The sequence below is a fragment of the Janthinobacterium kochi genome (genome assembly GCF_051380715.1).
In the GTDB taxonomy this organism is placed as follows: domain Bacteria; phylum Pseudomonadota; class Gammaproteobacteria; order Burkholderiales; family Burkholderiaceae_D; genus Janthinobacterium.
Genome location: NZ_JBNYXO010000007.1, coordinates 225,249 through 272,521, shown reverse-complemented (window position 1 = coordinate 272,521; position 47,273 = coordinate 225,249). Strand labels below are relative to the sequence as shown.

The window sequence follows — 47,273 nt, the reverse complement described above, 5'->3', positions numbered from 1 at the left end:
GATGACCATAGCAAGTTGGTCCCACCCCTTCCCATCCCGAACAGGACCGTGAAACAACTTTGCGCCGATGATAGTGCTGCAACCAGTGTGAAAGTAGGTTATCGTCAGGCTTGTTATATAAAAAAACCCCGCTAGGTGCGGGGTTTTTTTTCGTCTGCAGCATTCATCGGCTTAGATGCCCCAGGTGATGCTTTCACCTTCCGCCTTGGCCGCGCGCAGCATTTCCATCAATGGGTAGGCTCGCTGTGAGAAATGCACTTTCTGTGCGCGCGCATGGGTGCCCGTTTCGCCATCTTCCAGCGTTTCCGGCGTATGCGCATCGTGTTCGATGTCATTTTCCGGATGCAGTTTGCTTTCCGCAACTTCTTTTTCCAGCAAGGCCAGAGCATCGCCCGCTTCGACTGGCGTGATGACGCCGCGCGTGGGGTTCTTGTGCAGGATGTCGAGGATACGCTGGGCATGCTCCTGGTACATCAGCACTTCTGGGGAAGATTTGGATTTGAATGAGATCAACATAAGCACTTTCTGAAACTTGTTGTTAGTGTCGAAACAATATCACGACTTGAAATATCGCACAGGCCGTCCGATTGCCCGGATTGCACATTTGCAAGCCGGATACGGCCATTTGTTGGACAGTGCACGTATTTACAAGAGCTTGCTGACCGTGAAAACATCCGTTTAAGCGAGCGTTAAGTCTCAATCCAGTTTGACTGAGTCCATGAAGGTGTCGATGGTGTCACGCGACAGCTTGCTTTCTTCACCAAGAATGATGACCTGGAAGATACGTTTCTCCTGCGCCACAAAACGGCCGACCAGAAAGACGGGTTTACCTTGCTGCGTGCCCGTCGCTTCGACGCTCAGCGAACTGCGTTGATGGCTGCCGGCTGCCGTGCTGCTGGCAGCCGAGGCCAGTTTTTCGCTGCGCACGACGCCATTGATATTTTTCAGCAGCGCCATCTTCATGGCGGGCAGGGCTGCCTGTGCCTGTTCCGCACTGTCGAGCACGGCGCTGCCGATGGCGAAGGTATTGCCATCAACCTCGCTGGCTGTCATGGTCAGGCTGACTTTCTTGCCATCCAGATCGATCTCGCGTGTCAGCACGGCCGGCTTGCCTGGAAACAGGGCCGTGAACTGGGCGTCGGGGCTGCGATAGTCGCGCCAGTCGAATTTCGGACTGCAGGCGGACAGCGTGCAAGCTGTCGCGAGCGTGGCCAGGAAGAGGGTAAGTGATGTTTTTTTCATCAGCAGATGGTAGCAGCGACGCCAGTCACGCGCAATCGCGCACGTGTGGCGGTCACTGGCCGCCTTATATCTCGCGCAGCACGCGCCGGTACTGGATCGCTTCGGCGACATGCGGCGGCGTGATGGCGGAGCTGTCCGCCAGATCCGCGATGCTGCGTGCCACGCGCAGTACCCGGTGGTAGGTGCGCGCTGACCAGTGCAGGCGCGTCATGGCGCCATGCAACAACTGTTCGCCATGTGGCTCCAGGCGACAATGTTGTTCGATTTCCGTGTTGCTCAGGCGCTGGTTCGATTTCCCCTGACGTGCCAGCTGCAAGGCATAGGCTGCCGCTACCCGCGTGGCGATGGACTGCGTGCTTTCGCCAGGGCCGGCCTGCCGCCCCAGTGCCGCCGGCGGCATGGCAGCCACTTCAATTTGCAGGTCGATACGGTCGAGCAGCGGGCCGGACAGGCGACTGTGATAACGGAGCACGGCGTCGGGCGTGCAGCGGCAACGGCCGGAAGCGTGGCCCAGATAGCCGCACGGGCAGGGATTCATGGCGGCGATCAATTGAAAGCGGGCAGGAAATTCGGCCTGGCGGGCCGCACGCGAAATGCTGATGACGCCCGATTCCATGGGCTGGCGCAAGACATCGAGTACCCGGCGCTGGAATTCGGCGATTTCATCGAGAAACAGCACGCCGCAGTGGGCCAGCGAGATTTCTCCCGGCCGCGGCACGTTGCCGCCGCCCACCAGGGCCACGCCAGACGCCGTCTGATGCGGCGCACGGTAGGGACGACGTTTCCAGTGTTCCACCTTGAAGTGGCCGCCCAGCGAATGCACGGCGGCCGATTCCAGCGCCTCTGCATCGCTCATGGGCGGCAGCACGCCGGGGAAGCGGCTGGCCAGCATGGTCTTGCCAGAGCCCGGCGGCCCCACCATCAAGACGTTGTGACCACCCGCGGCCGCCACTTCCAGTGCGCGTCGCGCCTGCTGCTGCCCTTGCACGTCGGCAAAGTCGGGATACGTGAAAGCATGCGCTGCCAGCACGGGCTGATGGCGCTGCAGGGCGGTCTGGCTGGCGGGCGCGGCAAAATGCGCGCAGACCTCGAGCAGGCTGTGGGCGGGATAGATGCAGGCATCGCTGACCAGCGCCGCCTCGTCCGCGTTCGCTTGCGGCAAGATGAAGGCGCGTGGCGCACCCGACTGGCTGCGCTGCATGGCAAAGGTCATGGCCAAGGCGCCGCGGATGGGGCGCAACTGGCCCGATAGCGACAGTTCGCCCGCGAATTCATAGTGGTGTAATTGGTCGCCCGGCAACTGGCCGGAGGCGGCCAGGATGCCCAGCGCAATGGGCAAGTCGAAGCGGCCCGATTCCTTGGGGAGGTCCGCCGGCGCCAGATTGGCCGTGATGCGCCGCGCCGGCATCTCAAAGCCGCAGTTTTGCAGCGCGGCGCGGACGCGGTCGCGCGATTCCTTCACTTCCGTATCCGGCAGGCCGACTATGGTAAAGGACGGCAAGCCATTGGCAAGGTGGACTTCGACACTTACCTCGGGTGCCTCCATGCCGGCCAGGGCGCGGCTTTTCAGGACGGCCAGACTCATCAGACTCCCCTGTGGCGCGGGCGCGGGCAGGATCAGTCTAGCGCTTGAAGCGCTGTCAGGCTTGAGATATGCCAGCAAGGCCGTGTATAACGCGATCTTGTTGGCGGTACTTTATGCCTTTGGGTCGTTCAGGCGCGTTTCCAGTTCGATCAAGCGCAGTTCCAGTGCATCGAGCTTGGCGCGGGTCTTGGCCAGCACTTGCGCCTGGATATCGAATTCCTCGCGCGTGACGAGATCGAGGCGGGCGAAGCCCTGGGTCATCATTGATTTCACATTTTTCTCGATATCTTTGGCCGGCGAGTTTTCGATGGCTTGATGGATCTTGCCTTGCAAGTCGTTAAAGAAGGTATTCATGTCCATGGTAAGTCCTTTTATGGTGCGGCCTGTGCATCGCACCATTGCGGTGCACAGCGGCGTTAATCTGGTGCGAAACTGGGCGCTTCATTGTGCTTCAGCAGTCCGTATCCGCATTCCTGGGGGTGTGCAGGGCATGTGTGGACGGAAATGCACCTGTCAAGGTGGCAAGAGAGCTGGCACGTATTCTGCTAAAGAAGTGATGAACGCTTTGTGATCTCCAGCCAAGATTTTAAACCTCAACCGCTTTAAAAGTTCAATAAAAGGGAATCGCCATGAAGAATCTGTCCAAGAACATGACTTTAGTAGCAGCGTTGACGCTGGCCATGACCGCCTTGTGCGGTAGCGCCATGGCCCAGGATGCAGTGGCGGCGCCTGCTGCGGCTGAAGCCGTACCTGATAACGTGGTGAGCTACAACGTGGCGCTGACCAGCGACTACCGTTACCGCGGCATCTCGCAAAGCCGTCTGGACCCAGCCATCAGCGGCGGTGCCGACTATACCCATAACCCAACGGGCCTGTATGTGGGCACCTGGCTGTCGAGCATCAAATGGATCAAGGACGGCGGTGGCGATACCAATCTGGAATGGGATATCTACGGCGGCAAGCGGGGCGAGATCAGCAAGGATTTTACTTATGACGTGGGCGGTCTGTACTATTTCTATCCCTCGAATGGACTGAGCACCAATGCCAACACTTTCGAGCTGTACGGCCAGCTCGGCTACGGCCCGATGTATATCAAGTACTCGCATTCGACCACCAATCTGTTCGGTGTTGCCGACAGCAAGAACAGCGGCTACCTCGATGTGGGCGCCAACGTCGAGGTGCATGATGGCTACATGCTGAACCTGCATGCCGGACGTCAGAAGGTCGAGCACAACGATTCCCTCAGCTACAGCGACTACAAGATCGGCGTGACCAAGGACTTTGGCGTGGTGACAGTGGCTCTGGCTGCCGTAAAAGCCAACATCACGTCGCTGGCACCGAACGGCAAGAATCTGGCGAAATCCGGGCTCGTGCTGACCGTGTCCAAAACCTTTTAAGCGAGACTGCCATGAAAATGATTACTGCAATCATTAAACCGTTCAAACTGGACGAAGTCCGTGAAGCTTTGTCGGCTATCAATGTGCAAGGCATTACCGTCACCGAAGTGAAAGGTTTCGGTCGCCAGAAAGGTCACACGGAACTCTACCGTGGCGCCGAGTATGTCGTTGATTTCTTGCCAAAGACCAAGATTGAAGCGGCCGTCGATGACGCCATTGTCGACCAGGCCATCGAAGCGATCGAAGGTGCCGCGCGTACGGGTAAAATCGGTGATGGCAAGATTTTCGTCTACAACCTGGAACAGGTCATCCGCATCCGTACCGGTGAAACCGGCAACGAAGCGCTCTAAGGGGAATATTGATGCATAAAAATATAACAAAATTGCTCGCCGGGATAGCCTGCCTGTGTGCGTTTGGCGTCGCCGCGCCGAGCTTTGCCGATGCGCCCGTCAAGACGGAAGCGGCCACGACCACTGCCGTCGCTGTCCCCGCCGTGACGCCGGTTCCCGACACCGCGCCCGCTGCCGCCGCTCCGGCCCCGGCTGCTGCCGTGCCCGCCGCCACACCCGTCGCCAACAAGGGCGATACCAGCTTCATGATGATCAGTACTTTGCTGGTGATCTTGATGACGATCCCTGGCCTGGCTCTGTTCTACGGCGGCCTGGTGCGCTCGAAGAACATGCTGTCGGTGCTGATGCAAGTGTTCATGGTGTTCGCCCTGGTCATCGTTCTGTGGTGCATCTACGGCTACTCGGTCGCCTTCACGGAAAAAACCGCCTTCTTCGGTGGCTTCGACCGATTGTTCCTGAACGGCATCTGGGATCCGGCCAAGGGCACGTTTGCCGCCGCTGCCACCTTCAGCAAGGGCGTCGTCATTCCCGAGTTCGTGTTTGTCGCTTTCCAGGGCACCTTTGCCGCCATCACGTGCGCACTGATCGTCGGCGCCTTTGCCGAGCGCGCCAAGTTTTCCGCCGTGCTGGCCTTCGTCGTGCTGTGGTTCACGTTCGCCTACCTGCCAGCGGCCCACATGGTCTGGTTCTGGACGGGGCCTGACCTGATCACCAATGCCGCCACCTCGGCCAGCGAAGCGCTCAAAGCGGGCTGGATCTGGCAAAAAGGCGCGCTGGACTTCGCCGGCGGCACCGTAGTGCACATCAACGCTGCCGTCGCTGGCCTGGTGGGCGCGATCTTGATCGGCAAGCGCGTCGGCTACGGCCGCGAATCGATGGCGCCGCACTCGCTGACGATGACCATGATCGGCGCTTCCCTGTTGTGGGTGGGCTGGTTCGGTTTCAATGCCGGTTCTTCGCTGGAAGCGGGCGACGTGGCTGCCCTGGCCTTCGTCAACACGCTGCTGGCCACCGCTGCCGCCACCCTGTCGTGGGTGTTCGGTGAGTGGATCAGCAAAGGCAAGCCATCGATGCTCGGTGGCGCATCGGGCGCCGTGGCTGGCCTGGTGGCGATCACCCCGGCGGCCGGCTTTGTCGGTCCGATGGGTGGCCTGGTCATCGGCTTGCTGGCCGGTGTCGTCTGCCTGTGGGGCGTGAATGGCCTGAAACGCTTGATCGGCGCCGACGATTCGCTCGACGTGTTCGGCGTGCATGGCGTGGGCGGCATCCTCGGTGCCTTGCTGACCGGTGTGTTTGCTGCGCCACAACTGGGCGGTCAAGGCATCTTCGACTATGTCACCAACAAGATGTCGGCTGACCCATATTCCATCGGACACCAGGTGTGGGTGCAGGCGCAAGCGGTCGGCACCACCATCATCTGGTCGGCCGTGGTCTCCGTCATCGCCTATAAACTGGTCGACATCGTCATCGGCCTGCGCGTACCGGAAGAGGAAGAGCGCGAAGGCCTCGATATCACCAGCCACGGCGAGCAAGCTTATCATGGCTAAATAGCAATTATCTGGCATGCCAGCGCCCCGGCGCGGCATGTCCGGCTGGAAAAGGCGCCTCATTGAGGTGCCTTTTTTTCATTGTGGGAATGGAAAAGGTCTTTAAAACAAGGGTTTTGCCCCGATTTGGGGTACTTACACGGTAATATAGTCGGCAGTTCTGTGTGCTTTTTTGAATACTGCACATAATTTAAGGATGTAACTATGGTTCCCCATCTCGTCACGGCCCTGACCGGACCGCTGCTCGACCTCGAAAAAAAGATTCTGGCCGCGACGCCGGCCATTGAGCGCTGGTTTCGCATGGAGTGGCAAGAGCATACGCCGCCCTTCTATTGCTCGGTAGACTTGCGTAATGCGGGCTACAAGCTGGCGCCTGTCGATACCAATCTGTTCCCTGGCGGGTTCCACAACCTGGCCACGGAAATGCTGCCCTTGTCCGTGCAGGCGGCCATGGCCGCCATCGACAAGTATTGCCCGGATGCCCGCAACCTGCTGATGGTGCCGGAATTGCACAACACCACGCCGCAATACCTGCAAAACGTGGCGCGCCTGATGCAGATCTTCCGCCAGACGGGGCTGCACGTACGCCTGGGCTCGTGGTCGCCCGAGATCACCCAGCCGACACCGTTGGCGTTGCCAGATGGCAACATGCTCGTCATCGAGCCCCTCGTGCGCCTGAACAACGGTCGCCGCCTGGGCTTGAAGGATTTCGATCCGTGCACGATCTTGCTGAACAACGACTTGTCAGATGGTATCCCCGATATCTTGCAAAATATCCATGAACAAAGCCTGCTGCCGCCTTTGCACGCGGGCTGGGCTTTGCGCCGCAAGAGCAACCACTACGCGGCCTACGATGAAGTGGTGAAGAAATTCGGCAAGATGATCGATGTCGATCCGTGGATGCTCAATCCCTTCCACGCCAAGTGCAGCGATGTGAATTTTCAGGAAGGCGAGGGCGAAGACGCGCTGGCCGCCAGCGTCGACGTGCTGCTGGCCAAGATCCGCAAGAAATACAAGGAATACGGCATCAAGGAAAAGCCCTTCGTCATCGTCAAGCCCGATGCGGGCACGTATGGCACGGGCATCATGACAGTGCGCGACGCCAGCGAAGTGCGCGACCTGTCGGGCAAGCAGCGTGACAAGATGTCCATCGTCAAGGATGGCAAGGTCGTCACCGACGTGATCATCCAGGAAGGCGTGCCGACCTTCGAGAGCATCAAGGATGCCGTGGCCGAGCCTGTCGTCTACATGATCGACCGCTACGTGGTGGGCGGTTTCTATCGCGTGCACGCAGAGCGTGGCGTGGACCAGAACCTGAACGCGCCCGGCTCGCAGTACGTGCCGCTGGCGTTTGCCCAGCAGCATGCCGTACCGGACTTGAAGGCCAAGCCGGGCACGGCCGCACCGAACCGCTTCTACGTGTATGGCGTGGTGGCGCGCCTGGCCTTGCTGGCCGCGTCGCTGGAAATGGAGCGCACGGACCCGAATCCCGAGGTGTATTGATCCGTCCCCGCAGATCGCCGGGCGCGGTGACTACCGCGTCTGGCGATCTCGGCTAGAATCAAGCATTCCTTATCCAGGCTCCCCGATTGGACGCACCATGAAAATTGCATTCCTTGCCGACCCGCTGGCAGGCTTCAAGACTTACAAAGATTCCACCTTCGCCATGATGCGCGAGGCGGCCAAACGCGGCCACGCCGTGTACGCCTTCGAACAGAAGGACATGGCGCTGGAAGAGGGCATCGTCACGGCACGGGTACGGCATATCGAGCTGACGGGCGACGAGCACGACTGGTACAAGGTCGTCTCCACCGAAGAAGTGCGCCTGTCGACCTTGGACGCCATCATCGAGCGCAAGGATCCGCCGTTCGACATGGAATACGTGTATGGCACGTATCTGCTGGAGCTGGCGGAAAAGCAGGGCGCCTGCGTCTTCAACAAGCCGTCCGCCATCCGCGACAACAATGAAAAGCTGGCCATTGCGCAGTTTTCCGAATTCACCTCGCCGACCCTGGTGACGTCGGATGAAGCGCGCCTGCGCGCTTTCCACGCCAAGCACCAGGACGTCATCTTCAAGCCGCTCGACGGCATGGGCGGCACGGGCATCTTCCGCGTCAAGGCCGATGGCCTGAATCTGGGCGCCATCATCGAGACCTTGAGCGAAAACGGCGCGCAGACCATCATGGCGCAGCGTTTTATTGCCGACATCGTCAAGGGCGACAAGCGCATCCTCGTCATCGGCGGCAAGCCGGTGCCGTTTTCGCTGGCGCGCATCCCGCAGGCGGGTGAAGTGCGCGGCAACCTGGCCGCCGGCGGCACGGGCGTGGCGCAGCCATTGACGGCGCGCGACCTGGAAATCGCAGAAAAGCTGGGCCCGATCCTGGCCGCGCGTGGCCTGATGCTGGTAGGATTGGACGTGATCGGCGACTATCTGACGGAAGTCAATGTCACCAGCCCGACCTGCTTCCAGGAAATCATGCAGCAGACGGGTTTTGACGTGGCGGCCATGTTTGTCGACGCCGTCGAAGACGGCGTTGCGCAAGCGCAGCAGCGCCAGAAGGTGAAATGACTATGGTAGGGATTTTGCTCATGACACATGCACCGCTGGGACAGGCGTTCATCGCCGCTTGCGCGCATGTGTTTCGCGGGCCAACGGAACGTTTTGAAGCCATCGACGTCGTCGCCGACCAAGACCTGGCGGAAGTGCAAAAGCTGGCGTCGGACGCCATCTGCCGCCTCGACGACGGCTCCGGCGTGCTGGTGATTACCGACGTGAAGGGCGGCACGCCGTCGAACTGCTGCAACAAGCTGGCCGATGCGGGCAGGGTGGAAGTCATCGCCGGCATCAGCCTGCCGATGCTGCTGCGCGCCATCACGTATCGCCGCGACACGCTTGACGTGGTGGTGGAGATGGCGCTGGCCGGTGCGCAAAGCGGCGCCGTGCGCGTCGATAACCGCATCCGTGTGGGCGAATAAGGAAGTGCATGGCCGCCGCCCTGAAGGCGGCGGGTTTTATAGACCAAGATTGTCATCAGCGTAGTGCATTCAGGGATAGAGACCATACAAAAATGATTCAAAGAGAACTCGAAATCATCAACAAGCTGGGACTGCACGCACGCGCCTCCGCCAAATTTACCCAGCTCGCCGCCAAGTTCAAGAGCGACGTCTGGCTGACCCGCAACGCGCGCCGCATCAACGCCAAGTCCATCATGGGCGTGATGATGCTGGCCGCCGGCAAGGGCGCGAAAGTGACCCTGGAAGCCGAGGGCGATGATGAGCAGGCATGTGTCGATGCGCTCACCGCCCTGATTAATGACAGGTTTGGCGAAGGCGAGTAATGCCCGCCGAACGCAGCCGCAGCCGCATTCCGACAGGTCACCCCATGGCATCTTTCACGCTCCACGGCATCCCGGTCTCCCGCGGCATCGCCATTGGCCGCGCGCATCTGCTGGCGCCGGCCGCCCTTGACGTCAAACATTACCTGGTCGCCCAGGAGCAGATCGAAGCCGAAGTCCAGCGCTTGCAAAACGCCATCGCCGCCGTCCACAAGGAACTGCAAACCCTGTGGAATGAGTTACCGAAAGATGCGCCCACCGAGCTCGGTGCGTTCATCGACGTGCATGCGCTGATTCTGTCGGACCCGCTGATCGCCGAAGCGCCGCTCGACATCATTCGTTCGCGCCACTACAACGCCGAATGGGCGCTGTTGACGCAGATCGATGAGCTGTCGGCCCAGTTCGATGAAATCGAAGACCCGTATCTGCGCGAGCGCAAGGCCGATATCCAGCAAGTGGCCGAACGCGTGCTGAAGGTCTTGCTGGGCACCGAACAGCTGCTGCCCAAGGCGGCGGCCGAAGATGAATTGCTGGCGCAGATGATCGTCGTCGCCCACGACATCTCTCCGGCCGACATGCTGCAATTCCGCGACCGCTCCTTCATCGGTTTCATCACCGACGTGGGCGGGCAGAACTCGCACACGGCCATCGTCGCGCGCAGCCTGGATATCCCGGCAGCCGTCGGCATGTCGCAGGCGTCGATGTTGATCGAGCAGGACGACTGGCTGATCATCGACGGCGACGCCGGCGTGGTTATCGCCAACCCCAGCGCCCTGGTGCTGGAGCAGTACCGCGAGCGCCAGGTGGCCATGCAGCGCGCGCGCAAGAAGCTGGGCAAGCTGAAAAAGACGCCGGCCGTGACCAAATGCGGCACGCCCGTTACCCTGCTGGCAAATATCGAATTGCCCGAAGATTGCGCGTTTGCGCTGGAGTCCGGCGCCAGCGGCGTGGGGTTGTTCCGCTCCGAATTCCTGTTCATGGGCCGCGCCCACAAGATTCCCACCGAGGACGAGCAGTTCGAGGCTTACCGCAACACGGTGCAGTCGATGAAAGGGCGCGTGGTGACTATCCGCACGCTCGACATCGGCGCCGACAAGCCGCTCGACCAGTCCGAGCATACAGCGTTGAATCCCGCGCTGGGCCTGCGCGCCATCCGTTACTGCCTGGCCGAGCCGCAGCTGTTCCTGACGCAGCTGCGTGCCATTCTGCGCGCCTCGGCTTTCGGCAAGGTGCGCATCCTGATCCCCATGCTCGCGCATGCCTTCGAGATCGACCAGTCGCTGGCAATGATCGCGCAAGCGAAGGCCAGCCTGCGCGAGGAGGGCGTCAAGTTCGACGACGCCGTCGAAGTGGGCGCCATGATCGAGATTCCGGCCGCCGCGCTGGCTTTGCCCATGTTCGTCAAGCGCATGGATTTCCTGTCGATCGGCACGAATGACCTGATCCAGTACACCCTGGCCATCGACCGCGTCGATTACGAAGTGGCGCATTTGTACAATCCGCTGCACCCGGCCGTGCTGCAGTTGATCTCCATGACGATAGTGGCCGGCCACAAGGCGGGCATCGACGTGGCCGTCTGCGGCGAAATGGCGGGCGACGTGAAGCTCACGCGCTTGCTGCTGGGCATGGGACTGCGCGAGTTTTCCATGCATCCGGCCCAGCTGTTAGCGGTCAAGCAAGAGATCCTCAACAGCGACCTGGGCCTGATCGCACCACAAATGCGCAAAATTATGCGTTCCATGGAACCAAATGTGATCGCGGAAGCCGTCCGGCAACTGCAGCTCATGTAAACTGTCACCTTATCGGCATCAGGACACATCGCGCGCGGCAAGATGGTTCCTGATGCTACAGTTGCAGCACCTATCATCGCGGTGCTGCATCGACCATGGCCCGTGGGGCCACCCCTTTTTATAAACCGACACACATGTCATCCATTGGAATCGTTTCGCCGCAAACCATGTATTTTGCGCAACCCCTGCAGCTGCAAAGCGGTGCATCGCTGCGCGACTATATGTTGATGTATGAAACCTACGGCACCCTGAACGCCGACAAATCGAACGCAGTGCTGGTCTGCCATGCCCTGAACGCCTCGCACCACGTGGCCGGCGTATACGCGGATGAACCGAAAAGCACGGGCTGGTGGGACAATATGGTGGGACCGGGCAAGCCGCTCGACACCAATAAATTCTTCGTCATCGGCGTCAACAACCTGGGCTCCTGCTTCGGCTCGACGGGCCCCATGCACACCAATCCCGCCACCGGCAAGCCGTATGGCGCTTCTTTCCCCGTCGTCACGGTGGAAGACTGGGTCAGCGCGCAGGCGCGCCTGGCCGATGAACTGGGCATCGCCCAGTTCGCCGCCGTGATGGGAGGATCGCTGGGCGGCATGCAGGCGTTGGCGTGGAGCATCATGTTCCCCGAGCGCTTGCGCCACTGCGTGGTGATCGCCTCGACGGCCAAGCTGTCGGCGCAAAATATCGCCTTCAATGACGTGGCGCGCCAGGCCATCCTGTCCGACCCTGATTACCATGGCGGCGACTTCTATGCGCACGGCGTGGTGCCGAAGAACGGCTTGCGCGTGGCGCGCATGGTGGGCCACATCACGTATCTGTCGAATGACGACATGGCCGAGAAATTCGGCCGCAAGCTGCGCGATGCGGCGCAGACGGGCGACTACAAATTCGGCTTCGGCATCGACTTCGAGATCGAATCATATTTGCGCTACCAGGGCGACAAGTTCTCTGAATACTTCGACGCCAACACGTATCTGCTGATCACCAAGGCACTCGATTATTTCGATCCGGCGCGCGCGCATGGCGGCGACCTGGCCAAGGCCCTGTCGGGCACCAAGGCCAGGTTCTTCCTCGCCTCGTTTTCCACCGACTGGCGCTTCTCGCCTGAGCGCAGCCGCGAAATTGTCGAGGCGCTGGTGTGCAACCGCCGCCAGGTCACGTATGCGGAAATCGATGCGCCGCACGGCCACGACGCCTTCCTGCTGGAAGATGCGCGCTACATGAACATGGTGCGCGCCTATTATGGCCAGGTATGGAACGACATCGGGGCGGGCTTGCCCGCTCCTGCACAGCACACCGCCGTCCGCCAGGGCGCCAAGGAGATCGCATGACTTTTGACGAATTGAGCGCGCTGCGCCCCGACCTGGCCTTCATCGCCCACTGGGTGCCGAACAACGCGCACGTGCTGGACGTGGGCTGTGGCGAAGGCGTGATGCTGCAATACCTGCAAAGCGACAAGGAGTGCAGCGGCTATGGCATCGAGATTGCCGATGACAAGGTGCTGGCCAGTACCCTGCGCGGCGTCAACGTGATCCAGCAGGACATGGAAAAAGGCCTGGCCATCTTTGGTGACAACAGCTTCGACACGGTGCTGTGCCTGTCGTCGCTGCAGATGATGAAGCAGGTCGAGCCGCTGCTGCGCGACATCGTGCGCGTGGGCGCCGAGGCCATCGTCTCGTTCCCCAACTTCGCCTACTGGCCGCACCGCGTGGCGTTGCTGAAAGGGCGCATGCCCGTGTCGAAATCGCTGCCCTATCAGTGGTACGACACCCCCAACGTGCGCTGCGCAACCATCAACGACTTCCGTGAACTGGCCGAGGAATGCGGCCTGGAAGTGATCGAATGCGTGGCCCTGGCCGAAGGCAAGATGGTCTCCGTGCTGCCCAACCTGCGCGGCGACCTGGCCGTTTTCCGCCTGCGTAAAAAAGCGGTGCATTGATGAACGCAAGCCCGGCGCCAGGCTGGCGTTCCTATGCCAATGGCCGCATGCTGGCCGTGCTGGTGCTGGGCTTCAGTTCCGGCCTGCCCCTGTTTATCTTGCTGTATTTGCTGCAGGCATGGCTGGCCAAGTCGGGGCTGAATGTGAAGGCGCTGGGGCTGTTCGCCCTGGTGCAGTTTCCGTATATCTGGAAGTTCCTGTGGGCGCCCCTGATGGACCGCTACCGCATCCTGGGCCTGGGACGCCGGCGCGGCTGGATGGCGCTAACGCAAGTGGCGCTGTTTTTTGCCATCGGCGCCATGGGCATGCTCGATCCGCTCACGCAGATCGGCCTGATCGCGTTTGCTGCCGGTGGCGTGGCCTTTCTGTCGGCCAGCCAGGACATCGTCATCGACGCCTACCGGCGCGAAATCCTTAGCGACAACGAGCAGGGCCTGGGCGCCGCCGTCATCGTCAACGCGTATAAAGTGGCGGGCATGGTGCCGGGCGCGCTGTCGCTGATCCTGGCCGACCGCATGCCGTGGCAGCCCGTCTTCTGGATCACGGCCGCCTTCATGTTGCCGGGGTTTGTGTGCACCTTGCTGATCAGGGAGCCGACCGTGTATGGCTCGCCGCCGAAGACCATGCGCGAAGCGATCATCTTGCCATTTCAGGAATTCATCGCGCGCGATGGTTGGCGTAACGCAATGTGGATCCTTGCTTTCGTATTACTCTATAAAATCGGCGACAGCATGGCCACGGCGCTGGCGACGAAGTTTTATCTCGACCTGGGTTTTAGCATGACGCAGATCGGCCTGGCCGCCAATACCACGGGTTTCTGGGCCAGCCTGGCCGGCGGCGTGGTGGGCGGCATATGGATGCTCAAGCTGGGCATCAACCGGGGCCTGTGGGTGTTCGGCGCGCTGCAGGCGATCGCGATTCTTGGCTTTGCCTGGCTGGCGCAGGTGGGGCCGAACACCATGCTATTGAGCGCCGTGATCGGTTTTGAAGCTTTCGCCAGCCTGGGCCTGGGTGCGGCCGCCTTTGTCGCGTTCCTGTCGCGCACCACGGACCCGCGCTACACTGCCACGCAATATGCCCTGTTTTCCAGCCTGAGCGCCGTGCCGCGCACCCTGATCAATGCCTCGGTGGGTTTCCTGGTCGCCGAGCTGGGCTGGTTCTCGTTTTTCATCGTTTGCTTCTTCCTGGCCTTCCCGGCCATGATGATGCTGCCTAAAATCGCTCCATGGAGGTCTGCCAATGGCACCAATATCCCTTAAACGCTACACCGTCCTGGCCAGCCTGTGCGCAGCCACCGCGCTGGCGCCCCTGTCCGTCTTCGCCCAGCAGGCGACGGTACAGGATGGCATCAAGGTACGTCCTTTGTCGACCTCGCGCATCTTTGCCGGCGGCGCCGATTTCAATGCACAATCGAAGCAGCAATATACGCAGCTGGTCAACGAAGCGAAGGAAAAAAACGCGCTGGTGCCGGACAACGATCCGCAAGTGAAACGCCTGCGCGCCATCGCCCAGCGCATCATCCCGTTCGCCACGCGCTGGAACGAGGCGGCGGCCAACTGGAACTGGCAGGTCAACCTGCTCAACTCGGACGAGGTCAACGCCTTTTGCATGCCGGGCGGGCAGATCGCTTTTTACAGCGGCATTATCACCAAGCTGAACCTGACCGACGATGAAGTGGCCGTCGTCATGGGGCATGAAATTTCGCACGCCTTGCGCGAACACTCGCAGGCGCAGGCCGGCAAGGGCAACCTGGCGGCCGTCGGCGCCAAGCTGGCCGGCGCTGGCCTGTCGGCCTGGCTCGGCGTCGATCCGAATCTGACCAGCACCGCCACGAACATGGCGGCCAAGGGCGTGATGCTGAAGTTCTCGCGCGACGATGAACGCGAAGCGGACCTGATCGGCATGGACCTGGCTGCGCGTGCCGGTTTCGATCCGCGCGCAGGCGTGGTGCTGTGGCAAAAGATGGCGGCGGTCAGCAAGGGCGCGCCGCCGGAATTCCTCTCGACGCACCCGTCGGGCAGTGACCGCATCTCGCAGATGAACAGCCACATGGCGCAAGTGCTGCCGTTGTACGCGCGCAGCAAGGGCGTCAGCGTGGATGCCTTGCCGCCCTACCGCAGCAACGCCATCGCTGCGCGCTAGGATGTCTTCCCGTCGCAGTCCTGCGCCATTGCCCATGCGCGACGGCGTAGCGGCCAGCTATCTGTGGCTGCCGGAGGGGCAGTGGCCGGACATGCTGTCGTTTCTGCTCGAGCACTATCCGCAGATCAGCGCCGCGCAATGGCAAGACCGCATGGCGCGCGGCGACGTGGTCAATGGCGACGGCGCCGTGCTTGAACCGGACAGCGCATACCGACGCGGCATGCGCATTTTTTACTACCGGGAGCTGGAGTGCGAAACGCCGATCCCCTTCCAGGAAGAGATCCTGTTTCAGGATGAACACCTGGTGGTGGTCGACAAGCCGCATTTTCTGCCCATGACGCCGGCCGGGCGATTCGTGCAGGAGACCCTGCTGACGCGCCTGAAGAAAAACCTGGACTGCGCCGAGCTGACGCCGATCCACCGCCTCGACCGCGAGACGGCTGGCGTGGTGATTTTTTCGCGCCAGGTAGCCAGTCGTGGCGCGTATCAGTCGCTGTTCCAGCGCCGTGAAGTGCGCAAGACGTATGAGGCGCTGGCGCCACGCCTGGATGGCCGCGATTTTCCGTTCACCTATCGCAGCCGCATGGTCGAGGGCGCGCAGTTTTTTCTTATGCGCGAGGAAGCGGGCGAACCGAATTCGGAAACCATCATCGACGTGGTCGAAGAGCGCGGCGACATGAACCTGTACCGGCTGCAGCCGCACACGGGCCGCAAGCACCAGCTGCGCGTGCATCTGGCCGCGCTGGGCATCCCCATCGTCAACGATGCGTTTTACCCCGTTGCCCTGCCGTGCAAGGAAGACGACATGTCGCACCCGCTGCAGTTGCTGGCGCGCGCGATCGATTTCACGGACCCTTTGAGCGGCGAGCCGCGCTACTTCGAGAGCCGGCGCAGCCTGTAGCGGTGATTAGGCCTTGATGGTGTAATCGACGATCAAGGGCGCGTGGTCGGAGAAACGTTCGTCCTTGTAGACGCTGACCGTGTGCGCCTGCGCCGCGATGCCGGGGGTGGCGACGTGGTAGTCGATGCGCCAGCCCACGTTCTTTGCGTAGGCTTGTCCGCGGTTGCTCCACCATGTGTACTGGTCTTCGCGCTTGTCCAGGCCGCGGTGCACGTCGACAAAGCCCACTTCGTCGAAGACGCGCGTCAGCCACGCGCGCTCTTCCGGCAGGAAGCCGGAATTCTTCTTGTTGCCCTTCCAGTTCTTCAGGTCGATTTCATGGTGGGCGATGTTCCAGTCGCCGCAGATGACCACTTCACGCCCCAGCGCCTTCAATGCCAGCAAGTGAGGCAGGAACAATTCCATGAAGCGGAACTTGGCTTCCTGGCGTTCCGGACCGGATGATCCGGACGGGCAGTACACGGAAATGACGGACAGGTTGCCAAAATCACAGCGTACGTAGCGGCCTTCGGCATCGAATTCCGGGCTGCCGAAACCGATATGCACGGCGTCCGGTTCGACCTTGCTGTACACGCCCGTGCCCGAATAGCCTTTTTTCTCGGCGTAGTGGAAATGGCCATGGTAGCCGTGCGGATTGAGGAATTCCGGCGTCATGTCGGGCAATTGCGCCTTCAATTCCTGCACGCAGATGAAATCGGCCGTCTGCGTGCCCATCCAGTTGAAAAAGCCTTTTTTTGCGGCGGAACGGATGCCGTTCAGGTTGGCAGAGATAATTTTTGGCATAGATTGAGAGTGAATAGGGCGCTGGACGGGGCCGGCGGGCGCGGCATGGCGATTGTCTCGCCGCTGCGCGCGGATTAAAATACAGGCACTTTTAAAAAATGAGGCTAATGTGAATAATTTACGCCAGCAGTTTATCGCGTTTTCAGTATCCAAGGGAGTCTTGCGGTTTGGCGAGTTCACCACCAAGGCAGGACGATCATCGCCGTACTTCTTCAATGCGGGCCTGTTCCATGACGGCGCCACCCTGGCCGAGCTGGCGCAGTTCTACGCGCAGACCCTGCTCGACTCGGGCGTCGAATTCGACATGCTGTTCGGCCCCGCCTACAAGGGTATCACCCTGGCGTCGGCCACCGCCGTGGCGCTGGCCGGCAAGGGCCGCAACACCTCGTTCGCCTTCAACCGCAAGGAAGCCAAGGACCATGGCGAAGGCGGCACCATCGTCGGCGCCAAGCTGCATGGCAAAGTCGTCATCATTGACGATGTGATCTCGGCCGGCACCTCGGTGCGCGAATCGGTGGACATGATCCGCGCCGCCGGCGCCGAGCCATGCGCCGTGCTGATCGCCCTGGACCGCATGGAGCGCTCCGGCCCGGATGGCCAGCTGTCGCCAAGTTCGGCGGTGCAGGAAGTGTCGAAACAGTATGGCATTCCCGTCATCTCGATCGGCAATCTGGACGACTTGTTCGGCTACCTGAATGGCGCCGGCGCCGATCCGGAACTGTTGAAGCATAAGGAAGCCGTTTCCGCGTATCGCGCTAAGTATGGCATTTAAAGCGCCCATGGCGGCGTTGCGGCGCGTTGCCGCACTAGCGTGCTGTCTGCCGCGCCGCGCCTTGCCCTGAGCACTTTAAATCGTTTTGTCTTCCAGCAGCGCCCGCAGCCGCGGGTCGCTGCAGACGGTGGCAGCTTGCGGATGGCATTGCAACAGCCGCCGCAACAGCGCGCCGCCGATGCCGCGCCGGCGGAACGGCGGTTTCACGAACAGCATGTTCACCGTCACTTCATTCGCACGTCTGCTGATGTCGAGCATGGCCACTTGCTGGCCATCGATCCACGCGCATAGCGCGCTGTCCCCTTGCCAGTCTATCTGCATCACGCCAGCCATGGTTTGAGCGCCGCATGCAGGCCCAGGGCAAACAGGCCGACCAAAAAGCAGCGCTTGAATACTGGCTGCGCGATGCGCCCGCGCAGCCATTGGCCGGCCAGCATGCCGGCCAGCGCCGGCAGCAGGGCATACGCGGAAGCGCCCGCCGCACCGAGGCTGAAGTCGCCGTGAAGGGCCAGGCTGGCCGCCAGCGCCACGGTCGACGCCGTAAACGCCAGGCCCAGCGCCTGTACCAGGGCATCGCGCGCCAGCCCCAGTCCTTGCAGATATGGCACGGCGGGGATCACGAACACGCCCGTAGCGGCCGTCACCAGTCCTGTCGCGGCGCCCGCGACGGGCCCCAGCCAGGTTTCGTGCCGCGCCGGCACCCGCAGCTGCAGCGAGAATAGTCCCGCCAGCGCGTACAGCATCAGCGCCACGCCCAGCGCGACGACGGCCCAGGCACCGCTGTCGGTCGGCAGCAGGGCGCCGCCCGCCAGGGTGCCGGTCATGACACCGGCCAACATGGGCCACAAGCGCAGCAGCAGGGCGCGCAGGCCCGGCCCGGCCGCCAGTTGCCAGACATTCGTCACCATCGACGGCACGATCAGCAGGGCTGCCGCCTGCACGGGCGGCATGATGAGGCTGAGCGTACCCATGGCTACCGTCGGCAAGCCCAGTCCGACTACGCCCTTGACGAAGCCAGCGACGAGGAAGCTGGCGCCGACGGCCAGCAGGAATGACGTCTCCATCTTCTTATCCAGAGTGATTTTGCGTGGATTCTGCGCTCGCCCGGGGATTTCGCCAAGGTGGATTATTTTGAGTCAGCCTTAGTAAAATGCGAAGGCTGATAAGATGGCGAAAAGGAGAGCTGCCATGCGCTTTGATCTGGTCGACTTGCAGCTGTTTGTCAACGTGGTGGAGGCGGGCAGCCTGACGGCGGGCGCTGCGCGCAGCCATCTCGCATTGGCATCGAGCAGTGCGCGCGTGCGCGGCATGGAAGAGATGCTGGGCATGCCCTTGCTGCTGCGTGGCCGGCGCGGCGTGGAACCGACCCCTGTGGGTCAGACCTTGCTGCATCACGCGCGCCTGGTGCTGCTGCAAATGGAAAAAATGCGCGGCGAGCTCGGTGAATTTGCGCGCGGCTTGAAAGGGCAGTTGCGGCTGCTGTGCAATACGGCCGCGCTCAGCGAATTCTTGCCCGAGGCGCTCGGTGCTTTTCTCGACCGCCATCCGAATCTGACCATCGACCTGGAAGAGCGCCTCAGTTACGATATCGTCAAGGCCGTCTCGGAAGGGTTGGCCGACATGGGCATCGTGTCCGATTCGGTCGACATGCGCGGCTTGCAGACGTTTTTGTTTCGCCCCGACCGGCTTGTGGTCATCGCCGCGGCCGACGGCGTGCACCACCGCGAGCTCGGTCAGGATGGCGTCGTCGCGTTCTCCACGCTGCTGGATCACGATTTCATCGGCCTGGCCGACGACAGCGCGATGCAGCAGTACCTGGGCATGCACGCGGCGCGTCTGGGGCGCCCGCTGAAAGTGCGCGTGCGCCTGCGCAGCTTCGATGCCGTCTGCCGCATGGTGGCCAGCGGCGTGGGCATCAGCGTGGTGCCGCTGGCGGCGGCCAGCCGCTGCCAGCAGACGATGGCGCTGCGCTGCCTGGAATTATCCGATCCCTGGTCGGTACGCAATCTGACAATCTGCGTGCGCCAGTTCAGTGAATTACCCCTGTATGCGCGCCAGTTGATCGATCATCTGAAAGCGTGACAGGGCATGACAGGAGCAGCGATGCGTTTTTCAGAAGACAAGATGGCCAGCCTGCTGTGCAGCGACCAGGTCGAGCGGCCCATCCACATCTGGCAGCCACACCACACCCGCGCCGTGATTTTGGCGATCCATGGCGGCATGGCGCATGCGGGCGACTATGTCACGCCGGCGCTGACCTTCCGCCAGCACGGCATCGCCACCGTCAGCTTCGATATGGTGGGCCATGATGGCAAGCGCAAGGTCGATATTCCTTCATTCGAGGCCTTCCTTGACGATGCGGAGCTGTTCCTCGCCTGGGTCAAGCAGGCATATCCCGGCTTGCCCATCTTTGTCATGGGCCACTCCATGGGCGGCCTGATCGCCACGCACCTGGGGCTGCGGCGCTTTGCGGGCGACCCGGCCATCCGGGGCTTCATCATTTCATCGCCGTATTACGTGAATGCGATTCCCGTGCCGAAGGTGCTGCAGATGCTGTCCGGTTGGCTGGCGCAGCGTTTCCCGACGATGAAGGTACCGCTGGGGAATCTGACCATGTTGCTGACGCACGATCAAAGCATCACCGCGCGCCATTTCCAGGACGAGCGCGACGGCATACGCGCCAGTGCGGCGTCGGTGCGCTTTGCCCATGCCTTGACGTCGGCGCAAAAGGAACTGGCGGGTGGCTTGTCTGGCTGGGGTTTTCCCCTGTTCGCCGTGGTGGCAGGCGACGACAAGCTGGCCGACAGCCGCGCCACGGAAAGCATGCTGCGCAGTGTGCCCGATGGCCTGCTCGACTACCATTTTTACCCGGCCAATTACCACGAGAATTTTAATGAAGTGAACCGCGACGTGATCTTCGCCGCGATCCTCGCGTGGATGGAGAAACTGTTGGCACCCGTAGCGCCTTGAGGCGCCAGTATCGTTATAATCGGCTCAATGAATTGACCGCCGGTGCATGCCGGCCCGGTCCCCGCGGCACAGGGGAATACTCAAGGAACGAACGATGCGCTTGCTGATTGCCCTGTTACTCCCATGGCTGACTTTTTTCACGATCGGCCGCCCCATTGCCGGCATCATTTGCCTGATCCTGCAAATTACCTTGATTGGCTGGCTGCCAGCGACGATCTGGGCTGTGTATGCGCTGAGCCAGTACAAGACGGACCAGAAGATCGCCGAGGCCATGCGCCGGCGCTAAGCTAAGACTGGCCTAAGCTGCGCTTCCTATCTTGATTCAACCGACATGAGGAGAGTGAGATGGCACCAGACAGACGCAGTACCTTGAACCTGGCGGCGGCAATGCTGGCCGCCGGGCTGTTGCTGGGAAGCGCGGCGCAGGCGCAGGGCGATAGCGCCTTGCCGCCCGTGCAAAAGAGCGGGGCAGTGGAGTACCTGAGCGGCGGCATCGGCCTCGATGAATCGACTGCCATCAAGAGCGCCAGCCGGCAATGGCCCTTGAGCCTGGTGTTTTCCGTGCAGGCGGCGGGCAAGGCGGAGTTTGCGTCCGACGTGAAGCTGGAGATACGCGACGCCAAGGGCGCGCTGGCGCTGGAAACGACGGCCAGCGGACCGTTCCTGCTGGCGAAACTGCCACCTGGCAGCTACCGCCTGCGCGCCACGCTGGCTGGCAAGACTTTGGAACGCAAGGTGCAGGTCAAGGCGGATAGTTCCGCGCGCGTGGAACTGGTCTGGCCGGCGGGAACGAACCAGGGCCGGCCTTGATGCTCGGCGACGGCAAGGCACCCGAGAGGGGCTTGTCGGCGCGGGGCTTGTCGACGCATATCCTGCCCACGTCGGCGACGATGGTGGGCGTATGCATGACGGTGCTGTCGATCGGGCACCTGGCGCCGCGCGGCGAGGTGCGCTTGGCCATCGACAAGCTGCTCGCCGTCGATGCCATTGTCTTTCTCGTCAGCGCCGTGCTCTCGTTCATGTCGTTGCGCCCCGGCCAGTCGCGCTCGCGCTACGAAGGGTGGGGCGAGCTGCTGTTCATTTGCGGCCTGGCCCTGCTGGCGCTGGGCGCCGTGGTGCTGGCTTTCGTCATCAACTGACCCAGATCAGCTGACCGCGAGTACGCGCCCTTCGGCGGCGCTTTGCAGCGCCAGTTCGATCAGGCGTATCGTTGCCGCCGCATCTTCGGCCGCCACGGGCGCTGGTGCGCCGTGGCGGATGGCGTCGGCCATGCCCTGGTAAAAGTCCTGGTAGCGGCCGGCCTGCATTTCGAGGTGTTCACAATGGCCGTCCGGCTGTGTACCCAGGTGCAGCGCGCCGCGCACGGGGTCCACGCCCCAGCCGGGCTGGCCCGGCCTGCCGCCGGCCTTCAGGGCGTCTTCCTGCGGATCGAGGCCGAACTTCACGAAACTCCCCTTGTCGCCATGCACGGCGAAGCGCGCCGTTGGCGCTTTTACCAGGCAGCCGGCTTGCAGCACCACGCGCAAGCGGTCGTAGTACAGCACAAGGTGGAAATAATCTACAGCCTGCGCGCCATCGCGCTGCAGGACGATATCGGCGTACAGCTTTTTCGGCTGGCCGAACAGCTGCATGGCCTGGTCCAGCATGTGCGGACCCAGGTCGTACAGCAGGCCGCCACCGGGTGCGCCGGACTCGCGCCAGCGCTGGCGGATCTCCGGGCGGAAACGGTCGAAATGCGATTCGACGCTGGCGATGCGCCCCAGCGTGCCTTGCGCCAGCAGCGCTTTCAAGGTCAGGAAGTCGCCATCCCAGCGCCGGTTGTGATACACGCTGAGCACCAGCTTGCGTTCTTGCGCCAGTGCGATCAGGCTCTGCGCTTCAACGCTGGAAATGGTGAATGGCTTGTCCACCACCACGTGCTTGCCCGCTTGCAGGGCCGCCAGGGCCAGGCTGAAATGGGCCTCGTTGGGCGCAGCGATGACGACCAACTCGATGGACGGATCTGCAAACAGCTGCGCCGCATCCGCATACACGGTGGCGTTAGGCCAATCCTTGTGCACGAGCTCGGGCTTGCTGGAGGCGACGGCCGCCAGCTCCAGGGCATCGATGGTAGACAGCACGGGAGCGTGGAAGGTGGAGCCGGCAAAGCCGTAGCCGACCAGGCCGGTCTTGATCTTGTTCATGGCGGGTTCACAGGTGCGTGGAAGAATCCATGATCATACCTGCAAGCGGGCGGCGCATAAAAAAAGGACGCCGCAGCGTCCTTTTGCATGCCTCTCGCGAAGATTACCCCGCCAGCTTGGCCTTCAGCAGTTCCGTCAGCTGGGCCGGGTTGGCCTTGCCCTTGGACGCCTTCATGGCCTGGCCGATCAGCGCGTTGATGGCCGCTTCCTTGCCAGCGCGGTACTGCTCCACCGACTTGGCGTTGGCCGCCAGCACTTCATCGACGATGGCTTCCAGGGCGCCAGAATCCGAAATCTGCTTCAGGCCCTTGGCATCGATGATGGTATCGACCAGGTGCTCGTCGTTCGATTTGGCTTCCCACATTCCGGCGAAGACCTCTTTTGCCGCCTTGTTCGAGATCGTGCCGTCGGCGATGCGCTTGAGCATGGCGGCCAGCTGCGCGGCGGAGACGGGCGCGTCGTCCAGGTCCACGCCTTCGCGGTTCAGGGTCGACGCCACGTCGCCCATCAGCCAGTTGGCGGCGGCCTTGGCGTTTTCCTTGCCGGCCTTGTCGACCACGGCGACGAAATAGGTGGCCATGGCTTTCGACTGCGTCAGCACCAGCGCATCGTAGTCCGGCAGCGCGTATTCGCTGATGAAACGCGCGCGCATGGCGGCCGGCAGTTCCGGCATCGAGGCCTTGATCGTGGCGATCCACTCTGGCGAGATGACCAGCGGCGGCAGGTCAGGGTCCGGGAAATAGCGGTAATCCTGGGCGTCTTCCTTGCTGCGCATTTCGCGTGTTTCCTTGCGGTCCGGATCGTACAAGCGCGTCGCCTGCACGACCTTGCCGCCGTCTTCGATCAGTTCGATCTGGCGGCGCACTTCGACGTGCACGGCTTCTTCGATGAAGCGGAAGGAGTTCAGGTTCTTGATCTCGCAGCGGGTGCCGAATTCCTTCTGGCCCACGGGACGCACGGAGACGTTGACGTCGCAGCGGAACGAGCCTTCCTGCATGTTGCCGTCGCAAACCCCCAGCCACATGACCAGCGAGTGCAGCGCCTTGGCGTAGGCCACGGCTTCGGCGGCGCTGCGGATTTCCGGCTCCGAGACGATTTCCAGCAGCGGCGTGCCGGCGCGGTTCAAGTCGATGCCGCTCATGCCCGCATAGTCTTCATGCAGCGATTTACCGGCGTCTTCTTCCAGGTGGGCGCGCGTCAGGTTGACCGTCTTGGTGACGAATTCGCCATCCTTTTCATAGCCGAAGGTCAGCGCGCCTCCGATGACGACGGGGTCTTCGAACTGGCTGATCTGGTAGCCCTTGGGCGAATCGGGATAAAAATAGTTTTTGCGCGCGAAGACCGAGCGCGGCGCGACGGTGGCGCCCACGGCCAGGCCGAAGCGGATCGCGCGCTCGACGGCCTGCTTGTTCATCACTGGCAGCACGCCAGGCAGCGCCAGGTCGACGGGGCTCGCTTGCGTGTTGGCGTCGGCGCCGTACTTGATCGGCGAACCGCTGAAAATTTTGGATTCGGTCGTGAGCTGCACGTGGTTCTCAAGACCGATGACGACTTCCCATTGCATAGTGTTCTCGCTTTTTTTCTGGTGGCGCCGGCAAAGCGGCGCATATATATATATTTAAATGCCGGCAGGAGCGCGCGTATGCCAGTCCGTCACTTGCTGGAACTGGTGGGCCACGTTCAGCAGTTTGGCTTCGCCGAAGTAATTGCCGATGATTTGCAGGCCGACGGGGCGCTTGCTGTTTTTCTCGCCCTCTCCGAAACCGCATGGTATCGACATGCCGGGCAGGCCGGCCAGGCTGGTCGACAGGGTGTAGATGTCGGCCAGGTAGTTTGCCACCGGATCGTCCGTCTTGTCGCCCAGGTCCCAGGCGACAGTCGGCGCGACCGGTCCCATGATGACGTCGCAGACGGCGTTCGGACCATTTAATACGGCATCGAAATCCTGCGCGATCAGGCGGCGGATCTTTTGCGCCTTCAGGTAGTAGGCGTCGTAGTAGCCATGGCACAGCACATAGGTGCCGACCATGATGCGGCGCTGCACTTCCGGGCCGAAGCCCTGCGCGCGCGACTTCTTGTACATGTCCTGCAAATCCTTGTACTCGGCGGCGCGGTGGCCATAGCGCACGCCGTCGTAGCGCGACAGGTTCGACGACGCTTCGGCCGGCGCGATCATGTAGTAGGCGGGAATCGACAGGGCCGTGTTTGGCAGCGAGATGTCGACCAGGGTGGCGCCCAGTTTTTCATACTGCGCCAGCGCGCCGCGCACTGCCGCTTCCACGTCCTTGGCCAGGCCCTCGCCGAAATACTCGCGTGGCACGCCGATGCGCAAGCCTGTGAGGGGTTGATCAAGGTCGCGCGAAAAATCTTCCGCCACGCCGCCCTGTTCCGGCGACAGGCTGGTCGAATCGCGTTCGTCGAAGCCGGCCATGGCGCTCAAGAGCAGGGCGCAGTCTTCGGCCGAGCGGGCCATCGGGCCGCCCTGGTCCAGCGACGAGGCAAAGGCGATCATGCCGAAGCGCGAGACGCGGCCATACGTCGGTTTGATGCCGGTGATGCCGCAAAAAGCAGCAGGCTGGCGGATCGAGCCGCCCGTGTCGGTGCCGGTGGCCGCCGGCGTGAGGCCGGCCGCGACGGCGGCGGCCGAGCCGCCCGACGAGCCGCCCGGCACGGCCGTCTTGTCCCATGGGTTCTGCACGGCGCCGAAGGCCGAGTTCTCGTTGCCGGAACCCATGGCGAATTCATCGCAATTGAGCTTGCCCAGGGTGACCATGCCGGCCGCCTGGAATTTTTCCACCACGGTGGCGTCAAACGGGCTGGCGTAGTTGGCCAGCATTTTCGAGCCGGCCGTGGTGCGCCAGCCTTTGGTCACGAACAGGTCCTTGTGCGCGATCGGCACACCCGTCAATGGCGTGGCTGTGCCGGCGGCGATGCGCGCATCGGCCTCGGCAGCTTGCGCCAGGGTCAGGGCACGGTCGACGTGCAGGAAGGCGTTCGAAGTGTCCGCTGCGATGCGGTCGAGGAAGTGCGTCGCCAGTGCAACGGCGGAAATTTCCTTGTTCTGCAAAAGCGTGGACAACTGTTTGATGGATTTTGTATGCATGGCGTTTCTATTTGATTTTATTCGGCGGAAGACAAGCGTATTCGGCGAGGCGTCAAAGATGCTTATTCGATCACTTTTGGCACGAGATAGAGTCCATCCTGTACTTTCGGCGCCACGGCCTGGTAGGCGTCGCGGCGATTTTGCTCGGTGGCGACGTCCTCGCGCAGGCGCAGGGCGATATTGTCCATATGGGCGGCCAGCGGGTGGCTCAGGGGGGCCACGCCATCGGTATTGACGGCTTGCATTTGTTCCGCCAGTGCAAAAATCTTGTTCAATTGGGCCAACGACGTGACGGCCTGATCGTCGGCCATTTCAAGTTGTGCCAGGTGGGCGATGCGTTTTACGTCGGATAGTGTCAGGGACATGGCGAATGGCGCGGAGTGACGCGCATGAGTATTAAGTTGGCGTTTTGATAAAACGCGGGTATTTGCTGCTTTTTTGCTCACAAAAGCCGAGGAATGCCGCGTAAGTCGCGGCCGCAAGAGTCGCACTTTTCCATGGTTTTTGAGCAAATCGCATTCAAATTATAAGGTAGAATGGCGGGTTAATGCGTTGCCGGCGCTGATGGACCGCTGCCGCAGCATAGAAAAGATTGCGCAAGCGCCAAGTGACACCCGGGAAAATCGCCTTCATGGATTTTCAGGGGGCCTGAAAGCGCCCGCTTTGAAACTCCCCATAAACAGCTTTTGCGCAGCTCGATGCGCTACAGGACACTCATGTTTGGTTTTTTACGCAGGTATATCTCCACCGATCTGGCCATTGACTTGGGCACGGCCAACACCCTCATTTATGTGCGCGGCCTCGGTATCGTCCTGGACGAGCCGTCCGTCGTCGCCATCCGCCAGGAAGGCGGTCCGAATGGCAAGAAGACCATTCAGGCAGTCGGCAAGGAAGCCAAGCAGATGCTGGGCAAGGTGCCGGGCAATATCGAAGCGATCCGTCCGATGAAAGATGGCGTGATCGCCGACTTCACCGTGACCGAACAGATGCTCAAGCAGTTCATCCGCATGGTGCACGACTCGAAATTCTTCCGTCCTTCGCCACGCATCATCATTTGCGTGCCGTGCGGTTCGACCCAGGTCGAGCGCCGCGCGATCCGCGAATCGGCGCTGGGTGCCGGCGCTTCGCAGGTATATCTGATCGAAGAACCGATGGCAGCGGCCATCGGCGCGGGCTTGCCCGTGTCGGAAGCGACCGGCTCGATGGTGGTCGACATCGGCGGCGGCACCACGGAAGTGGGCATTATCTCGCTGGGCGGCATGGTCTACAAGGGTTCCGTGCGCGTGGGCGGCGACAAGTTCGATGAAGCTATCGTCAACTACATCCGCCGCAACTACGGCATGCTGATCGGCGAACAGACGGCCGAAGCGATCAAGAAGGCCATCGGTTCGGCCTTCCCGGGTTCGGAAGTCAAGGAGATGGAAGTCAAGGGCCGCAACCTGTCCGAAGGCATCCCGCGCTCGTTCACCATTTCCAGCAACGAGATCCTCGAAGCGCTGACCGATCCGCTGAACAACATCGTTTCGGCCGTGAAGAACGCGCTGGAACAGACACCGCCGGAACTGGGCGCCGACATCGCCGAAAAAGGCATGATGCTGACGGGCGGCGGCGCACTGTTGCGCGACCTGGACCGTCTGCTGATGGAGGAAACCGGCCTGCCGGTGCTGGTGGCCGAGGACCCGCTCACCTGCGTGGTGCGCGGTTCCGGGATGGCTCTGGAGCGTATGGACAAGCTCGGCTCGATCTTCTCCTACGAATAATCTGACAGAAGGGCCGGAAACCAACTCCGGCCTTTTTTTGGTTTTGGCGCCGGCGTTTGACCGGGGCTTGCACGTTGGCGCACTGCGCCTGGCCTGATTATTGGAAGTCATGGAATACAGTCCTCCGCCACTTTTCAAACAAGGCGCCTCCGCCCGCGTCAAGATGATGGTGTTCGCCGGCATCTCTATCGCCCTGTTGCTGGTCGATTCGCGCATGCACGCCTTGACGGCCGTGCGCCAGGCAGTCGGCACCGTGTTGTATCCGGTGCAGATGGCGGCCCTGGTGCCGCGTGATGTTGCGGTCGGCGTCGGCAACTACTTTTCTTCGCTGTCCTCCCTGGAAAAACAGGTGCGCGACCTGAAGCACGAACAAATCGCTTCGGCGCAGATCATGCAGCAGGCGCAGCTCAATATCGTTGAAAACAACCATTTGCGCAAATTGATGGAGGCGCGCGAAAGAGTCCCCGTCAAGACCATGATGGCTGAAGTCCTGTATGACACGCGTGATTCTGCCACGCGCAAGATCGTGCTGGACCGGGGCATCCAGAATGGCGTCGAACTGGGCCGTCCCGTGATCGACAACCTGGGCGTGGTGGGACAAGTCACGCGCGTGTTCCCGTTCACCTCGGAAGTGACCTTGCTGACCGATGAAGAACAGGCCATTCCCGTGCAGCTGCTGCGTAATGGCGTGCGCAGCGTGGCCATCGGCCGCGGCAAGTCCGGCACCATGGAGCTGCGCTTTACGGCCCCCACCGCCGACATCCAGATCGGCGACATTGTCATTACCTCCGGCCTCGATGGCCTGTATCCGGCCGGCCTGGCCGTGGCGCGCGTGACCCTGGTCGAGCGCAATGCGCACGGTCCATTTGGCCGCGTCGTGTGCCAGCCGCTGGCCGGCATCGAACGCAACACCCAACTGCTCATCTTGATGACGTCGCCGGAGATCGCACCGCGTCCGCCAGTCGAAGACGTCAAGACGGGCCGCAAGATCGCCGGCAAGATGGCGCCGATCAAGGACCCTGCCAAGGAGCCTGCTGCTGCTGCTGCTGCTGCCGCTGCGACACCACCGGCCACCGCGCCGGCCGCGAAACCGCCTGCCGGCCCCGCGCCGAAGCCGGCGGCACCTGCCGCCGCACCAACACCTGCCGCCGTGCCACCGAAGGAGGCGACACGATGAACCGCCCACATTACATCCTGCTGCCGGTCAGCCCCCTGTTCATCGGTTTTTCCCTGCTGTGCGCTTTTCTGCTGAACCTGCTGCCATGGGGGCAGTTCGTCGGCGTGCCCGATTTCGTCGCCCTGGTGCTGGTCTTCTGGGGTATCCACCAGCCGCGCAAGGTCGGCATCGGCGTGGCGTTCTTCATGGGCTTGATGATGGACGTGCACGACTCGACCCTGCTGGGCGAGAATGCGCTGGCCTACACCTTGCTGTCCTACTTCGCCATCATGATGCACCGCCGCGTGCTGTGGTTCCCCATCCTGACGCAGGCGCTGCATGTGCTGCCGCTGCTGCTGCTGACGCAGGCGCTGCAATTGCTGACGCGCCTGATCGTCTCGGGCCGTTTCCCCGGCTGGCTCAATTTCATCGAGAGCTTCGTGGCCGTCGCCCTGTGGCCCTTCGTCACGTGGATCTTGCTGGCACCGCAGCGCCGCGCCGTGGACCGCGACCATAACCGGCCGATTTGACGGGCGCCTGCCATGACTGAACTTAAGAATACCGAGCGCGAACTGCATTTTTTCCGCATGCGCCTGACCATCCTGGGCGCGCTCGTCTTCGTCTGCTTTTCGCTGTTGCTGGCGCGCTTCATCTGGCTGCAGGTGATCAAGCACGAGGACTACGCGACCAAGGCGGAAGACAACCGCATCGCCGTGGTGCCCATCGTGCCCACGCGCGGCCTGATCCTCGACCGTAACGGCGTGGTATTGGCGCGCAATTACTCGGCCTATACGCTGGAAATCACGCCATCGAAATTGAGTGCCAGCCTCGATTCGGTGATCGACGAGCTGTCGACCCTGGTACATATCGACATCAAGGACCGCCGCCGCTTCAAGAAGCTGCTGGAAGAATCCAAGAACTTCGTCAGCGTGCCGCTGCGCACGCGCCTGACGGATGAAGAAGTGGCCCGCTTCACGGCGCAGCGTTTCCGCTTCCCTGGCGTGGAGGTGCAGGCGCGCTTGTTCCGCCAGTATCCGATGGGCGAGGTGGCGTCGCACGTGGTGGGCTTCATCGGCCGCATCAACCGCAATGAAGCCAAGGCGCTGGAAGAGGGCGAGGACGCGGCCAACTACAACGGCACCGACCATATCGGCAAGGAAGGCCTGGAAAAAAGCTACGAGAAGCAGCTGCATGGCACCACCGGCTACGAAGAAGTGGAAGTGTCGGCCGGCGGACGCGCCATGCGCACCCTGTCGCGCACGGCAGCGACGCCTGGCAACAACCTGATCCTGTCGATCGACATCGAACTGCAAAAAGTGGTCGAGGAAGCGTTCGGCGAATGGCGCGGCGCGGCCGTGGCGATCGACCCGGCCACCGGCGACATCCTCGCTTACGTGTCCAAGCCCGGCTACGACCCGAACCTGTTCGTCGACGGCATCGACCAGCAAAGCTGGAACGAACTCAATACCTCGCTGGACCGGCCGATGGTCAACCGGCCCCTGTCCGGCACCTACGCGCCCGGCTCGACCTTCAAGCCCTTCATGGCGCTGGCCGCACTCGAATTGGGCAAGCGCACGCCGAGCCAGTCGATTTCCGATCCCGGCTTTTTCATCCTCGGCGGCCACACCTTCCGCGACGACAAGGTGGGCGGCCATGGCACGGTGGACATGCACAAGTCCATCGTCGTCTCGTGCAACACCTATTATTATCAGCTGGGCCGCGACATGGGCATCGATGCCATCCACGACTTCATGAAGCCGTTCGGTTTTGGCCAGCTGACGGGCATCGACCTGAATAATGAAAAGACGGGCGTGCTGCCGTCGACGGAATGGAAGCGCAAGCGCTTCAAGACGCCACAGCAGAAAAAATGGGTGGGAGGCGACACGATTTCGGTGAGTAACGGCTCTGGCTACAATTCCTATACGCCGCTGCAGATCGCCCACGCGACAGCCAACCTGGCCAATAACGGCGTGGTGATGAAACCGCATCTGGTGAAGATCATCGAAGACGCCGCCACGCGTGCGCGCACCCTGACGGTACCGAAGGAAAGCTACCGCATCGCGCTCAAGCAGGAAAACATCGACATCATCAAGCGCGCCATGGTGGGCGTGACCAGCGAGCAGGGCGGCACGGCAGCGCGCATCTTCGCTGGCGTGCAGTACACGGTGGGCGGCAAGACGGGGACGGCGCAGGTGGTGGGCATCAAGAAAAACGAGAAGTACAATGCCAAGTTGCTGGCCGAACGCCTGCGCGACAATGCCTTGTTTACGGCCTTCGCACCGGCCGACAAGCCGCGCATCGCGATCGCCATCGTGGTGGAAAACGCGGGCTTCGGCGCCGGCGTGGCCGCCCCGATCGCGCGCAAGGCGCTCGACTACTACCTGCTGGGCAAGCGCCCGAGCGACAAGGAAAAAGACACCACCAAGGTGCCCAAGGAAGATGTCGACGAAGTGCGCACGCTGGAAGAAATCACGGACGAGCAGGCCGCCCCGGTGGCACCTGCCAGGCAATAAGGAAGCACATGCCCATTAACGAAAGGCGCTCGCTGTGGCGGCGCGCCAAACCCTACTTGGCGGTGTTCGATCCGCCGCTGATGATCATCATTCTGATGCTGCTGTGTACCAGCCTGCTGACCCTGTATTCGGCCAGCATCGGCATTCCCGGCAAGATCGAGGACCATTTGCGCAACATCCTGCTGTGCTTTTTTGTCATGTGGGTGGCCGCCAACATCACGCCGCAGATGATGATGCGCATCGCCGTGCCCGCGTATACGATATCGGTGATACTGCTGGTGGCCGTGGCGCTGTTCGGCACCATCAAGCTGGGCGCGCGGCGCTGGCTGCATATCGGCGTGATCGACATCCAGCCGTCCGAATTCCTGAAGATCGCCACGCCGCTGATGCTGGCCTGGTTCTTCCAGCATAATGCGGGTGCCCTGCGCTGGAAATCGTTCCTGATGGCGGCCGTGCTGTTGCTGGTGCCTGTCTACCTGATCGCGCGCCAGCCCGACCTGGGCACGGCATTGCTGGTGGTGGCGGCCGGCTTTACCGTCATCTTTCTGGCCGGCCTGTCGTGGAAGGTGCTGGCCGGCTTGCTGATCACCTTTGTTTCCTGCCTGCCGATCGCCTGGTCGCACCTGCATGATTACCAGCGCGACCGAGTGATGATGCTGATCGACCCGACCAAGGACCCGCTGGGCAAGGGCTTCCATATCATCCAGTCCATCATCGCCATCGGCTCCGGCGGCATGACGGGCAAGGGCTGGACGCACGGCACGCAGGCCCACCTGGAATTCGTCCCGGAGCGCACTACCGACTTCATCTTCGCCGTGTATTCGGAGGAGTTCGGCCTGGTGGGTAATCTGATTCTGATGCTGATGTATTTGCTGCTGGTGGGACGGGGGATGATGATCGCCGCCAACGCCCCCAGTTTTTTCACTCGCCTGCTGGCAGGAGCGATCACTATGATTTTCTTTACTTACGCCTTCGTCAACATGGGCATGGTCAGCGGCATCGTGCCGGTGGTCGGCGTTCCCCTGCCTTTCCTCAGCTATGGCGGCACCGCGCTGCTGACCCTGGGCGTGGCCACCGGTATCCTGATGAGCATCCAGCGTCATCGCAAGCTGGTGCAGACCTGATGCGCGCGCCTGTCGATACCGTCGCCATGCGCGGGCCGAATGTTGCCACACTGCTGGCGGTTTTGCTGACCCTGGCCGCTTGCGGCACGGCGCCGCCAAAGCCCGCATCGAGTAACGTGCCGCTGCCGTCCGGCGGCAAGGTCAAGGTGCCCGTGCGCCAGGATCCCACCTTGCCGGCATTGCCTGCGGCCGGTTCCGGGCGCGGCGGCTACTACAAGGATGACGGCCCGGGCGACAATCCGCCGGCCAACCTGCGCGACGTGCCCGATGCGGAAGTGCGCAACGAGCCGTATTCGACGCGCTCGAACCGTCCTTACGTCGTGTTTGGCAAAACGTACACGCCGATCACCGACAACGAACCGTTCAAGCAGAAGGGCACGGGCACCTGGTATGGCAAGAAATTCCATGGCCAGCGCACCTCGTCGGGCGAAATCTACGATATGTACAAGATGACGGCGGCCCATCCTACCTTGCCGATTCCATCGTATGCGCGCGTGACGAGCATCGACAGTGGCGAACAGGTGATCGTGCGCATCAACGACCGCGGTCCGTTCCACGCCACGCGCGTGATCGACGTGTCCTACACGGCGGCGCTGAAACTGGGATTCCTGGGCAAGGGCAGCCACCAGGTGGTGGTCGAACGGCTGCTGCCGGCCGATATCGATGCCATCCTGGCTGCGCGCGCGGCGCCCAAGCCTGTGCCTTCCGTGGTGGCTATCTCCATCGATACGCCCGTGGAAACGGGCGCCGTGGTGCAGCCGGAAGTGTCGACGCAGATGCTGCCCGTCGATGCGACGGTGGCCATGCCTGCCCCGGCGGCGCTGGCCAGCGGCTTTTATTTGCAGTTGGGCGCCTACTCGCGCGCCGACAATGCAGAAACGGGACGTTCGCGCCTGGCACCATACGCGGCGGCCTTGGGGACCCTGGGCGTGGTGCAGGCCGGTAACCTGTTCCGCCTGTATGGCGGACCGTTCTCCAGCCGCGCCGACGCGGCACGCGCGGCGGCGAATTTACCGGAATCGACGGGCATCAAGCCGATCGTCATCCAACGATAAAGCACCTGAGAAAACCGTAGCGAGCGGAAGGGAGAGGCGGCCGAGAAGCGGAACTGTGCTCAAGCACAGTGAGCATCGCAGGTTGCCTATACCGACGCGCAGTAGGTTTGGTCAGGCGCTTATTTGCAGCTGCGCAGTTCCTGCTCTGGGAACTGCGTTTTGATCTTCTCGAGACGCGCGCGCGTAGCGGCGTCAAGGTCGCGGAACTGGTAAGCGAGCTGCTTGCTGGCGCTATAGCGTGGTGCGACGCGGGCGCTGTGCACGCCCTGTTTGTTGAGCGATGCCAGCTGGCTTTGCGCGCTGGTTTCCGACTTGAATACGCCCAGTGAGATGCCCCAGCGCAGCGGGCTGCTCTCGTTCATGATGAAGTAATTTGTCACGCCCAGCTGCTTCAATTCGCCGGCCTTGCGGTCGGCGCCTTCCTTGCTGCCCTGCGGCGGGATGTACACCATATAGCTGGAAACCTCCTGGCCGGCCACGTTGCGGCGCGACTGCCGGTCGCCCAAGTCCAGCGCCGCCACTTGCGCCTCGAAGCGGCGGCCGTCGGCCAGCAGGAAATTGCCCACTTCCGTGCAGGCATACGATGGCGGTGGTGTCGGCACCGCAGCTGCCTCGGTGGCTGGCGGCGCGGCGGGTGCCGTGGCCTGCTCCTGCGTCAGCAAGGTGAGCTTGCCGGCCTGCAGCTGGTTTTTCAGGCGCGCCGGTTCGCGCGTCTCGCTGCGAAAACTGCCCAGATATCCCTGGCCGATGGCCAGCACCAGCAGGTTGACGCCGGCCAGCAGCCAGAAGACGAATTTCAGCATATGTGATTTCCTTGTGTTCCTGCCGCGCCGGCGCGCGCAGCCGCCTGCAGGCCGATCATGACGATGTTGTCCACCAGTTGCAGCGGTACCGCCAGTGCCAGGGCCGGTGCGATACGCGGCGCGGCGCCGCCTGACAATAAACAGGCGCTGGCGCCGTGCATGCGCACGGCCCGTTCGATGGCGCCCGCCTGCGCCGCCAGGCAGCCGGAGAGGATGGCGTCGTCCGTGTTGTCGGCAAAGCCGGCCGGCAGTAGGGCGTCGCTGGCGATTTGCGGCAGCTGCGCCGTGTTGCGCGCCAGCGAACTGGCCATCAGTCCCAGTCCCGGCAAGATCATCCCGCCGAGGAAAACGCCATCGGCTGTGATGGCGTCGATGGTGGTGGCGGTGCCGCAATTGGCGACGATGACCGCCTGGCCAGGCGCCAGCACGTGCGCGCCGATGGCGGCGGCAAAGCGGTCGCAGCCCAGTTGCGACGGCGCGCGGTAGCCATTCGTCAGTCCGGCCAGCTGCGGCAGCGAGGCAAAGTCGCGGGCAGCGACCGGCAGCATGGCGCGCAGGCGCCTGCCGATGACGGCGCCTGCCACGTTCGACAGCAGCGCTTCGCTGATGGAAAGTTCGGCCCACTGCGCGGCCAGGGTATCGATCTGCGCATGCGTGACGGCGCCGCTGGCCAGCCAGCCGCCCGGGGGGCTACCGGCGGCCACGAGTGCCCACTTGATGCGCGTATTGCCGGCGTCGATCAGCAGTAGCATGCGCTTACTCCCCGGTCAGGCGCAAGGACACGTCGCCGGACATGATTTCCTGCAGGTCGCCATCGGTGCGCAGCAGCAGGCGGCCCAGGTGATCCACACCGGCCGCCACGCCTTGCTGCAGCAGTTGGCCGTTGTCGAGGATTTTCACATGCTGGCCCTGCCAGGCGTGCAGTGCGTTCCAGCGTTCGGCAAACGGCGCGAAGCCCGTGTCGTCGAATTCTGCCAGCACGCCGGCCAGGCGGCTGAGCAGCGCCGCCACCAGGGTATTGCGTTCCATCTGCGCCAGCCAGGGCACGGCCGAGACGCTGCGCCCGATCTGCCGTTCCAGCGCATCGGGCATCAGCAAATTGATGCCGCAGCCGATCACGGCCCACACGCCGCCATCGGTTGCCTGCTGCGTCTCGACGAGGATACCGGCCAGTTTATGGCCATCCTTGAGCAGGTCGTTCGGCCATTTCAGTTGCACCGGCACGCCCAGCGCCGTCATGCTTTCGGCCAGCGCCACGCCGACGGCCAGCGGCAGGCCGACCAGTTGATGCAGCGGTCCCTTGAAGTGCCAGGCCAGCGAGAACATCAGGCTGGCGTCCGCCTGCGACACCCAGGGCCGCCCGGCACGCCCGCGTCCGGCCGTCTGCTGACCGGCGACGCGCAGGGTCGGTCCGGCCAGGGTGGCGCAGCGCGCCAGCAGGTCGGCGTTGGTCGAGCCGGTTTCGTCGACCACTTCGATGGCCACGTGGGCGGCGCCCGTGGCGCAATGGGCGGCGATGGCCGCGCTGTTCAAGTCTGAGTGCTTCGTCATGGGGAGAGTAGGGTTTTACTGACTGTCGCCGGATGGCTTGCTGCGCGCCTTGTGCGGCGCGTTGGCGAAGGCCATGTCGTAGACGGCATTGGGCAGCGCGCGCAGCAGCTTGGCAACGACGCCCATCTGCCACGGGATCACGCAGTAGCTGTCGCCATCGGCGATGGCGCGCGCGGCGCGCACGGCGAATTTTTCGGCCGGCATCAGGAAGGGCATGCGGTAGGCGTTGTGGCGCGTCATCGGCGTGTCGATGTAGCCGGGCGTGATGGTGACGACCTTGATGCCGGCCGGCTTGAGTTCCAGGCGCAGCGATTCGCAGTAGCTGATGACGGCCGCCTTCGAGGCGCTGTAGGCTTCGGCGCCGGGCAGGCCGCGGATGCCGGCCACGCTGCCGATGCCCACCAGGCGTCCGCTGCCCTGGGTTTTCATGGCAGCGATGAAGGGGGCGAAGGTGGCGACGGTGGCCGTGACATTGATGGCCATCAGGCGCGCGAAGGCGTCCAGGTCTTCCGCGTGTTCGCTCAAGGTACCGAATGACACGCCGGCGCTGGCGATGACGACGTCGATGCGCCCGGCGTAGCCGATGAAGTCATCTGCCGCGCTTTTCAGGGCGGCGTGGTCGCACACATCGACGGCGTAGGCGCGGTGGCGTTCAGGGTGGGGCAGGGAGGCGATCAGTTGCTGCAGGGTCTCGCCGCGGCGCGCCAGCAGGCCCAGTTGGGCGCCCTGGCGCGCGTACTGCAGCGCCAGGGCAGCGCCCAGTCCGCTCGACGCGCCCGTGATGAAAACGCTGTGCATCAGGCGATGCCCGGGCGCGCCAGGGAAGTGGCCATGCTTATTTCTTTTCCGCTTTGGCTTTCGCGACCAGCACGTCCATCACGCTGAGCGCCTGGGCGTTCAGCTGCTCTTCGTTCTTGGCCGACTTGCTGCCTTGATCGGCCTGCGAAGGCGAGGTGATGTAGCGGCCATCGATGGCGATCATGGGCCAGAACGTCACGTTGTAGCCCTGCATCATGGCGTCCGCACGGCGCACGCGGGCCGAGATCCCCATCGAACGGTAGGTGTCGATGAATTTCTGGCGGTCCACGCCCTGCTTGGCGACGAAGTCGAACACGGCGTCGTCGGTGGCCAGACGGTTGCGCTCCACGTGCATGGCGTGGAAGACGCTGGTGTGCAGCTTGTCGAGCAGGCCCATCGCTTGCAGGGTGAAGAAAAGGCGCTGTTGCGGCGCCACGCTGTCATCGCGCGACACGTGCACGCGCTTGAAGACGATGTTGTCGCCCTGCTTCTTGACCCAGGCCGCCAGTTGCGGTTCAAGCACGTTGCAATGCGGGCAGTAATACGCAAAAAATTCCGTCACTTCGATTTTCTTGCCCGATTCCGTCGCCTGCGGCGTGGCCAGGGTTTCGTATTCGACGCCGTTCTTCGGTTCGGCCGGCGAGGCCGACGCGCCCATGGCGGCAGTGCACAGGGCGGCGGTGAACAGGATTTTTTTCAGAAAACGCATGCTGGTTCCTTATTTTTGGTTGCGGACGACGGCGACATCGATGCCATTTTCAGACAGCTTGGTGCGCGCGCGGTTCATCGCTTCAAGCTGGTTGAACGGTCCGATGCGCACGCGGTGCAGCACGCCGGCATCGGTGCTGCGATCACTGATGGCCGCTTCGAAGCCGAGCAACGCCAGTTTGCCGCGCGTGCTTTCGGCGTCCGACATGTCATGGAAGGCGCCAGCCTGCAGATAATAAATCCATTTGTCGCTGGCTGCATCGGCCTTGGTTTCTTTCACGTCGGCCTTGGCTTGCGGCGCGGGTGCTGCCGCCGGCGTTTTCGGTGCCGGCTTGTCCTTCAATGTACCGATCAATTCCTGCAGCGCGTCCGGCGGCGGTGCCTTCGGCTGCTGTGCGGTGTTGGGCGCCGGCGCAGCTGGCTGCGTCGGCGTGACGATCTCGCGTGGCTCCTTGGAGAAGTCGCGCGCCGCTTCCTTGGCCGCTTCCTTGTTGCCGTACATCGGCTTGTTCGGGTCGGCGATCTGCCCAGCCGTCGGTTCGGACGATTTGCCGGCCTTGCCCGATTTGTCGGTGAAGGGCGAGGCGCCCTTGGTGATCACCAGGGCGACCACCACGGCGATGCCCAGGCCGATGACCAGGCCGATGATGATGCCGACCAGCGTGTTGCCCTGCTGGCGGCGGATCGGCGTGGCGCGCGAAGCGTAAGAGGAAGCGTGATTCATTGACGGTTTGACCTTCGCGATTACATTTTGTTTGGCGCGGACACGCCGATCAGTGCCAGGCCGTTGCGCAGTACCTGGCGTGCGGCGATGACGAGGGCCAGGCGGGCCATCTTGACGGCTTCATCCTCGACCAGCACCTTTTCGGCGAAGTAGAAGCTGTGCAGGTTGGCGGCCAGGTCGCGCAGGTAGAAGGCGACTTGATGCGGCCCCAGTTCCGCTTGTGCGCGCGCCAGCATTTCCGGGTAGGCGGCCAGGGTCGCCAGCAAGGTCGCTTCGGTCGGTGCCGTCAGGGGAGACAAGTCAACGCCGGCGACCGTGCTGGCATCGCCACCCCAGTTTTCCAGGATGCGGCAGATGCGCGCATGCGCGTACTGCACGTAATACACCGGGTTTTCATCGGTGGTTTTCAGCGCCACGTCGACGTCGAAGACGAATTCCGTGTCGGCCTTGCGCGAGATCAGGAAGAAGCGCACGGCGTCGCGGCCCTTGGCGATGTCGCCGCCGCCCGACCATTCGATCAGGTCGCGCACGGTCACGTAGGACCCGGCGCGCTTCGAAATCTTGACTTCTTCGCCGTCCTTCATGACGGTGACCATCTTGTGCAGCACGTAGTCGGGGTAGCCTTGCGGGATGCCCATGTCGACAGCCTGCAGGCCGGCGCGCACGCGCGCGATGGTGCCGTGGTGGTCGCTGCCCTGGATATTGATGGCCTGCACGAAGCCGCGCTGCCATTTCACCAGGTGATACGCCACGTCCGGCACGAAATACGTGTAGGTGCCGTCGGTCTTGCGCATGACGCGGTCCTTGTCGTCGCCGAAGTCGGTGGTGCGCAGCCACAGCGCGCCATCCTGCTCGTAAGTGTGGCCCGCCTTGACCAGCGTTTCGACCGCGCTATTGACCTTGCCATCCGCATACAGCGACGATTCGAGGTAGTAATTGTCGAACTTCACGCCAAACGCCTGCAGATCGATATCCTGCTCGTTGCGCAGGTAGGTGACGGCGAAGGGGCGGATCGAATCGATGTCGTCGATGTTGCCATTCGCCGTGGCGGGCAAGCCATCGCTGGCAGAGACGGTCTTGCCGGCCTTGAAATCGTTGGCGATATCGGCGATGTAGTCGCCGTTGTAGGCCGGTTCCGGCCATTCGGCGTCGCCCGGCTTGAAGCCGCGTGCGCGCGCCTGCACGGAATTGGCCAGGGTCTGGATCTGCACGCCCGCGTCGTTATAGTAGAACTCGCGCGTCACCTTGTAGCCTTGCGCGTCGAACAGCGAGGACAGGGCGTCGCCCAGGGCTGCCTGGCGGCCGTGGCCCACATGCAGCGGACCGGTCGGGTTGGCCGAGACGAATTCCAGGATGACTTGCTTGCCGGCGCCTGCCGTGCTGCGGCCATAGCTGTCGGCTTCGCTCAGGATGGTTTTCACCACGGCCTGCTTGGCGGCGGCGGAGACGCGCACGTTGATGAAGCCGGGGCCGGCGATTTCCACTGCCTCGATCAGACCCTGGCCAGCCGGGTTGGCCAGCACGGCCGTGACGATGGTTTGCGCCAGTTCGCGAGGATTCTGTTTCAGCTGCTTGGCCAGTTGCATGGCGATGTTGCAGGCGACGTCGCCATGCGATGCATCGCGTGGTCGCTCGAGCACCACGGATGGCTCAAGCGAAGTGCCGGCCAGGACGGGAGCGAGGGCGGCCTGGAACAGGGCGATGATTTCTTGTTTCTGTTGGGCGAGCATGAGCAGGATGGCGGTGGAACCGCGTTAAGAATGAATAGAATGAATCAAAAAGCAAAACGGACGGCAATTACCCAAGCCGCCCAGACTGCGTCAATTATACTGGTTTGCCGACGGGAACAATACGCTTGCCGGCAAGGCCCCCGTGTCGGCGCATTTCACGATATTATCAGGACAACATGCCCATGTTGGTGCATGAAAACATCAGCATGGCGCATTCTGCTTGTATATATGCAGTTTTTTGCCGCAAATTGCCCATATCGCTGCAATCGCTTGGGCCAGAGGGCGCCACAAACGCTACAATCGACCCTTTATTGATGACGCGCGGCCGCGACTTTGCCACCATGCAGCCCGCCGCGCGCAGCCACACCGGATAATTATGAACAAGCGCCCCACGCTGAAATTGAAAACCAAGCCGGCGCCAGGCCAGGCTCCTGCCCCTGCCGCACCGAAATTGCGTCCCAGCTACCATCCCGACCTGAAACCGGTCTTGCAGCCAGGCTTCCAACCCGATTTGCGCGCCGACTCGCTGGCGTTTTGCCTGCTGGGCGCCGCTAATGCCGTGGCGCAAGTGCGCACCGGCACGGCTCTGCCGCAGGCGCTGGCCAAGGTGTTTGCGCAATCGAACGCCAACCCGCAGGCGCGCGGCGCCATCCAGGATATTTCCTACCGCACCATGCGCCAGCTGGGCCGCAGCGAAACCCTGGTTGGCCTGATGACGTCAAAGGCCCCCGAGCCGCCGATGCTCGCTGCGCTGTTGTGTTGCGCGTTGTCCTTGATGTCGGCCGAGCCGGGCGAACAGCCGTACGAAGAATTCACGGTCGTCGACCAGGCTGTCACGGTGGCCACCTCGCACCCTGACCTGGCGCATGCCAAGGGCATGGTGAATGCCGTTTTGCGCCGTTTCTTGCGCGAGCGCAAGTCCTTGCTGGAAGCGGCCCTGCAGCAACCTTTGGCGCAATGGAATTATCCGCAATGGTGGATCGATTCGCTGCGCCTGGCCTATCCGCGCGACTGGCAAGCCATTCTGACGGCCGGCAATGCCGTGCCGCCACTGACCCTGCGCGTGAATCGCCGCAAGAGCACGGTTGTAGCCTATCTGGCCGTGCTGGCAGAGGCGGGCATCGCCGCGCGTCAGGTGGGACCGTTTGCCGTGCGGCTGGACAAGCCGATCGGCGTGGCACTGATTCCCGGCTTCGAGCAGGGCGTCGTCTCCGTGCAGGATGCCGGCGCGCAACTGGCCGCACCGCTGCTGGACTTGCAAGATGGCATGCGTGTGCTGGACGCCTGCGCGGCGCCCGGCGGCAAGACCTGCCACATCCTGGAACTGGCCGATGTGCAGGTCACGGCCATCGATGCGGACGCCAAGCGCCTGCCGCGCATCGCGGAAAACCTTGAGCGCCTGGGCCTGGACGCCACCCTGAAGGCGCAGGATGCGCAATCGAGCGCGTGGTGGGACGGCCAGCAGTACGACCGCATCTTGGCCGACGTGCCGTGCACGGCCTCGGGCATCGTGCGTCGCCATCCCGACATTCGCTGGTTGCGCCGCAAGGGCGATGCGTTCCAACTTGCAACACTTTCCTCCAAAATTCTGGACAACCTGTGGCAGATGCTGCGCCCCGATGGTAAATTGCTGTTCGTGACATGTTCATTGTGGCCGCAAGAGTCCGAGGCACAGGCGGCGGCATTTGCGGTGCGCAATAATGCGATCCGATTGACAGCGCCTGGCCAGCTGTTGCCGACTGGCAGCGCGGAGCAGGACCATGACGGTTTGTTCTATGCGCTATTCCAAAAAAATGCGGCTTGAGCGATTCGTCGAACCTTTTCCTACGGACACCACCGGCACACTTGTGACAACACGACTCTTCCGACTCCTGGCCCTGCTGCTGATGCTGGCATGTACCATGCCACGCGCGCATGCCGCCGACATGGTCGAGATCACCCGTGCCTACATCGAGGCTAGCGAAGAGGGCTACAAACTGGCCGCCACGTATTCCTTCGAGCTCAATCACGACCTCGATGATGCCGTGCAGCATGGCGTGCCGCTGTACTTCACGACGGAAATCGAACTGACCCGGCCCCGCTGGTACTGGTTCGATGAAAAAGCCATCGTGGCACGCCAGACCAGCAAGCTGTCCTACAACGTGCTCACGCGCCAGTATCATGTGTCGGGCGGTGGCTTGCAGCAAAGCTTCCCCACCCTCGACGATGCGCTGTTCCTGATCCGCCGCCCCAGCCGCTGGCTGGTGGCGCGGCGCGGCGATCTGAAAGTGGGGCAGACGTACAACGTCACCTTGCGCATGGGCATGGACCGCGATTACCTGCCCAAGCCGATACAGGTCAATGCCTTCAATAACAGCGACTGGCGATTGGCTTCGAATAAAAAAACCTTTTTGTATACGGCGGAGTAGTGAGTCAAGCATTGCGCTATTTGCTGGTGGTGGGCGGCGGCATTGTCAGTATCCTGCTGTTCCTGCTGGCGTCGGCTTCCGACAATTCCGGCTTTTTCGACCGCTATTACACCTGGCTGCTGGGCCTGAACGCTGCCGTGGCCGTGTCCCTGCTGACGCTGGTGGGCATTTCCCTGGCCCGCCTGTACGCGCGCTACAAGAGCGGCAAGTTCGGCTCCAAGCTGATGACACGCCTGGTGATGCTGTTCGCCGCCGTCGGCATCCTGCCGGGCCTGGTGATTTTCCTTGTCTCCGTGCAATTCGTCTCCCACTCCATCGAGTCCTGGTTCAACGTCAAGATCGAAGCGGCGCTGGAATCGGGAATTGAGCTGGGCCGTGCCGGCCTCGATGCGGCCCTGGTCGAGCTGGACCACCGGGGCCACAAGGCGGTCGAGGAACTGGGCGCCGACCCGGTGGCCGGCCCGGCCGTGCTGACCAGCCTGCTGCGCGAAGAGGGCATGCAAAATGTCATGATCGTCAGCGGCGATGGCGTGCTGCTGGCCAGTGCCGGGCCGCACAGCGCGGCTGACTTGCCCACGCCGGCCATGCTGGTGCAAGCCGCCTTGCCGGCCGGCTATGCCTCCGCCGAAGGGGGCGTGGAGTTGCACGACGATGGCACGGAGTCGGGCGGCGGCGGTTTCCGCGCGGGCACGCCGGCATCGCTGGAAACGGCGGCCAGCCTGCGCCTGCGGGTGCTGGTGGCCGTGCCGGGTCCCTCCGTTTCGCCCCGCTACCTGCAACTGCTGCAAGCGGTGCCGCCCAAGCTGGCGACGAATGGCGAGGTGCTGCGCGCCGCCTACAGCGAATACAAGGAACGTTTCGTCGCGCGCGTGGGCTTGCGCAAGATGTACATGGAAATCCTCACCTTGACCTTGCTGCTGGCCATTTTCGGCGCCATCGGCAGTGCTTTCCTGATCGCGGGGAACCTGGCTCAGCCCCTGCTGCTGCTGGCGGAAGGCACGCGCGCCGTGGCCGAGGGCGATCTGTCGCCGCGTCCCATCGTCGCCACCAAGGATGAACTGGGTACCCTGACGCAGTCGTTCAACATCATGACGCGCCAGTTGCTCGATGCGCGCACGGCAGTGGAAAGCAACCGCGCCGCGCTGCAAAACGCCAAGGCCCACCTGGAATCGGTGCTGGCGAACATGTCGGCCGGCGTGATGGTGCTCGACGGCGACTTTAAACTGGTGACCTGCAATGAATCGGTCGAGCGCATCCTGCAGCATTCGGGCATGAGCATGGTGGGCCAGCCGCTGGCGCATATTGCTGGAATGGAAGAGTTTGGCTCGGCCATCATCAGTGCCTTCACGGCGCAAAGCGCGCAATCGGCCTCGGGCCGCAACCAGCAGCGTCTGCATTGGCAGCGCCAGATCGAGATTCCGCGACGCCTGGGCAGTAGTGCCGACGAGCATGATATCACCCTGCTGGCGCGCGGTTCGCGCCTGCCGCTGGAGTCCGGCAGCGGCTATATCGTCGTGTTCGATGATATTTCCGACGTCATTTCCGCGCAGCGCTCGATCGCCTGGGGCGAGGTGGCACGCCGCCTGGCGCATGAAATCAAGAATCCGCTCACGCCCATCCAGCTGTCGGCCGAGCGACTGCAGATGAAGCTCGAAGGCAAGCTGGAGCAGCCCGATGCCGACCTGCTCAGCCGCGCCACCACCACCATCGTCAAGCAGGTCGATGCGATGAAGCGCATGGTCGATGATTTCCGCGACTATGCGCGCACGCCGCCGGCCGTGCTCACGCCGCTGCGCCTGAATGAACTGATTGAGGAAATCCTGAACCTGTACCTGCGCGGCGATGATGGCGACATCATCCACCCGCTACTGGCGCCGAATCTGCCGATGGTGATGGGCGATCCGACCCAGTTGCGCCAGGTGATCCATAACTTGCTGCAGAACGCGCAGGACGCCATGGCCGACTTGCCGCCGGACTCGCCGCATCCGCGGATTGACGTAAGGACGGAAGCAATTCATTATCGCAGTGCGGACGGCGGCGTGAATATCGCCGTGCGGCTGGCCATCACCGACAATGGCCCTGGTTTCGCGCCAAAAATCCTGGCGCGCGCCTTCGAACCCTATGTGACGTCGAAGGCGCGCGGCACGGGATTGGGCCTGGCGATGGTCAAGAAAATTATCGATGAACATGGCGGACGCATCGATATCGAGAACCGGGTCGACGGCAATGGCGCTTCGGTGGTCATTTTGCTGTTAAAGTTAGCTCCCGACACTCCTGCCCAGGAATTCCTGGCGTGAGGGTCTGGTTTAGTATTTAAAACACTAATAAAATCATAGCTGTCCGCCGTGTGCATCTTGTGCGCGAGGGCCGGCGAAATGAGGAAGGCAAGACACGAATGGCAAACATACTCGTAGTGGATGATGAAATGGGTATCCGTGAGTTGCTCTCGGAAATATTGGGTGACGAAGGACATGCTATCCAGCTGGCCGAAAATGCGCAGCAGGCGCGTGAAGCGCGTGCCGCCGGTGCGCCGGATCTGGTATTGCTGGATATCTGGATGCCCGACACCGATGGCGTGACCCTGCTCAAGGAATGGCAGCGCGACGGCTTGCTGACCATGCCGGTGATCATGATGTCGGGCCACGCCACCATCGATACGGCCGTCGAGGCGACGCGCATCGGTGCCATGAACTTCCTGGAAAAACCGATTGCCCTGCAAAAACTGCTGAAAGCAGTCCAGCAAGGCTTGACACGGGCACAGGAAACCGTGCGCGCGCCGAGCGTGGCGCCGCGTCCCGTGGCACCCGTGGTGGCCGAGGAAAGCAGCCATCCCGTGCCCAGCTTTGGCGGCAGCGCGCCGCAACAGCTGATGGTGCGCCCAGGCATCGCCGTACCGGCAGTGGCCGAAGGCCATGGCTACAACCTGTCGTTCGACTTGCCGCTGCGCGAGGCGCGCGACGCCTTCGAGCGCATGTACTTCGAACACCACCTGGGCCGCGAAGGCGGCAGCATGACTCGCGTGGCGGAAAAAACGGGCCTGGAACGCACCCATTTGTACCGCAAGCTGAAACAGCTGGGCGTCGAACCTGGCAAGCTGGCCAAGAAAAGCCTGTGACGGTAGCCGTGCGGCGTCCGACGCCGCTGACCCTGGTCAGCGGTGGACGCGCCGCCGGGCGCGAGGCTGCCATCGCGCAAGCCTTGGTGCCGGACGAGCCGGCCGCCGTGATCGTCGAGGGATTGGCCGATGGCAATGCCATCCTGGCCGACCTGGCCGAGCAAGTTCTCCCTTCTCCATCATTTCCATTGCAACTGTTGCGCATTGCGCCCGGTTGCCTGTGCTGCAGCGGCAATCTCGTATTGCGTGTAACATTGAATCGTCTGCTGCGCCATCCCCCCGCGCGCTTGTTCATCAGCCTGGCCGACGCCTCGCACATCGAACAATTGCGCACCTGGCTCACCGCCAGTCCCTACGATGCCCTGCTGGCGCTGCAAGCAGACATACAGGTTTCCTGAGCGCGGTTTCCTGACGATTTTCTGATCGATTTACCGCAGTCGCCATTTGCATCTCGTTACAACTCTGCAGCCCGCCGGGTGGCATGGCGCTTGAAATGGCGCCGTATCAGCCCCACCTCTGTTCTGAAACCGCAGGAGCTTCTCCTGCCTGAGCGAAGGATGCAAAATGAACCTGATCTATAACAGCGAGCAATACAGCGTCGTGGAATTCGGCGCCGATGTCGACCTGGAAGCCTTGCGCTTTGGCGGCTATGAAATCGTCGACAAGGGCGGCAAACGCGAGACGTTTATCGCCGGTATCCTTGCGCAAAACTTCCGCCGCGACGTCACGGAACTGATCGCCAGCGAACCCAGCATGGAGGAGATCGATGAATTTTTGGGCAGCTACGATTCCCTCATGAGCCAGCCAGTGCTGTTGCACTGATTCTGGCTGTCTGAGGGCGATCGCCACCATACCAATCCGTCAGGCGGCATGGTATGGTGGCCGGGTTATCTTGCTGCAAACAGACCATGTGCCAACTTCTCGGAATGAATTGCAATGTCCCCACCGACATTGTCTTTAGTTTTACCGGCTTCGCCATGCGCGGCGGCCAGACCGATACCCACCATGACGGCTGGGGCATCGCCTTTTTCGAGGGCGCTGGCGTGCGCCATTTCGTCGACCATCAGGCGGCCATCGCCTCGCCCGTGGCTGAACTGATCAAACGCTATCCCATCAAGTCGCGCAATGTCATCGCGCATATTCGCAAGGCCACGCAAGGCCAGGTGGCGCTGGAAAACTGCCACCCGTTCGTGCGCGAACTGTGGGGCCGCTACTGGGTGTTCGCCCACAATGGCGATTTGAAGGAGTTCAACCCCGTGTTGACGGGCAGCTACCGCCCCGTCGGCTGCACGGACAGCGAACTGGCCTTCTGCTATCTGTTGCAGGAGCTGCATGCGCGCTTTGGCGACGCTCCTCCGGCGTTGCCGCAACTGCATGCCGCCCTGGCGGAGTTGTTGCCCAACATTGCGACCCACGGTACCTTCAACATGATGCTGTCGAGCGGCGAGGCGCTGTTTGCCCATTGCTCGACCAGCTTGTACTATCTGGTGCGACAACATCCGTTTCCAACTGCTAAACTCTCCGATGAAGACCTGAGCGTGGACTTTTCCCAAGTGACGACGCCCCAGGATCGCGTGGCCGTGATCGTTACCCAGCCGCTGACGACGAATGAGCAATGGACGGCGTTTGCGCCGGGCGAATTGAAATTATTTGTTGACGGGATGGTGCAAGACACGCCAGCGGCCTAATTTGTTGACGACAATATGCTTGATTGCTGCCAAAATACCCACAGCGCGGGCGAAATTCAGCTAAAGTATTGTCAATAGTGAACCTTGATGCGGGCGCC

Annotated in this window: 50 protein-coding genes and 1 rRNA gene; 33 read left to right on the top strand and 18 right to left on the bottom strand. The window is 62.4% G+C overall.

The window, feature by feature from the left end:
- Positions 1 to 110, top strand: a 5S ribosomal RNA gene (gene rrf, locus ACQ4WL_RS17675); the annotation flags it as partial.
- Between the two features lie 61 nt (positions 111 to 171).
- On the opposite strand, the gene ACQ4WL_RS17670 is transcribed toward rrf, so the two are convergent.
- The 4 genes from ACQ4WL_RS17670 to ACQ4WL_RS17655 form a co-directional block, all read right to left on the bottom strand.
- Entirely contained in the window at positions 172 to 516 is a 345-nt protein-coding gene (locus ACQ4WL_RS17670; RefSeq protein WP_436510907.1) for a DUF1840 domain-containing protein, read from the bottom strand.
- A 180-nt stretch (positions 517 to 696) separates the two neighbouring features.
- The gene (locus tag ACQ4WL_RS17665; protein WP_436510905.1) at positions 697 to 1,242 is read right to left on the bottom strand and encodes a hypothetical protein; all 546 of its coding nucleotides are present in this window, start codon (positions 1,240 to 1,242) and stop codon (positions 697 to 699) included.
- Between the two features lie 64 nt (positions 1,243 to 1,306).
- The gene (locus ACQ4WL_RS17660; RefSeq protein WP_436510904.1) at positions 1,307 to 2,827 is read right to left on the bottom strand and encodes a YifB family Mg chelatase-like AAA ATPase; all 1,521 of its coding nucleotides are present in this window, start codon (positions 2,825 to 2,827) and stop codon (positions 1,307 to 1,309) included.
- A gap of 111 nt (positions 2,828 to 2,938) precedes the next feature.
- Entirely contained in the window at positions 2,939 to 3,187 is a 249-nt protein-coding gene (locus tag ACQ4WL_RS17655) for an accessory factor UbiK family protein (RefSeq protein WP_035824443.1), read from the bottom strand.
- Positions 3,188 to 3,456: 269 nt separating this feature from the next.
- Between ACQ4WL_RS17655 and ACQ4WL_RS17650 the strand changes: the two genes are divergently transcribed.
- The 13 genes from ACQ4WL_RS17650 (at position 3,457) to ACQ4WL_RS17590 (ending at position 16,231) form a co-directional block, all read left to right on the top strand.
- Positions 3,457 to 4,224: a TorF family putative porin gene (locus ACQ4WL_RS17650; RefSeq protein WP_436510903.1), complete on the top strand. Its 768-nt coding sequence runs from the start codon at positions 3,457 to 3,459 to the stop codon at positions 4,222 to 4,224.
- A gap of 11 nt (positions 4,225 to 4,235) precedes the next feature.
- A complete protein-coding gene (locus ACQ4WL_RS17645) occupies positions 4,236 to 4,574 on the top strand; it encodes a P-II family nitrogen regulator (RefSeq protein ID WP_010393464.1) in 339 nt (112 codons plus the stop codon).
- Between the two features lie 11 nt (positions 4,575 to 4,585).
- The gene (locus ACQ4WL_RS17640) at positions 4,586 to 6,121 is read left to right on the top strand and encodes an ammonium transporter (RefSeq protein WP_436510902.1); all 1,536 of its coding nucleotides are present in this window, start codon (positions 4,586 to 4,588) and stop codon (positions 6,119 to 6,121) included.
- Positions 6,122 to 6,325: 204 nt separating this feature from the next.
- Positions 6,326 to 7,624: a glutamate--cysteine ligase gene (gene gshA, locus ACQ4WL_RS17635; RefSeq protein ID WP_436510901.1), complete on the top strand. Its 1,299-nt coding sequence runs from the start codon at positions 6,326 to 6,328 to the stop codon at positions 7,622 to 7,624.
- A gap of 97 nt (positions 7,625 to 7,721) precedes the next feature.
- A complete protein-coding gene (gshB, locus tag ACQ4WL_RS17630) occupies positions 7,722 to 8,690 on the top strand; it encodes a glutathione synthase (RefSeq protein WP_436510900.1) in 969 nt (322 codons plus the stop codon).
- Positions 8,691 to 8,692: 2 nt separating this feature from the next.
- Complete coding sequence (locus tag ACQ4WL_RS17625) at positions 8,693 to 9,097, top strand: PTS sugar transporter subunit IIA (RefSeq protein ID WP_035824452.1); 405 nt, start codon at positions 8,693 to 8,695, stop codon at positions 9,095 to 9,097.
- A gap of 92 nt (positions 9,098 to 9,189) precedes the next feature.
- A complete protein-coding gene (locus ACQ4WL_RS17620) occupies positions 9,190 to 9,459 on the top strand; it encodes an HPr family phosphocarrier protein (RefSeq protein WP_034749416.1) in 270 nt (89 codons plus the stop codon).
- Positions 9,460 to 9,503: 44 nt separating this feature from the next.
- Entirely contained in the window at positions 9,504 to 11,246 is a 1,743-nt protein-coding gene (gene ptsP, locus ACQ4WL_RS17615; RefSeq protein WP_436510899.1) for a phosphoenolpyruvate--protein phosphotransferase, read from the top strand.
- 134 nt (positions 11,247 to 11,380) lie between these two features.
- A complete protein-coding gene (gene metX, locus ACQ4WL_RS17610; RefSeq protein WP_436510897.1) occupies positions 11,381 to 12,580 on the top strand; it encodes a homoserine O-succinyltransferase MetX in 1,200 nt (399 codons plus the stop codon).
- Positions 12,577 to 13,188: a methionine biosynthesis protein MetW gene (gene metW / locus ACQ4WL_RS17605; RefSeq protein ID WP_070222822.1), complete on the top strand. Its 612-nt coding sequence runs from the start codon at positions 12,577 to 12,579 to the stop codon at positions 13,186 to 13,188. The genes metX and metW overlap by 4 nt, the downstream gene beginning before the upstream one ends.
- Entirely contained in the window at positions 13,188 to 14,447 is a 1,260-nt protein-coding gene (locus ACQ4WL_RS17600; protein ID WP_436510895.1) for an AmpG family muropeptide MFS transporter, read from the top strand. The genes metW and ACQ4WL_RS17600 overlap by 1 nt, the downstream gene beginning before the upstream one ends.
- On the top strand, positions 14,428 to 15,330 hold the full coding sequence (locus ACQ4WL_RS17595; RefSeq protein ID WP_436510894.1) for a M48 family metallopeptidase: 903 nt from the start codon (positions 14,428 to 14,430) through the stop codon (positions 15,328 to 15,330). The genes ACQ4WL_RS17600 and ACQ4WL_RS17595 overlap by 20 nt, the downstream gene beginning before the upstream one ends.
- 34 nt (positions 15,331 to 15,364) lie before the next feature.
- On the top strand, positions 15,365 to 16,231 hold the full coding sequence (locus ACQ4WL_RS17590; protein ID WP_436510892.1) for an RluA family pseudouridine synthase: 867 nt from the start codon (positions 15,365 to 15,367) through the stop codon (positions 16,229 to 16,231).
- 6 nt (positions 16,232 to 16,237) lie between these two features.
- Here the strand turns inward: ACQ4WL_RS17590 and ACQ4WL_RS17585 are convergent, their stop codons facing one another.
- Positions 16,238 to 17,014 carry an exodeoxyribonuclease III gene (locus ACQ4WL_RS17585; protein WP_436510890.1) on the bottom strand — a complete coding sequence of 259 codons (777 nt, stop codon included), beginning with the start codon at positions 17,012 to 17,014 and terminating at the stop codon, positions 16,238 to 16,240.
- 109 nt (positions 17,015 to 17,123) lie between these two features.
- Here ACQ4WL_RS17585 and pyrE point away from each other — a divergent pair, with 109 nt between their 5' ends.
- Complete coding sequence (gene pyrE, locus ACQ4WL_RS17580; RefSeq protein WP_436510889.1) at positions 17,124 to 17,786, top strand: orotate phosphoribosyltransferase; 663 nt, start codon at positions 17,124 to 17,126, stop codon at positions 17,784 to 17,786.
- Between the two features lie 75 nt (positions 17,787 to 17,861).
- Here pyrE and ACQ4WL_RS17575 read toward each other — a convergent pair whose 3' ends face one another.
- Complete coding sequence (locus ACQ4WL_RS17575; protein WP_436510887.1) at positions 17,862 to 18,107, bottom strand: GNAT family N-acetyltransferase; 246 nt, start codon at positions 18,105 to 18,107, stop codon at positions 17,862 to 17,864.
- Positions 18,107 to 18,850, bottom strand: a complete 744-nt coding sequence (locus ACQ4WL_RS17570; protein WP_436510886.1) for a sulfite exporter TauE/SafE family protein — start codon at positions 18,848 to 18,850, stop codon at positions 18,107 to 18,109. The genes ACQ4WL_RS17575 and ACQ4WL_RS17570 overlap by 1 nt, the downstream gene beginning before the upstream one ends.
- Positions 18,851 to 18,974: 124 nt before the next feature.
- Here ACQ4WL_RS17570 and ACQ4WL_RS17565 point away from each other — a divergent pair, with 124 nt between their 5' ends.
- The 5 genes from ACQ4WL_RS17565 to ACQ4WL_RS17545 all read left to right on the top strand — a co-directional run bounded on the left by ACQ4WL_RS17565 (position 18,975) and on the right by ACQ4WL_RS17545 (position 21,895).
- Positions 18,975 to 19,868: a LysR family transcriptional regulator gene (locus tag ACQ4WL_RS17565; protein ID WP_436510885.1), complete on the top strand. Its 894-nt coding sequence runs from the start codon at positions 18,975 to 18,977 to the stop codon at positions 19,866 to 19,868.
- 21 nt (positions 19,869 to 19,889) lie between these two features.
- Positions 19,890 to 20,756, top strand: coding sequence for an alpha/beta fold hydrolase (locus ACQ4WL_RS17560; protein WP_436510884.1), 867 nt, complete (start codon positions 19,890 to 19,892; stop codon positions 20,754 to 20,756).
- Positions 20,757 to 20,850: 94 nt separating this feature from the next.
- Positions 20,851 to 21,042, top strand: coding sequence for a YqaE/Pmp3 family membrane protein (locus tag ACQ4WL_RS17555; protein WP_034749384.1), 192 nt, complete (start codon positions 20,851 to 20,853; stop codon positions 21,040 to 21,042).
- 59 nt (positions 21,043 to 21,101) lie between these two features.
- Positions 21,102 to 21,566, top strand: a complete 465-nt coding sequence (locus tag ACQ4WL_RS17550; protein ID WP_436510883.1) for a peptidase associated/transthyretin-like domain-containing protein — start codon at positions 21,102 to 21,104, stop codon at positions 21,564 to 21,566.
- Complete coding sequence (locus ACQ4WL_RS17545; RefSeq protein WP_436510919.1) at positions 21,566 to 21,895, top strand: hypothetical protein; 330 nt, start codon at positions 21,566 to 21,568, stop codon at positions 21,893 to 21,895. Before ACQ4WL_RS17550 ends, ACQ4WL_RS17545 begins: the two co-directional genes overlap by 1 nt.
- Before the next feature lie 6 nt (positions 21,896 to 21,901).
- Here the strand turns inward: ACQ4WL_RS17545 and ACQ4WL_RS17540 are convergent, their stop codons facing one another.
- From ACQ4WL_RS17540 to gatC, 4 genes are all read right to left on the bottom strand, one after another.
- Positions 21,902 to 22,939: an oxidoreductase gene (locus tag ACQ4WL_RS17540; RefSeq protein ID WP_436510882.1), complete on the bottom strand. Its 1,038-nt coding sequence runs from the start codon at positions 22,937 to 22,939 to the stop codon at positions 21,902 to 21,904.
- Between the two features lie 103 nt (positions 22,940 to 23,042).
- Positions 23,043 to 24,503, bottom strand: coding sequence for an Asp-tRNA(Asn)/Glu-tRNA(Gln) amidotransferase subunit GatB (gatB, locus tag ACQ4WL_RS17535; protein ID WP_436510881.1), 1,461 nt, complete (start codon positions 24,501 to 24,503; stop codon positions 23,043 to 23,045).
- A 54-nt stretch (positions 24,504 to 24,557) separates the two neighbouring features.
- Positions 24,558 to 26,042, bottom strand: coding sequence for an Asp-tRNA(Asn)/Glu-tRNA(Gln) amidotransferase subunit GatA (gene gatA, locus ACQ4WL_RS17530; protein WP_436510880.1), 1,485 nt, complete (start codon positions 26,040 to 26,042; stop codon positions 24,558 to 24,560).
- Positions 26,043 to 26,104: 62 nt separating this feature from the next.
- Positions 26,105 to 26,407 carry an Asp-tRNA(Asn)/Glu-tRNA(Gln) amidotransferase subunit GatC gene (gene gatC / locus ACQ4WL_RS17525; RefSeq protein WP_070222787.1) on the bottom strand — a complete coding sequence of 101 codons (303 nt, stop codon included), beginning with the start codon at positions 26,405 to 26,407 and terminating at the stop codon, positions 26,105 to 26,107.
- Between the two features lie 351 nt (positions 26,408 to 26,758).
- On the opposite strand from gatC, the gene ACQ4WL_RS17520 reads away from it, so the two are divergent.
- From ACQ4WL_RS17520 to ACQ4WL_RS17495, 6 genes are all read left to right on the top strand, one after another.
- Entirely contained in the window at positions 26,759 to 27,802 is a 1,044-nt protein-coding gene (locus ACQ4WL_RS17520; protein ID WP_010393186.1) for a rod shape-determining protein, read from the top strand.
- A gap of 109 nt (positions 27,803 to 27,911) precedes the next feature.
- Positions 27,912 to 28,979 (top strand): rod shape-determining protein MreC, encoded by a 1,068-nt coding sequence (mreC, locus tag ACQ4WL_RS17515; RefSeq protein ID WP_436510879.1) that lies wholly within the window; start codon positions 27,912 to 27,914, stop codon positions 28,977 to 28,979.
- Entirely contained in the window at positions 28,976 to 29,488 is a 513-nt protein-coding gene (mreD, locus tag ACQ4WL_RS17510; RefSeq protein ID WP_035824494.1) for a rod shape-determining protein MreD, read from the top strand. The genes mreC and mreD overlap by 4 nt, the downstream gene beginning before the upstream one ends.
- A gap of 12 nt (positions 29,489 to 29,500) precedes the next feature.
- Complete coding sequence (mrdA, locus tag ACQ4WL_RS17505) at positions 29,501 to 31,471, top strand: penicillin-binding protein 2 (RefSeq protein ID WP_436510878.1); 1,971 nt, start codon at positions 29,501 to 29,503, stop codon at positions 31,469 to 31,471.
- A gap of 8 nt (positions 31,472 to 31,479) precedes the next feature.
- Positions 31,480 to 32,595, top strand: a complete 1,116-nt coding sequence (gene rodA, locus ACQ4WL_RS17500; protein WP_436510877.1) for a rod shape-determining protein RodA — start codon at positions 31,480 to 31,482, stop codon at positions 32,593 to 32,595.
- Complete coding sequence (locus ACQ4WL_RS17495) at positions 32,595 to 33,650, top strand: septal ring lytic transglycosylase RlpA family protein (RefSeq protein WP_436510876.1); 1,056 nt, start codon at positions 32,595 to 32,597, stop codon at positions 33,648 to 33,650. The genes rodA and ACQ4WL_RS17495 overlap by 1 nt, the downstream gene beginning before the upstream one ends.
- Positions 33,651 to 33,769: 119 nt before the next feature.
- Here the strand turns inward: ACQ4WL_RS17495 and ACQ4WL_RS17490 are convergent, their stop codons facing one another.
- Genes ACQ4WL_RS17490 through argS form a run of 7 tightly spaced genes read right to left on the bottom strand, consistent with a single transcriptional unit; the run spans position 33,770 to position 39,964 of the window.
- Positions 33,770 to 34,453, bottom strand: a complete 684-nt coding sequence (locus ACQ4WL_RS17490) for an SPOR domain-containing protein (RefSeq protein ID WP_436510875.1) — start codon at positions 34,451 to 34,453, stop codon at positions 33,770 to 33,772.
- On the bottom strand, positions 34,447 to 35,205 hold the full coding sequence (locus ACQ4WL_RS17485) for a type III pantothenate kinase (protein ID WP_436510874.1): 759 nt from the start codon (positions 35,203 to 35,205) through the stop codon (positions 34,447 to 34,449). The genes ACQ4WL_RS17490 and ACQ4WL_RS17485 overlap by 7 nt, the downstream gene beginning before the upstream one ends.
- Positions 35,206 to 35,209: 4 nt before the next feature.
- A complete protein-coding gene (locus ACQ4WL_RS17480) occupies positions 35,210 to 36,004 on the bottom strand; it encodes a biotin--[acetyl-CoA-carboxylase] ligase (RefSeq protein ID WP_436510873.1) in 795 nt (264 codons plus the stop codon).
- Between the two features lie 15 nt (positions 36,005 to 36,019).
- Positions 36,020 to 36,802 carry an SDR family oxidoreductase gene (locus ACQ4WL_RS17475; RefSeq protein WP_436510872.1) on the bottom strand — a complete coding sequence of 261 codons (783 nt, stop codon included), beginning with the start codon at positions 36,800 to 36,802 and terminating at the stop codon, positions 36,020 to 36,022.
- 37 nt (positions 36,803 to 36,839) lie between these two features.
- Complete coding sequence (locus ACQ4WL_RS17470; protein ID WP_436510871.1) at positions 36,840 to 37,511, bottom strand: thiol:disulfide interchange protein DsbA/DsbL; 672 nt, start codon at positions 37,509 to 37,511, stop codon at positions 36,840 to 36,842.
- A gap of 9 nt (positions 37,512 to 37,520) precedes the next feature.
- Entirely contained in the window at positions 37,521 to 38,234 is a 714-nt protein-coding gene (locus ACQ4WL_RS17465; RefSeq protein WP_436510870.1) for an SPOR domain-containing protein, read from the bottom strand.
- A 20-nt stretch (positions 38,235 to 38,254) separates the two neighbouring features.
- Entirely contained in the window at positions 38,255 to 39,964 is a 1,710-nt protein-coding gene (gene argS / locus ACQ4WL_RS17460; RefSeq protein ID WP_436510869.1) for an arginine--tRNA ligase, read from the bottom strand.
- Between the two features lie 376 nt (positions 39,965 to 40,340).
- Between argS and rsmB the strand changes: the two genes are divergently transcribed.
- From rsmB to ACQ4WL_RS17425, 7 genes are all read left to right on the top strand, one after another.
- The gene (gene rsmB, locus ACQ4WL_RS17455; RefSeq protein ID WP_436510868.1) at positions 40,341 to 41,768 is read left to right on the top strand and encodes a 16S rRNA (cytosine(967)-C(5))-methyltransferase RsmB; all 1,428 of its coding nucleotides are present in this window, start codon (positions 40,341 to 40,343) and stop codon (positions 41,766 to 41,768) included.
- 97 nt (positions 41,769 to 41,865) lie between these two features.
- The gene (locus ACQ4WL_RS17450) at positions 41,866 to 42,372 is read left to right on the top strand and encodes a DUF4390 domain-containing protein (RefSeq protein ID WP_436510867.1); all 507 of its coding nucleotides are present in this window, start codon (positions 41,866 to 41,868) and stop codon (positions 42,370 to 42,372) included.
- Positions 42,372 to 44,669: a sensor histidine kinase gene (locus ACQ4WL_RS17445; protein WP_436510865.1), complete on the top strand. Its 2,298-nt coding sequence runs from the start codon at positions 42,372 to 42,374 to the stop codon at positions 44,667 to 44,669. The genes ACQ4WL_RS17450 and ACQ4WL_RS17445 overlap by 1 nt, the downstream gene beginning before the upstream one ends.
- A 98-nt stretch (positions 44,670 to 44,767) precedes the next feature.
- The gene (locus ACQ4WL_RS17440; protein WP_034784724.1) at positions 44,768 to 45,487 is read left to right on the top strand and encodes a response regulator; all 720 of its coding nucleotides are present in this window, start codon (positions 44,768 to 44,770) and stop codon (positions 45,485 to 45,487) included.
- A complete protein-coding gene (locus ACQ4WL_RS17435) occupies positions 45,484 to 45,885 on the top strand; it encodes a CobW family GTP-binding protein (RefSeq protein ID WP_436510864.1) in 402 nt (133 codons plus the stop codon). The genes ACQ4WL_RS17440 and ACQ4WL_RS17435 overlap by 4 nt, the downstream gene beginning before the upstream one ends.
- Before the next feature lie 166 nt (positions 45,886 to 46,051).
- Entirely contained in the window at positions 46,052 to 46,309 is a 258-nt protein-coding gene (locus ACQ4WL_RS17430; protein ID WP_071079509.1) for a BTH_I0359 family protein, read from the top strand.
- A gap of 86 nt (positions 46,310 to 46,395) precedes the next feature.
- Positions 46,396 to 47,175 (top strand): class II glutamine amidotransferase, encoded by a 780-nt coding sequence (locus ACQ4WL_RS17425; protein WP_436510863.1) that lies wholly within the window; start codon positions 46,396 to 46,398, stop codon positions 47,173 to 47,175.
- Positions 47,176 to 47,273: the final 98 nt, after the last annotated feature.

What these genes read in the sequence shown, in the direction of transcription:
- gatB (WP_436510881.1), bottom strand. Translation starts at nt 24,503, where the DNA reads ATGCAATGGGAAGTCGTCATCGGTCTTGAGAACCACGTGCAGCTCACG.
- mrdA (WP_436510878.1), top strand. Translation starts at nt 29,501, where the DNA reads ATGACTGAACTTAAGAATACCGAGCGCGAACTGCATTTTTTCCGCATG.
- gatA (WP_436510880.1), bottom strand. Translation starts at nt 26,042, where the DNA reads ATGCATACAAAATCCATCAAACAGTTGTCCACGCTTTTGCAGAACAAG.
- ACQ4WL_RS17575 (WP_436510887.1), bottom strand. Translation starts at nt 18,107, where the DNA reads ATGCAGATAGACTGGCAAGGGGACAGCGCGCTATGCGCGTGGATCGAT.
- ACQ4WL_RS17475 (WP_436510872.1), bottom strand. Translation starts at nt 36,802, where the DNA reads ATGCACAGCGTTTTCATCACGGGCGCGTCGAGCGGACTGGGCGCTGCC.
- ACQ4WL_RS17480 (WP_436510873.1), bottom strand. Translation starts at nt 36,004, where the DNA reads ATGACGAAGCACTCAGACTTGAACAGCGCGGCCATCGCCGCCCATTGC.
- mreC (WP_436510879.1), top strand. Translation starts at nt 27,912, where the DNA reads ATGGAATACAGTCCTCCGCCACTTTTCAAACAAGGCGCCTCCGCCCGC.
- rodA (WP_436510877.1), top strand. Translation starts at nt 31,480, where the DNA reads ATGCCCATTAACGAAAGGCGCTCGCTGTGGCGGCGCGCCAAACCCTAC.
- ACQ4WL_RS17585 (WP_436510890.1), bottom strand. Translation starts at nt 17,014, where the DNA reads ATGCCAAAAATTATCTCTGCCAACCTGAACGGCATCCGTTCCGCCGCA.
- ACQ4WL_RS17540 (WP_436510882.1), bottom strand. Translation starts at nt 22,939, where the DNA reads ATGAACAAGATCAAGACCGGCCTGGTCGGCTACGGCTTTGCCGGCTCC.
- gatC (WP_070222787.1), bottom strand. Translation starts at nt 26,407, where the DNA reads ATGTCCCTGACACTATCCGACGTAAAACGCATCGCCCACCTGGCACAA.
- ACQ4WL_RS17545 (WP_436510919.1), top strand. Translation starts at nt 21,566, where the DNA reads ATGCTCGGCGACGGCAAGGCACCCGAGAGGGGCTTGTCGGCGCGGGGC.
- ACQ4WL_RS17520 (WP_010393186.1), top strand. Translation starts at nt 26,759, where the DNA reads ATGTTTGGTTTTTTACGCAGGTATATCTCCACCGATCTGGCCATTGAC.
- ACQ4WL_RS17470 (WP_436510871.1), bottom strand. Translation starts at nt 37,511, where the DNA reads ATGCGTTTTCTGAAAAAAATCCTGTTCACCGCCGCCCTGTGCACTGCC.
- ACQ4WL_RS17665 (WP_436510905.1), bottom strand. Translation starts at nt 1,242, where the DNA reads ATGAAAAAAACATCACTTACCCTCTTCCTGGCCACGCTCGCGACAGCT.
- ACQ4WL_RS17440 (WP_034784724.1), top strand. Translation starts at nt 44,768, where the DNA reads ATGGCAAACATACTCGTAGTGGATGATGAAATGGGTATCCGTGAGTTG.
- ACQ4WL_RS17655 (WP_035824443.1), bottom strand. Translation starts at nt 3,187, where the DNA reads ATGGACATGAATACCTTCTTTAACGACTTGCAAGGCAAGATCCATCAA.
- ACQ4WL_RS17660 (WP_436510904.1), bottom strand. Translation starts at nt 2,827, where the DNA reads ATGAGTCTGGCCGTCCTGAAAAGCCGCGCCCTGGCCGGCATGGAGGCA.
- ACQ4WL_RS17430 (WP_071079509.1), top strand. Translation starts at nt 46,052, where the DNA reads ATGAACCTGATCTATAACAGCGAGCAATACAGCGTCGTGGAATTCGGC.
- ACQ4WL_RS17650 (WP_436510903.1), top strand. Translation starts at nt 3,457, where the DNA reads ATGAAGAATCTGTCCAAGAACATGACTTTAGTAGCAGCGTTGACGCTG.
- ACQ4WL_RS17485 (WP_436510874.1), bottom strand. Translation starts at nt 35,205, where the DNA reads ATGCTACTGCTGATCGACGCCGGCAATACGCGCATCAAGTGGGCACTC.
- ACQ4WL_RS17670 (WP_436510907.1), bottom strand. Translation starts at nt 516, where the DNA reads ATGTTGATCTCATTCAAATCCAAATCTTCCCCAGAAGTGCTGATGTAC.
- ACQ4WL_RS17465 (WP_436510870.1), bottom strand. Translation starts at nt 38,234, where the DNA reads ATGAATCACGCTTCCTCTTACGCTTCGCGCGCCACGCCGATCCGCCGC.
- ACQ4WL_RS17600 (WP_436510895.1), top strand. Translation starts at nt 13,188, where the DNA reads ATGAACGCAAGCCCGGCGCCAGGCTGGCGTTCCTATGCCAATGGCCGC.
- rsmB (WP_436510868.1), top strand. Translation starts at nt 40,341, where the DNA reads ATGAACAAGCGCCCCACGCTGAAATTGAAAACCAAGCCGGCGCCAGGC.
- ACQ4WL_RS17620 (WP_034749416.1), top strand. Translation starts at nt 9,190, where the DNA reads ATGATTCAAAGAGAACTCGAAATCATCAACAAGCTGGGACTGCACGCA.
- metW (WP_070222822.1), top strand. Translation starts at nt 12,577, where the DNA reads ATGACTTTTGACGAATTGAGCGCGCTGCGCCCCGACCTGGCCTTCATC.
- ACQ4WL_RS17495 (WP_436510876.1), top strand. Translation starts at nt 32,595, where the DNA reads ATGCGCGCGCCTGTCGATACCGTCGCCATGCGCGGGCCGAATGTTGCC.
- ACQ4WL_RS17555 (WP_034749384.1), top strand. Translation starts at nt 20,851, where the DNA reads ATGCGCTTGCTGATTGCCCTGTTACTCCCATGGCTGACTTTTTTCACG.
- gshB (WP_436510900.1), top strand. Translation starts at nt 7,722, where the DNA reads ATGAAAATTGCATTCCTTGCCGACCCGCTGGCAGGCTTCAAGACTTAC.
- gshA (WP_436510901.1), top strand. Translation starts at nt 6,326, where the DNA reads ATGGTTCCCCATCTCGTCACGGCCCTGACCGGACCGCTGCTCGACCTC.
- ACQ4WL_RS17570 (WP_436510886.1), bottom strand. Translation starts at nt 18,850, where the DNA reads ATGGAGACGTCATTCCTGCTGGCCGTCGGCGCCAGCTTCCTCGTCGCT.
- ACQ4WL_RS17625 (WP_035824452.1), top strand. Translation starts at nt 8,693, where the DNA reads ATGGTAGGGATTTTGCTCATGACACATGCACCGCTGGGACAGGCGTTC.
- ACQ4WL_RS17565 (WP_436510885.1), top strand. Translation starts at nt 18,975, where the DNA reads ATGCGCTTTGATCTGGTCGACTTGCAGCTGTTTGTCAACGTGGTGGAG.
- mreD (WP_035824494.1), top strand. Translation starts at nt 28,976, where the DNA reads ATGAACCGCCCACATTACATCCTGCTGCCGGTCAGCCCCCTGTTCATC.
- ACQ4WL_RS17425 (WP_436510863.1), top strand. Translation starts at nt 46,396, where the DNA reads ATGTGCCAACTTCTCGGAATGAATTGCAATGTCCCCACCGACATTGTC.
- ACQ4WL_RS17645 (WP_010393464.1), top strand. Translation starts at nt 4,236, where the DNA reads ATGAAAATGATTACTGCAATCATTAAACCGTTCAAACTGGACGAAGTC.
- ACQ4WL_RS17595 (WP_436510894.1), top strand. Translation starts at nt 14,428, where the DNA reads ATGGCACCAATATCCCTTAAACGCTACACCGTCCTGGCCAGCCTGTGC.
- ACQ4WL_RS17490 (WP_436510875.1), bottom strand. Translation starts at nt 34,453, where the DNA reads ATGCTGAAATTCGTCTTCTGGCTGCTGGCCGGCGTCAACCTGCTGGTG.
- ptsP (WP_436510899.1), top strand. Translation starts at nt 9,504, where the DNA reads ATGGCATCTTTCACGCTCCACGGCATCCCGGTCTCCCGCGGCATCGCC.
- ACQ4WL_RS17590 (WP_436510892.1), top strand. Translation starts at nt 15,365, where the DNA reads ATGCGCGACGGCGTAGCGGCCAGCTATCTGTGGCTGCCGGAGGGGCAG.
- argS (WP_436510869.1), bottom strand. Translation starts at nt 39,964, where the DNA reads ATGCTCGCCCAACAGAAACAAGAAATCATCGCCCTGTTCCAGGCCGCC.
- metX (WP_436510897.1), top strand. Translation starts at nt 11,381, where the DNA reads ATGTCATCCATTGGAATCGTTTCGCCGCAAACCATGTATTTTGCGCAA.
- ACQ4WL_RS17560 (WP_436510884.1), top strand. Translation starts at nt 19,890, where the DNA reads ATGCGTTTTTCAGAAGACAAGATGGCCAGCCTGCTGTGCAGCGACCAG.
- ACQ4WL_RS17550 (WP_436510883.1), top strand. Translation starts at nt 21,102, where the DNA reads ATGGCACCAGACAGACGCAGTACCTTGAACCTGGCGGCGGCAATGCTG.
- ACQ4WL_RS17450 (WP_436510867.1), top strand. Translation starts at nt 41,866, where the DNA reads ATGCCACGCGCGCATGCCGCCGACATGGTCGAGATCACCCGTGCCTAC.
- ACQ4WL_RS17640 (WP_436510902.1), top strand. Translation starts at nt 4,586, where the DNA reads ATGCATAAAAATATAACAAAATTGCTCGCCGGGATAGCCTGCCTGTGT.